The sequence below is a fragment of the Flavobacterium arabinosi genome, assembly GCF_048158725.1.
Taxonomy (GTDB): Bacteria; Bacteroidota; Bacteroidia; order Flavobacteriales; family Flavobacteriaceae; genus Flavobacterium; species Flavobacterium arabinosi.
The window spans coordinates 57,672-115,342 of the sequence record NZ_JBLNKX010000008.1; the positions used below are offsets into that span (position 1 = coordinate 57,672).

At 37.2% G+C, this 57,671-nt stretch carries 41 protein-coding genes (2 of these 41 cut by a window edge); 11 read left to right on the forward strand and 30 right to left on the reverse strand.

Annotated features, from left to right (window positions below):
• From ACM55K_RS15215 to ACM55K_RS15280, 14 genes are all read right to left on the reverse strand, one after another.
• Positions 1-824, reverse strand: the 5' portion of a protein-coding gene (locus tag ACM55K_RS15215; protein ID WP_416851121.1) for a UxaA family hydrolase. The gene continues 793 nt to the left of window position 1, outside the view; 824 of the gene's 1,617 nt are visible here — the first part of the coding sequence; it begins with the start codon at positions 822-824; the stop codon falls past the left edge of the window.
• Between the two features lie 8 nt (positions 825-832).
• Positions 833-2,296 carry a tagaturonate reductase gene (locus tag ACM55K_RS15220; protein WP_416851122.1) on the reverse strand — a complete coding sequence of 488 codons (1,464 nt, stop codon included), beginning with the start codon at positions 2,294-2,296 and terminating at the stop codon, positions 833-835.
• Between the two features lie 64 nt (positions 2,297-2,360).
• Complete coding sequence (locus ACM55K_RS15225) at positions 2,361-3,032, reverse strand: bifunctional 4-hydroxy-2-oxoglutarate aldolase/2-dehydro-3-deoxy-phosphogluconate aldolase (protein ID WP_416851123.1); 672 nt, start codon at positions 3,030-3,032, stop codon at positions 2,361-2,363.
• A 10-nt stretch (positions 3,033-3,042) separates the two neighbouring features.
• The gene (locus tag ACM55K_RS15230; RefSeq protein ID WP_416851124.1) at positions 3,043-4,065 is read right to left on the reverse strand and encodes a PfkB family carbohydrate kinase; all 1,023 of its coding nucleotides are present in this window, start codon (positions 4,063-4,065) and stop codon (positions 3,043-3,045) included.
• Positions 4,066-4,088: 23 nt separating this feature from the next.
• The gene (locus ACM55K_RS15235; RefSeq protein WP_416851125.1) at positions 4,089-4,433 is read right to left on the reverse strand and encodes a cupin domain-containing protein; all 345 of its coding nucleotides are present in this window, start codon (positions 4,431-4,433) and stop codon (positions 4,089-4,091) included.
• 34 nt (positions 4,434-4,467) lie between these two features.
• The gene (gene uxaC / locus ACM55K_RS15240) at positions 4,468-5,868 is read right to left on the reverse strand and encodes a glucuronate isomerase (protein ID WP_416851126.1); all 1,401 of its coding nucleotides are present in this window, start codon (positions 5,866-5,868) and stop codon (positions 4,468-4,470) included.
• Between the two features lie 17 nt (positions 5,869-5,885).
• Positions 5,886-6,671 (reverse strand): gluconate 5-dehydrogenase, encoded by a 786-nt coding sequence (locus ACM55K_RS15245; RefSeq protein ID WP_416851127.1) that lies wholly within the window; start codon positions 6,669-6,671, stop codon positions 5,886-5,888.
• Between the two features lie 6 nt (positions 6,672-6,677).
• Positions 6,678-7,514, reverse strand: coding sequence for a 5-dehydro-4-deoxy-D-glucuronate isomerase (gene kduI, locus ACM55K_RS15250; RefSeq protein WP_416851128.1), 837 nt, complete (start codon positions 7,512-7,514; stop codon positions 6,678-6,680).
• Between the two features lie 180 nt (positions 7,515-7,694).
• Entirely contained in the window at positions 7,695-8,687 is a 993-nt protein-coding gene (locus ACM55K_RS15255; protein ID WP_416851129.1) for a Gfo/Idh/MocA family protein, read from the reverse strand.
• 123 nt (positions 8,688-8,810) lie between these two features.
• Positions 8,811-10,346, reverse strand: coding sequence for an aldehyde dehydrogenase (NADP(+)) (locus tag ACM55K_RS15260; protein ID WP_416851130.1), 1,536 nt, complete (start codon positions 10,344-10,346; stop codon positions 8,811-8,813).
• An 81-nt stretch (positions 10,347-10,427) separates the two neighbouring features.
• The gene (locus ACM55K_RS15265) at positions 10,428-11,351 is read right to left on the reverse strand and encodes a 5-dehydro-4-deoxyglucarate dehydratase (RefSeq protein WP_416851131.1); all 924 of its coding nucleotides are present in this window, start codon (positions 11,349-11,351) and stop codon (positions 10,428-10,430) included.
• Between the two features lie 33 nt (positions 11,352-11,384).
• Complete coding sequence (garD, locus tag ACM55K_RS15270; protein ID WP_416851132.1) at positions 11,385-12,926, reverse strand: galactarate dehydratase; 1,542 nt, start codon at positions 12,924-12,926, stop codon at positions 11,385-11,387.
• The gene (locus tag ACM55K_RS15275) at positions 12,927-14,360 is read right to left on the reverse strand and encodes a GntP family permease (RefSeq protein ID WP_416851133.1); all 1,434 of its coding nucleotides are present in this window, start codon (positions 14,358-14,360) and stop codon (positions 12,927-12,929) included.
• A gap of 240 nt (positions 14,361-14,600) precedes the next feature.
• A complete protein-coding gene (locus ACM55K_RS15280; protein WP_416851134.1) occupies positions 14,601-16,046 on the reverse strand; it encodes an MFS transporter in 1,446 nt (481 codons plus the stop codon).
• A 656-nt stretch (positions 16,047-16,702) separates the two neighbouring features.
• Here ACM55K_RS15280 and ACM55K_RS15285 point away from each other — a divergent pair.
• From ACM55K_RS15285 to ACM55K_RS15335, 11 genes are all read left to right on the forward strand, one after another.
• Entirely contained in the window at positions 16,703-17,851 is a 1,149-nt protein-coding gene (locus ACM55K_RS15285; protein WP_416851135.1) for an ABC transporter substrate-binding protein, read from the forward strand.
• Complete coding sequence (locus tag ACM55K_RS15290) at positions 17,848-18,993, forward strand: CaiB/BaiF CoA transferase family protein (protein WP_416851136.1); 1,146 nt, start codon at positions 17,848-17,850, stop codon at positions 18,991-18,993. The genes ACM55K_RS15285 and ACM55K_RS15290 overlap by 4 nt, the downstream gene beginning before the upstream one ends.
• Positions 18,994-20,133, forward strand: a complete 1,140-nt coding sequence (locus tag ACM55K_RS15295) for a CaiB/BaiF CoA transferase family protein (RefSeq protein ID WP_416851137.1) — start codon at positions 18,994-18,996, stop codon at positions 20,131-20,133.
• The gene (locus ACM55K_RS15300) at positions 20,133-21,356 is read left to right on the forward strand and encodes an extracellular solute-binding protein (RefSeq protein ID WP_416851138.1); all 1,224 of its coding nucleotides are present in this window, start codon (positions 20,133-20,135) and stop codon (positions 21,354-21,356) included. The genes ACM55K_RS15295 and ACM55K_RS15300 overlap by 1 nt, the downstream gene beginning before the upstream one ends.
• 6 nt (positions 21,357-21,362) lie before the next feature.
• On the forward strand, positions 21,363-22,436 hold the full coding sequence (locus tag ACM55K_RS15305; RefSeq protein WP_416851139.1) for a Gfo/Idh/MocA family protein: 1,074 nt from the start codon (positions 21,363-21,365) through the stop codon (positions 22,434-22,436).
• Positions 22,437-22,586: 150 nt separating this feature from the next.
• Positions 22,587-23,048, forward strand: a complete 462-nt coding sequence (locus ACM55K_RS15310) for a MaoC/PaaZ C-terminal domain-containing protein (RefSeq protein WP_416851140.1) — start codon at positions 22,587-22,589, stop codon at positions 23,046-23,048.
• Positions 23,049-23,050: 2 nt separating this feature from the next.
• The gene (fucP, locus tag ACM55K_RS15315; RefSeq protein WP_416851141.1) at positions 23,051-24,376 is read left to right on the forward strand and encodes an L-fucose:H+ symporter permease; all 1,326 of its coding nucleotides are present in this window, start codon (positions 23,051-23,053) and stop codon (positions 24,374-24,376) included.
• 80 nt (positions 24,377-24,456) lie between these two features.
• Positions 24,457-26,238, forward strand: coding sequence for an L-fucose isomerase (locus ACM55K_RS15320; protein WP_416851142.1), 1,782 nt, complete (start codon positions 24,457-24,459; stop codon positions 26,236-26,238).
• Between the two features lie 232 nt (positions 26,239-26,470).
• Positions 26,471-26,872: a hypothetical protein gene (locus tag ACM55K_RS15325; protein ID WP_416851143.1), complete on the forward strand. Its 402-nt coding sequence runs from the start codon at positions 26,471-26,473 to the stop codon at positions 26,870-26,872.
• A 77-nt stretch (positions 26,873-26,949) separates the two neighbouring features.
• On the forward strand, positions 26,950-27,666 hold the full coding sequence (locus ACM55K_RS15330; protein ID WP_416851144.1) for a DUF3826 domain-containing protein: 717 nt from the start codon (positions 26,950-26,952) through the stop codon (positions 27,664-27,666).
• Between the two features lie 164 nt (positions 27,667-27,830).
• Complete coding sequence (locus ACM55K_RS15335; RefSeq protein WP_416851145.1) at positions 27,831-29,099, forward strand: MFS transporter; 1,269 nt, start codon at positions 27,831-27,833, stop codon at positions 29,097-29,099.
• A gap of 118 nt (positions 29,100-29,217) precedes the next feature.
• Here ACM55K_RS15335 and ACM55K_RS15340 read toward each other — a convergent pair whose 3' ends face one another.
• The 16 genes from ACM55K_RS15340 to ACM55K_RS15415 form a co-directional block, all read right to left on the reverse strand.
• Complete coding sequence (locus ACM55K_RS15340) at positions 29,218-30,150, reverse strand: dihydrodipicolinate synthase family protein (protein ID WP_416851146.1); 933 nt, start codon at positions 30,148-30,150, stop codon at positions 29,218-29,220.
• 99 nt (positions 30,151-30,249) lie between these two features.
• Positions 30,250-31,548, reverse strand: coding sequence for a bile acid:sodium symporter family protein (locus ACM55K_RS15345; protein WP_416851147.1), 1,299 nt, complete (start codon positions 31,546-31,548; stop codon positions 30,250-30,252).
• A 191-nt stretch (positions 31,549-31,739) separates the two neighbouring features.
• Positions 31,740-32,402: an aspartate/glutamate racemase family protein gene (locus ACM55K_RS15350; protein ID WP_416851148.1), complete on the reverse strand. Its 663-nt coding sequence runs from the start codon at positions 32,400-32,402 to the stop codon at positions 31,740-31,742.
• Positions 32,399-33,781 (reverse strand): four-carbon acid sugar kinase family protein, encoded by a 1,383-nt coding sequence (locus tag ACM55K_RS15355; protein WP_416851149.1) that lies wholly within the window; start codon positions 33,779-33,781, stop codon positions 32,399-32,401. The genes ACM55K_RS15350 and ACM55K_RS15355 overlap by 4 nt, the downstream gene beginning before the upstream one ends.
• Positions 33,781-35,022, reverse strand: coding sequence for a ribulose-bisphosphate carboxylase large subunit family protein (locus tag ACM55K_RS15360; RefSeq protein ID WP_416851150.1), 1,242 nt, complete (start codon positions 35,020-35,022; stop codon positions 33,781-33,783). Before ACM55K_RS15360 ends, ACM55K_RS15355 begins: the two co-directional genes overlap by 1 nt.
• Before the next feature lie 31 nt (positions 35,023-35,053).
• Positions 35,054-37,489 (reverse strand): glycoside hydrolase family 2 TIM barrel-domain containing protein, encoded by a 2,436-nt coding sequence (locus ACM55K_RS15365; protein ID WP_416851151.1) that lies wholly within the window; start codon positions 37,487-37,489, stop codon positions 35,054-35,056.
• Positions 37,490-37,602: 113 nt separating this feature from the next.
• The gene (locus tag ACM55K_RS15370; protein ID WP_416851152.1) at positions 37,603-41,109 is read right to left on the reverse strand and encodes a malectin domain-containing carbohydrate-binding protein; all 3,507 of its coding nucleotides are present in this window, start codon (positions 41,107-41,109) and stop codon (positions 37,603-37,605) included.
• A gap of 68 nt (positions 41,110-41,177) precedes the next feature.
• A complete protein-coding gene (locus tag ACM55K_RS15375) occupies positions 41,178-43,904 on the reverse strand; it encodes an alpha-d-galacturonidase (RefSeq protein ID WP_416851153.1) in 2,727 nt (908 codons plus the stop codon).
• Positions 43,905-44,028: 124 nt separating this feature from the next.
• Positions 44,029-44,922, reverse strand: coding sequence for a sugar phosphate isomerase/epimerase family protein (locus tag ACM55K_RS15380; RefSeq protein ID WP_416851154.1), 894 nt, complete (start codon positions 44,920-44,922; stop codon positions 44,029-44,031).
• Positions 44,923-44,968: 46 nt separating this feature from the next.
• Positions 44,969-46,117, reverse strand: a complete 1,149-nt coding sequence (locus tag ACM55K_RS15385) for a sialidase family protein (protein WP_416851155.1) — start codon at positions 46,115-46,117, stop codon at positions 44,969-44,971.
• A 2-nt stretch (positions 46,118-46,119) separates the two neighbouring features.
• A complete protein-coding gene (locus tag ACM55K_RS15390; RefSeq protein ID WP_416851156.1) occupies positions 46,120-48,876 on the reverse strand; it encodes a glycoside hydrolase family 78 protein in 2,757 nt (918 codons plus the stop codon).
• Between the two features lie 65 nt (positions 48,877-48,941).
• Positions 48,942-50,510 (reverse strand): MGH1-like glycoside hydrolase domain-containing protein, encoded by a 1,569-nt coding sequence (locus ACM55K_RS15395; RefSeq protein WP_416851157.1) that lies wholly within the window; start codon positions 50,508-50,510, stop codon positions 48,942-48,944.
• Positions 50,511-50,668: 158 nt separating this feature from the next.
• Positions 50,669-53,146, reverse strand: coding sequence for a glycoside hydrolase family 95 protein (locus tag ACM55K_RS15400; RefSeq protein WP_416851158.1), 2,478 nt, complete (start codon positions 53,144-53,146; stop codon positions 50,669-50,671).
• Entirely contained in the window at positions 53,130-54,560 is a 1,431-nt protein-coding gene (locus ACM55K_RS15405; protein ID WP_416851159.1) for an alpha/beta hydrolase, read from the reverse strand. The genes ACM55K_RS15400 and ACM55K_RS15405 overlap by 17 nt, the downstream gene beginning before the upstream one ends.
• 13 nt (positions 54,561-54,573) lie before the next feature.
• Positions 54,574-57,369 carry a glycoside hydrolase family 78 protein gene (locus ACM55K_RS15410; RefSeq protein ID WP_416851160.1) on the reverse strand — a complete coding sequence of 932 codons (2,796 nt, stop codon included), beginning with the start codon at positions 57,367-57,369 and terminating at the stop codon, positions 54,574-54,576.
• Between the two features lie 79 nt (positions 57,370-57,448).
• Positions 57,449-57,671 carry the final stretch of a six-hairpin glycosidase gene (locus ACM55K_RS15415; RefSeq protein WP_416851161.1) on the reverse strand. The gene runs 1,640 nt beyond the window's last position, so the window shows 223 of its 1,863 coding nt (coding positions 1,641-1,863); its start codon lies beyond the right edge, outside the window; the stop codon is at positions 57,449-57,451.

A 57,671-nucleotide genomic window follows, 5' to 3' on the forward strand; every position in this document is an offset into this window, starting at 1 on the left:
ACAACCGTATTCAACATATCTTCAATAGTTCCAATCTGTTGTTGGTCGTAAATCAAAACCGGTTTATCACTGTTTGGATTAATGGCTTTCATCGCATCTTGGAAAATAGATATTTGCAAGTTTTGACACCCTAAACTCAAAACAGTAGCACCAGCCACGTTTGGATTGTTTACGTATCCAGCCAAAAGTTTTGCCAAAGAGTGTGAATCCTGACGAATTCCACCACAACCACCTTGATGTTGGATGAATTTTACTTCAATATTTTCAAACAAATCTACTTCGTTTGATTTTGTAACAACATCTTCAGCCCCTTTTTCAGTATTTACTAAAGAACGTAGCAACAATTGGTAATCGTTTTCTTTAGGTTTGGTTAGTTCTTTTTCGAAAATTCCTTTTAAGATTTCGATGTTTCTGTTTTCACAAAAAACCAATGGGAAGAATAACCAAACGTTCTCCGTTCCTACTTGTCCGTCTGTTCTTTGGTATCCTTGAAAAGTTCTGTCTTTCCATTTATCAACATTAGGAACAGTCCAACCGATAGTTTCCGTTTTAGCTGTTACTTTTGCGCTTTCATGTTTTACATTTGTAGTAGAAAGAAGCCCACCTTTTGCAATTGGTGCACTTGCTTTACCTACTAAAACACCATACATAATAATTTTTTCTCCTATTTCAAAAGGATACATTGCAATTTTATGCTTCATTTTCACATCGGTCTCGATAGTGATATCTTCTCCTTCAAAGTTGATAACTTCGCCAGCCACTAGATTTACTAATGCAACAGCAACATTATCTGAAGGGTTTACTTTAATTAATTTTTTTTGCATGATCATAATTATATACTAATTGACTTATTTTCATATTGTTTGTTAAAGTTAACAAACCCTTTTTCAACTCCATTTTCTTCAATTTCAGTCAAAGCTACTACTAAAGCTTCTGATAAACCTTTAATCTTTGTTAAATCTTCACCCCAGAATTCGGTATTAGCTAAAATTTTAGGTACAACCAAATCTAAAGTTCCTAATTGCCAAGCATTTTTAAATGCTTCAACTATCTCTGGAGAATCTTTTACAGGTAATACTTCGTTATTCCAAGTTCCTTTGTAGAATTGGATTAAACAAGCTAATGAAAAAGTTAAATTAGTAGGAAGTTTTTTATTCGCATTATAATGTTGCAATAAACTAGGTAAAACTCTTACTTTGAATTTTGAGATAGAATTTAAAGCAATATCAGCAAGTGCATGTTTGATAAATGGATTTTTAAATCGATCCATTACCTCTTCAGAATAGGCAAGGATTTCATTTTTGTCCATATCGAGGGTACCACTAATTTCACTAATAATGCTGTTTACGAATTTTCCAGTAAAATCTCCGTTAACTGTTTCCATTACTAATTTATTACCGTGCAAAAGTGAAACAGGAACCATTGCTGTATGCGCACCGTTTAAAATACGAACTTTTATCATTTTAAAAGGTCGTATATCGTCAACGATCTTCACATTCAAATTCGTTTTATGAAAAGGCAATTTTTGTTTTAAAGCATCTCCGCCTTCAATAGCCCAAAGGAAGAATGGTTCAGCAGCAACAATTAAATTGTCTTGATAATTTAATTTGCTATTGTATTCTTCAATTTCAGCTCTTGGATATCCAGGAACAATTCTGTCCACCAAAGTACTGTGGTAGGTACAAGCGTCTGAAGCCCAAGTTTTAAACGCATCTCCTAATTGCCATAAATCGCAATATTGCAAAATATACTTTTTTAAAGTCTCCGAGTTATAATCAATCAATTCACAAGGGATGATAGTCAATCCTTTAGAAGCATCTCCATTGAAATGTTTGAATCTTTCATATAATAAAACAGTCAACTTTGCAGGAAATGAAACCGGTGGTTGCATCTCTGGAGTGTCACTTTCGATAAATTCAATTCCAGCTTCAGTAGTATTTGAAACAATAAATTGAAGTTCCTCTTCTTTGGACAACGCCAGATAATCAGCAAAATCAGTATATGGATTTATAGCTTTTACAATATTGGTAATTAACTCAATATCCTGTATTTTCTCTCCTTTTTTGATTCCATTCATAAACAAAGTATAAAGACCATCTTGGTCATTAATCATGTTTATCATACCCTCTTTCAATGGCTGAACTATTGCAATTCCCGCATTGAAATCAACTTCTTTATTTAGTCTTTGAAAAGCGTAATCAACGAAAGCTCTTAAGAAATTACCTTCCCCAAATTGTACTACCTTTATTGGCAACTTCGTTTCTAATCCTAAATTTTTTCTATTTAATTTTTCCATTTTATATTTAAATAATTCGGTTTATATTTATGTTTTCGAACAAGCTTTAAAGCGAATTGTTCTTTTATTTTTTTCTAACTTTATCAATTATAGCTAAGGTTTCTTGTACTTTCAGCTTCAATCCATCATAATCTTTATTAGCCAAGATTTCATTAGAAATAAGTTGAGATCCAATCCCTACACATGTTACACCTGCGTCAAACCAACCTTTTAAGTTGTCTTCAGAGGTTGAAACACCACCAGTAGGCATGATGCTCGTCCATGGGCATGGTCCTTTTATTGCTTTTATAAAATTTGGCCCGTAGATATCTCCAGGAAATAATTTTACAATCTCACAACCCAATTCTTCTGCTCGTGCAATTTCAGTAAGAGTACCACAGCCCGGAGACCACAATACTTTTCGACGGTTACAAGCAATCGCAATATCTTCCCTTAAAACTGGAGTTACTATAAAATTAGCTCCTAATTGCATATAAAGTGAAGCTGCTGCGGCATCCGTTATAGAACCAACTCCCAAGATCATTCCCGGTAATTCAGCTAATGCATATTTATTAAGCGCTCCAAAAATTTCAAAAGCGAAATCACCTCTACTGGTAAATTCCATCAGACGTGCTCCACCATCATAACAGGCTTTTACAATTTTTTTTCCTAGTTCAACATCGGTATGAAAAAACAATGGAACCATCCCTGTTTTTGCCATTACACTTGCTACTTCTATTCTTGAATATTTTGCCATAATTTTTTATTTATCTTGAAACTAATCCGGCGGAATCACCATCTAGCATATTTTCAACTTCTTTTAAGGTAACTAAATTGTAATCTCCTGCTATTGTATGTTTTAAACAACAAGCTGCAACTGCAAAATCTAACGCTCTTTGATCGTTATTTGGATATTCCAACAAACCATAAATTAATCCACCCATAAAAGCATCACCACTACCTACGCGGTCTACCACGGGAGTCACTTCTTTTACGGCTGCATTATAAATGGTTTTACCGTCAAATAAAACACCTCCAATTCTTTGATGAGAAGCACTTACAGAATAACGCAATGTAGTTGCCACTGTTTTTAAGTTTGGACATAATTCAAACAACTTGGTATACAAAGCCGGAAGTGTTTTTTCATCTTGATAATTCGGATTCACTTTAGCTATTCCTAACATAAAATAAGCCGTATCAATATCTCCTAAAATCACATTACTGTATTTCAATAGTTCAGGCATCACCTCACTTGGGGTTTTACCATATTGCCATAATTTAGACCTGTAATTTAAATCACATGAAATAGGAATCCCTAATTTATGAGCTATTTTAACCGCTTCTAAACAGGCTTCAGCAGCGCTCTCAGATATGGCTGGCGTAATACCACTCCAATGAAACCAAGTAGCACCTTCTAATACTTTTTCCCAATCAATAGCACCTTTTTCAATGGTTGCCATAGAACTATGAGCACGGTCATAAACTACATTACTTCCTCTGGTCCCAGCACCTGTTTCAAGAAAATAGATTCCTAAACGTTCTCCTCCATAAATTACATTTTTGGATTCTACATTCATTTTTCGCATTTCTTTTAACGCGCAAGTTCCTATTTCATTATTGGGAAGCCTTGTTACAAACTCTGCATTTACACCATAATTAGCTAAAGAAACAGCCACATTAAATTCACCTCCACCATAGGAAGCTGTAAATGCTTTTGCTTGCTCAAAACGCAAATGCCTTTCTGTTGAAAGACGTAACATTATTTCGCCAAAAGAGACTACTTTATTCATTATATATAAAATTAAATGTTTGTCTATTTCATAAAATCTTCTCTTATAGGACTAAAAACGTCTATAAGCATCCCTTCTTCCAAGCAAACAACACCGTGTATTTTATCAGAAGGAATATAAAAGGAATCTCCTTTTTTTAATATTCTTGTTTCATCTTCAATAGTTACTTCAAATTTACCTTCGGCAATATGAGTAACTTGAGTGTGATGATGATTATGCAAAGGTCCTATTGCTCCTTTGTCAAATTTAACATTGACCATCATAACCCTATCATCAAATCCTACTATTTGACGTTGCACGCCTTCACCTACAACTTCCCATTGGGTTTCTTCTTCTTTAAAAAAAAGATTGCTTGCCAAATAGTTCATAATTAATATAAGATTATAGTTCTTCTCTTAAGTATTAAAATTTGAAATACTCTTTCGCATTATTATAACTAATATCTGAAACCATCTTACCAATCCACTCCATATCATTAGGAAGTTCGCCTCTTTTAATTTCATCTCCTAAAAGATTACAAAGAATACGTCTGAAATATTCATGTCTTGGAAAAGACAAGAAGCTTCTTGAATCCGTTAGCATTCCAATAAAACAACTAATCAATCCCATGTTAGAAAGTGCGTTCAATTGTTTAGTCATTCCGTCTTTTTGGTCTAAAAACCACCATCCGGAACCAAATTGTACTTTCCCTTTAACGCTTCCATCATTAAAGTTTCCAATCATGGTAGCCATAACTTCATTATCAGCAGGGTTCAGATTGTAAATAATTGTTTTTGTCAATTTATCTTTACTGTCTAAAGCATTTAAAAAACCGGATAATTTTTGAGCCTGTGGATAATCTCCAATAGAATCCCATCCGGTATCAGGACCTAAAATTCTATGCATACGTGCATTATTATTTCTTAACGCTCCTAAATGGAACTGCTGAACCCATCCATATTGATGGTACGTTTCACTTAAAAATAATAAAATAGCACTTTGGAACTTTAAAGCTTCCTCATTACTAATTGCTTGATTTTCTCTTTTCTTTTTGAATATTGAATTTACTTCACTTTCTGTAAAGTTTTCAAAATAGATTTGGTCTAAACCATGGTCACAAAGTTTGCATCCATTTTTATCAAAATATTCAATTCTGTTTATTAACGCCGTACACAAATCAGCATAAGAACTAATAGAAACGCCCGCTACTTCACCTAAAGTATCTAAGTAAGCATTATACCCGTCATTTGAAATTAAAATAGCTTTATCTGGTCTAAAAGCAGTACTAACTTTAGTTTCAAAAGAGCTTTTTGCTAATTGTTGGTGGTATTCTAAAGTATCAATTGGATCTTCAGTAGTACATACAAATTCTGCATTTACTTTTCGAAGCAAATTCTGAGTACTATATTCTGCCGAATTTATTTTGGCGGAAGCTTCAAGATATATTTTCTCTGCAGATTTTTCGTTTAATAAATCATAAATATCAAAATAACGTGCCAGTTCTAAATGCGTCCAATGGTATAATGGATTACGCATTGTGTATGGAACCGTTTTTGCCCAATTCATGAATTTATCTTTATCCGATCCGTTTCCTGTAATAAATTGTTCATTTATTCCAAGAGTACGCATAGCACGCCACTTGTAATGATCTCCATTTATCCACACATTTGTAATATTATCGAAAATAGTATCTTCGGCAATATGTTGTGGTGATAAGTGATTGTGATAATCAATAATAGGCTGATTTTTAGAATAATTATGATATAATTCTTCAGCGTATTTATTCTCTAATAAAAAATTATCGTTTATAAACTTTGTGCTCATTATAAATTTCTTAAATATTAATTTTCATTTGAAGGTTTTCCGATGGTAGCTAAAATCCCACCATCAACGTATACAATTTGCCCATTAACAAAATCACTCGCTTTTGATGCTAAAAAGACGGCTGTACCTGCTAAATCTTCAGGATTACCCCAACGCGCAGCTGGTGTTCTATTAATTATAAAATCATTAAACGGATGCCCATCAACTCGAATAGGTTCCGTTTGTGTTGTTGCAAAATAACCTGGTCCTATCCCATTTACTTGCACATTATATTTTGCCCATTCTGTGGCTAAATTTCGGGTAAGCATTTTTAAACCTCCTTTTGCCGCAGCATAAGCAGAAACACTATTTCGTCCCAATTCACTCATCATAGAGCAAATATTAATTATTTTACCTTCTTTTCGCTCAATCATTTGCTTAGCAACTAATTGTGACATAATAAAAGGCCCAACTAAATCTACATCTATCACTTTTCTAAAATCATTAACAGGCATTGTTATCGCCAATTCTCTCTTAATAATTCCAGCGTTATTGACCAGTATATGAATCTCTCCTAACTCTTTGGTAATTAATTCAATATTTTCTGCAGCCGCTTTTTCATCCGTCACATCAAATAAATATCCAGACACAGTGTATCCTTTGCTTTTATAATACTCCAGCGCTTCTTCCATTTTACTTGGAGTCGTCCCTGTAATTACAAGCTCTGCTCCAGCAATTGCCAATCCTTCAGCCATTGCCAAACCTAAACCATGAGTTCCTCCGGTTATGAGCGCTCTTTTCCCTTTTAAGTTAAATAAATTCATAGTCAATTATCTTAATTCATTAGGTGGACAAATATCCATATCACTATAATCTAAATTTTCTCCAGCCATTCCCCATATAAAAGAATAATTTGAAGTTCCCGCACCAGAATGGATGGACCACTCAGGAGACAAAACCGCTTGGTGGTTTTGCATGAAAATATGTCTTGTGTTTTGAGGCTCACCCATAAAATGGCAAATAGTCTGTGGCGCCTCTATGTCAAAATAGAAATAAGCTTCCATACGTCTGTTGTGAGTGTGAGCAGGCATTGTATTCCAAACATTACCCGGTAACAATTCCGTAATCCCCATTTGCAACTGACAGGTTTCAACTATACTATTTACTATTAGTTTGTTTAAAACTCTTCTATTGGCAGTTTTTTCTTCTCCCAATTGAATGATTTCAGCATCTTCTCTTCCAATTTTTTTATTTGGAAATTTTTTATGAGCCGGTGCCGAATTAATATAAAATAAAGGTTGCTCCCCATTTGCTCCAGAAAAAATAACTTCCTTACAACCTTGGCCTACATATAAAGCTTCTTTTTTTTGTAAATCATATTGCACACCGTCAACAGTCACCGTTCCGCTTCCTCCTACATTTATAATTCCCAATTCTCTTCGGTCTAAAAAGTTTTCAGATTTCAAATAAGGAATCGTTTCTAATTTTAAACTTCCACCAACGGGCATTATACCACCAACAATATACCTATCATACATAGAATAAGTCAGTTGTATTTCATTTTCAACGAATAGCTTTTCAATTAAAAATTGCTCTCTCAACTCGTTTGTTCCATATTTATTTACGTCATTAGGATTTGAGGCGTATCTAAAAGAAAAATTTGTCATAATAAATAGTTTATGTAATCGATTGCACAAATATACTTTTTAATTGTATTAATTTATATATTTTTTATAAAAAAAATTGTTACAACTGTAAAAAAAACAACATAATTAGTGTCATTTGATAAAATTTAAAGGAAATTATTTACAATTATGAGATAAAACCAGCTTAATAAACGAGTTAAATTAAATATTCCTAATAATCTTGTCCATGATCCAACTGGTATGTAATCCTGATTCTCCACTGGAGGGATGCACCATATTTCCAAGCAAATGTTCCCGCATATTTTCTACGTGATAAAGCTGAACATTCTCCGGATGTTTTATAACTAATTCCATTTGGCTTTGTTTAGTAGTCATTCGAATTGGGTTTTCATCAAATACAGAAAACTCGATCTTCCCTTTACTACCCATAATTTGAACATGATCTTCCCGTATTCCCGAACCAAAATTCCAACTACCTGTTCCCGTAATTCCAGATTCATGAACCCAACAAGCAGCTACAGCGTCATTTGCAGTATACAATCCCTGCTGATTAACAGCAAAGCCCGATACGGCTTTTACGGTACCCAATAAGTACACAAATAGGTCTAAACCATGACTGGCTAAATCATCAAAATAACCACTTTGTGCTACTTTAGAATCTGTCCTCCAATTGTAATTCCCTGATAAATCAACATCAGATGCCGGTGTGCTAAAATTCCAGCTAATGCATCTGACATCACCTATTTCATTAGCATCAAGCCACTTTTTTACTTGATTAAACCGTGGCAATGAACGTCTATAATAAGCCACAAATAAGGGAATATCCTTTTCCTTAAATGCGTTGTAAATTATCAGACTATCTTCATACGTTGGTGCCATTGGTTTTTCAATACAGCATAGTTTTCCGGCCTGAGCCACTTTAAGTCCATAAAATTTATGAGAATCAGGAGGAGTAGCGATATAAATTGCATCAATTTCAGGATCATTAATCAAATTATCCGCATCTGAATAGGATTTGTCAATCCCATGTCTTTTTGCATAATCCGCACTTTTAAGCGCATCCCGTCTCATTACAGCTGAAAGCTCAAACCCTTTAGTTTTTTGATATGCTGGCCCACTTTTTATTTCGGTTACATTACCGCAACCAATTATACCCCAACGAATTATTTTTGATTTCAGATCTATATTCTCCATTCCTTGTTTATTTAAAATTATCCTATTTTATAAAAAACAGGACCAACTAAGCATTTAAATTTTATTTCTCTTAAACACAAAAAAAAGGACAAAGCATTCGCTTTATCCTTTTTTTTAAAATTTTTATTTCTCTAAATTACCATTTACCAATCTCCAAATATTTAAGGGATTTCCATTTCTGAGTGCAATAGGCAATAACATATCCGGATAATCTTGATAACATATTGGTCTGGCAAAACGCTTAATAGCATTTGTACCTACTGATGTTGTTTGGGAAGCTGTAGTTGCAGGATATGGTCCTCCGTGCACCATGGAATGGCAAACCTCAACACCCGTTGGATAGCCATTAATTAAAATCCTACCTACTTTTAATTCCAAGATATCAAATAATTCTCTGAATTCAACAAAATCAGCATCAGTACCGTGGATTGTTGCTGTAAGATGTCCTTCAAGATTTCTGGCAGCATCAAGAATCTGTTCTTTTGTTTGCGCTTCTACAATTATGTTTGACGGACCAAAATTCTCTTCTGCTAATACCTGATTTTGAAAGAATGTTGCTATTGATGTTTTAAAAATCCTTGCTTCGGCACTATTTAGAGACTCCACTGATTTTCCAGTGGCAATTACTTCAATAGTATCAATTTCCAAAGTGCTTTTGATTTTTTTATCGTAGGCTGCATTAATTCCTGCCGTTAACATTGTTGAAGCAGGAACTTCATTTATTTTAGAAATTAAGTCCGCAACAAATTTATCGGCAGCATCAGATTGCTGAACAAATGTCAAGCCTGGATTAGTACAAAATTGTCCAACCCCTTGCGTTATTGATCCAGCCATTCCTGCTGCAATCGCTTCTGCTTTCTCTTCCAGAATACCCGGCAAAATAAAAACTGGATTTGTACTTCCCATTTCGGCAAAAACTGGGATAGGTTCTGATCTTGTGTTTGCAATATCAAATAATGCTTTTCCACCTTTAAATGAGCCTGTAAATCCAACTGCTTTTATTCCCTGGTGTTTCACTAAAGCTTCACCTACCGCATTGGTATTCCCTTGTATTAATGAGAAAACACCTTCAGGTATTCCGCAAGCGTTCATCGCTTTTTCTATAGCACCCGCAACCATTGCTGATGTTCCAGGATGTGCGGGATGCGCTTTTACAACAACAGGACAACCTGCTGCCAAAGCGGATACCGTATCTCCTCCTGCTACAGAAAATGCCAAGGGAAAATTACTCGCTCCAAATACTGCTACAGGACCCAAAGGCAGTAACATATGTCGGATATCTGATTTAGGTAACGGAGCTCTATCCGGAATAGCCGTATCAACACGAGCGTCTACCCAAGAACCTTCCCTTACAACGGAAGCAAATAAATTTAATTGACCAATAGTTCTTCCTCTTTCACCCTGTAACCTTGCCAATGGCAATGCAGTTTCCAAATGACATCTTTCTAGAAGAGCATCTCCAAGGTTTAAAATTTCTTCACCAATACGCTCTAAGAAATTAGCGATACTGTTTTTATCTTTCTTTCTGTAAACATCAAAAGCTTTAGTAGCTTTTTCTACTGCAGCATCAATCTGGCTTTCCGTTGAGTTTATAAACGCTCCGTCCAATAATTCATTGTTGGTAGGATTTACTGCGTAGAATTTTTCGAGATTACTCATTTGTATTTTTTTATAGGATTTATTAACTTCTGAAAATAGCAGCGGTTAAATAAAAATTAGCTTTTTGAGAGAGACATTATATTAATTCAGAAGTTCTTCTTCTTTATCAATAATTTTTTGAAGTTCCAATAACTCCTCCGCTGAAGGCATAATTAATGGCGCACGAACATCTCCCGCACTTTTGCCTATTAATTGACAACCCGCTTTAATCAAACTCACAGAATAGCCTTGGTTTTTACTTCTCAAGCGAATAAAAGGAACAAAAAATTCTTTTACTATACGGTTTACTTTTTCAGTATCCCCCGCTCTAAGGGACTTATAAAAATGATTTGCCAGTTTTGGAACAAAATTAAATACTGCTGAAGAATACGTATTTACCCCAATTGACAGATACGCTTCCGAAATAATTTCTGCGGTTGGTACGCCTCCAATATAAACTAAGCGACTTCCAATAGATTTAATTGTAACGTTTAATTCTTCTATGTTTCCGGTCCCGTCTTTCAAAGCGATAAAATTTGGACATAAATCTGCCAATTTTTTTATCTGTTCGCCTGACAATATCCCATTACCGCGGTTGTAATAAATCACCGGTAATTTTGTGTTTTGCATTATCGTTTTGGCGTACTCCACTATTCCGCTTTGAGGACATTCTGTTAAATAAGGCGGCATTAGAAGTAAAGCATCAATTCCGGCCTCTTCTGCTATTTTTGCAAATTCTATGGCTTCGGGAATACTTCTTCCAACACTTGAAACAGTTGGTACTCTTCCATTAATAATTTTAGAGGTTACCCCAACGATTTGTTTGTATTCTTCCTTTGACAAGGAAAAAAATTCACCTGTTCCCCCTGCTACAAAAACAGCCGAAACTTCGTGACTTACAAACCATTCCAATCTGTCGGCAAAAGTGACTGCGTTAAACTGACCATTTTCATTCATATCCGTTATTGGAAAAGATAACAATCCATCACGTAATGCATTTTCAATTCTTGTATAAGATAATTCCATTGTAAATAATGTTTAAAAATTTATATTCAATTTCTATGTCAGTGGTCCTGGATTAAACAAAACCAAATCATTGTGCAATCCTAATATATCGCAGGCAACTTTTTTCTTTCCGCTGGCTACATCCAGAATTAAGAAAAATAATTCCCAACCCATTTCCTCAATTGTTTTTTCACCTGATGCTATCTGTCCTGCATCCAAATCAATTAAATCAAACCATCTTTGACTTAATTTAGAATTTGATCCCACTTTAATAACGGGCACCATCGACAAACCATAAGGTGTTCCTCTGCCGGTCATAAATACATGCATATTCATACCTGATGCCAATTGCAGTGTACCACAAACAAAATCACTGGCGGGTGTTGCAGCAAAAGACAATCCTTTTTTACGAATTTTTTCACCAGGTCCAAGTACGTCTACTATTGGACTTTTCCCTGATTTTGCAATAGAACCCAACGCTTTTTCCACTATTGTACTTAAACCGCCTAATTTATTACCCGGTGTTGTATTAGCACTTCGATCCACCTGACCTTGCAAAAGGTAATCATCATACCATTTCATTTCATCCAAAAGCGCTCTTCCCACTGTAGGATTTATTGTTCTTGGGACTAATAAATGAATGGCATCCCTAACTTCGGTTACTTCGGAAAACATAACGCTTCCGCCCACCCGAACTATTAAATCTGTAGCAAAACCTGCAGCTGGATTAGCTGTCAAACCAGAAAAGGCATCACTTCCTCCACATTGCATTCCTACCACTAAATCTGAGGCAGGGCAAGTTTCTCTTTTACGTTTGTTTAAGCTTTTTAAATGGGTTTCGGCAGTTTTCATAAGTCCCTTCACCATATCATTAAATCCATGAAAGGATTCATCTTGCATATAAGTTATACTAGAAATTTCATCAGAATCGTCATTGTTTTCAGGCAAAAGACTTTCAGGCCTTAATTTTTCACATCCTAATCCTATAATCATTATTCCTCCTCCAAAATTTGGATTTGCTGCAATATTCTTAATGGTCCTAATTGGAACAATTGCTGCAGGAGCATTAATAGCAACACCACATCCATAAGAATGATTGAGTGCTACAACATCATCTACATTTGGATATAAGGGAAGTAATTCTTGTTTAATTTTCTTAACCAGATGTTCGGTTAAACCAGCCACACATTGAACACTGGTAGTGATACCTAAAACATTCTTGGTACCGACGCTGCCGTCTGAATTTCGAAACCCCTCGAAAGTATATCCTTCCAAAGGTTCTACAACAGGAATACTGTTCTCTGATAAGGAAATAAATTTCAAATCAGGTGGATTCGGCAAGTCCATTTTAGACTCCTCTATCCATTCTCCTTGCTTTATTAATTTATTTGCATATCCAATAGTTTGACCGTATCGGATAATTTCTCCTCCCTTATTTATATCGGATAATGCAACTTTATGTCCTGATGGAATATACTGCAACAGCTTTATTCCGTCTTGAATTAAAGTTCCTTCAGCTAAACCAAGAGTATTAGCCACAATGCCAACATTATCTAATGGAGTAGTTTTAATTACTATGTTATTTGTTGCTTGCATTTAAATAAAAGGTAAAAATTTTGAAAGAATCATAATTAGAATTAAACCCGAAAATCCCATAACCATTGACAGAAAAGAAAAATGACGAATCGTTTCCTTTTCTTCCATCGCACACATTTCGGTTACAATCCAGAAAGCGCTGTCATTCATCCAAGTGAATATTTTAGAACCACAACCTATAGCCAAGGCAACATAAACTGGATTAAATTCCAGACCTGCGCTACTAATACCACTCATAACTCCTGCAGCTGTTACCATCGCAACCATTGCTGAACCTTGTACCGTTCGAACTGCAGCCGTTATAAAAAATGCTAAAGGCAAAACAGCCATCTGATAACTTGCTGCCAAACCACTTAAACTAATTCCGATTCCTGTCTGTTCCAGCATCTTTCCAAATACACCTCCTGAAGTGGTTATAAGGATAATCACTCCCGCACTACTTATAGATTCGGTGATTACTTTTTGGAAACTCTTAGTATCCTTCAACCTTGACCATAATAAAAATACCGCTATTGCTGCAGAAATTGCTAATGCAATATTAGGATCCCCTAAAACAGCAAAAGCCGAATTCCAGTACTTTTCAAACGAACTCAAACTGGCCTGATCTACTTTGCTTGACATTTCAGAAAAAGTATTGACCGTAATTAAAACTAAGGGCAGTATGACTGGCATAACAGAAATCCATAAACCCGGTAATTCTGAATTGTCTTTTTCGGCTAAAGTTTTCAGATCTTCAATACTGATATCTGGAGTATCACGCATAGGTAAATTCCATTTTTTATTAGCCCAAAGTGCATAAACATACCCACACAAACTAGTGAATATCCCAACAATGAACCCTCCCATTATCATGGTTCCGGTATCAATACCTAAGGCTTGAGCAACAAACAATGGTCCTGCAGCTGGCGGCACTAAGGAATGAGCCATAACTCCGCCGGCAATAACCATCATTAAATAAAGACTGTATTTTTTAGGACTATGGATTCCTAAACTTTTTATCAAAGGCAGCATCAGATAAAAAACAGTTTGAAAGAATACTGGAATTGCCAATAAAAAACTACCACACATTAAAGCCAATGAAGCATTCTTCTTTCCAAACAATCCCAAGAAACTGCGCACAATGCGTTCAGCACCCCCACTTTTCATCAAACAAGCTCCAATAATAGAACCTAAAGCGATTAAAATTCCTATTTTTCCACTGGTATTCCCAAAAGCATCCGCTAATCGTTTTCCGATTCCCTCGTTTGACAACGACTGAGAATCTTGAATTGACATTCCTTTATGAATCGCATATTCATAAATAAGGTCTGAAGAAGTCAGCAAACCGGTAACTAAAGCTGCGAGTAACAAAGAAATAACAGCATGTAGTTTTAATACGATGATACAAAAAAGGACTACTAAAGTTCCTATTAAAATGATAAAAATTGGATCCATATAATAATTAATTACTTTATTTATCTAAATTTAATTTGTTTCTGTGAGATTCTATTTTACTGCAAATTTGATTTTATTGAAAATTATTGCGATTCAAATTTTTATTTCAATCCATTAAGTTGAATTGAAAACAAGCCTTTTTTCACTAAATATAAAGTATAGGTTTAAGCCTCAGAATAGTACCCAATAGGCATACTCTAAGTTTTCAATCAGTAAAAAGCGGCTTATAATGAACTAATATTACAAATCCGTAATTGGAGCATATTTAGGAACTAATGATTTCATTACAACCCAACCTGTTAAGTAACAAACCGCACAAATGGAGAAAATGATAAAATATCCAGCTTCAATCCCTTGAAAGCCCATAAAAGCCATATTAGTTTCTTTGGTATAATCAAATAATAATCCTGAACCTTTGTTGATCATAGTAGAACCAATACCACCAGCCAGACCACCAATACCAGTAATGGTAGCGATTGCTTTTTTAGGGAACATGTCTCCAACTGTTGTAAAGATATTAGCCGACCAAGATTGGTGAGCTGCACCTGAAATACCAATTATAATTACCGGCAACCAATAGCTAATATGTCCCAAAGGTTGTGCTATTAAGGCTAATAATGGGAAGAATGCAAAAATCAACATGGCTCTCATTCTACCTTCATATGGATTCATTCCTTTCTTTTCAACAAAATAAGTTGGCAACCAACCTCCGATGATAGAAAGCAAAGTAATCATGTACAGAACAAATAGTGGCAAAGCGGCTTCTGTAGAATCCATTCCGTAAACAGAACTTAAATATGCAGGCGTCCAGAATAAGAAAAACCACCACACACCATCTGTCATAAACTTACCAAAAGCGAAAGCCCAAGTTTGTTTATACTTAAAACAATCCATAAGAGATACTTTGGTAGCAGTTTCGGGCACGTATCCTTCTAGTTTACTATCAGCAATGTCATCTTGCTGGATATATTCTAATTCAGCAGCACTAACTTTTGTATGGTTTTCAGGTTTATCATACATAAAAACCCAAAATCCCATCCAAACAAAACCTAAGGCTCCTATAATAATAAACGCCATTTCCCAACCAAAAGATTTTGCAATAAATGGAATGGAAATTGGAGCAGCCAATGCCCCAACAGTAGCACCAGCATTAAAGATACTGGTAGAGAATGCTCTGTCTTTTTTAGGAAAATATTCAGCTGTAGTTTTAATAGCGGCAGGAAAATTCCCAGCCTCACCTACTGCCAAAACAAAACGAGCAAAAATAAATAAGGTAACACTCACGTTAATTACCATCCCAGTATCATTTACATTACGAATTACTTCTTTTGCTCCTTCAAAACCAAGAAACCATTCGCCTGTTATTATCCCTGCTGTTGCAATACCGCAAAATGCATGTAAACAAGCTCCTATAGACCATATTCCAATAGCCCAAAGAAATCCTTTTTTGGTATCTAACCAATCTACAAATCTTCCTGCAAATAATAAAGATACTGCATAAAATATTGAAAATAAGGCCGTAATATTTCCATAATCGTTATTGGTCCAGTGGAATTCAGGTGCAATAAAATCGCTCCATGTCAAAGAGAGCACTTGTCTGTCCAAGTAATTGATGGTAGTTGCAAAAAAGAGCAAACCACAAATTGACCAACGGTAATTACCAATACCTTTATTTGTTTCGTTCATAGTTTCAATTATTTATAGAAAATTAAATATTAAATTAGTTTTGATTACATCTTGATTCACTAAAAAAGTTGCAATAAATCCAACTTCATATTAAAAATAAATACTAGCCTTAAAATTAATCTATTAGACCGGTTTAGCAAGAAATCTAAATTGAATTAATAGGTAATGTAATCGATTGCACAAATATACTTTATAATATTTATATTCCAAACTTTTTAAATAATATTTTAAATATACAGCATAAATAAACATATAATATAAAAAAAACATTGTTAAATTAAACATTTTAGAAAATAAATGTTAAAGATAAAATTTACATAAAATTAGCTAATTTAAACAATTCGGACCGTAGTTGAAATTATATATTCCACAAAATCAGACCAGTAAAGCGCATTATTTTTACAATAAAAACAGGAATTTACTCTTTTAAGGAGAAAAAATCATTCATTTAACCTTTATGACTTTCTATCCTAAGGACAGTTTGGAGGCTTTGGAAGGGATCAAAACAAAACAAAACCATAAACTCCCGCACACTAAAGTGTCTTATTTACATTTGTAAGTGTTGCACAATCCAATCTTATTTTTACATTTGTAATTGTCATTTTGACTTTTTTACATCTAAAGTGACACTATAAATACTAATTACAAGAAATAAAATGAAGAGATTAAAAGGAATAACTTGGAATCACACCAGAGGCTTGTTACCAATGGTAGCAACAGCTCAGCGTTTTACCGAACTAAATCCAGGAATCGAGATTAGCTGGGAAAAAAGAAGTTTACAAGAATTTGCTGATGCTTCAATAGAAGATTTAGCCAAAAGATTCGACCTGCTGGTTATTGACCATCCATGGACGGGTTTTGGAGCACAAACAAATGCCATCCTCCCGCTATCGGATTACCTTTCTGCTGAATACATAAAAGATCAAGAAATAAATACCGTTGGCCGTTCTTATGGAAGCTATGTTTTTAGCGATAAACTATGGGCGTTACCAATTGATGCGGCAACTCCGGTAGCAGCGGCGCGATTGGATATTTTAGAGAAACAAGGATTAAAAGTTCCTCAAACTTATGCCGATTTATTGGCTTTAGCCAAAAAAGGATTGGTAGCTTTTGCCGGAATTCCAGTTGATGTCTTAATGAGTTTCTATATGTATTGCTGCAGTCTTGGCGAAGCTCCGTTTCAATCTGAAGAAAAAGTGATTTCTCCAGAAACAGGAAAAAAGGCATTACGAATGTTTAGAGAATTAGCACAATTAATTGATGTTGCTAATTTTAACAGGAATCCCATTCAGGTGTATGAAGCCATGGTAAACTCGGACGAAATAGCCTATTGCCCTTTTGCATATGGATATTCCAATTATTCCAGAATAGGATACAGTAGAAAACTGCTTCATTTTTATGATTTGGTAAGTCTAAACAACCAACCTATGATTAGCTCTTTGGGCGGCACAGGTTTAGCGGTTTCTTCATTTAGTGAACATATTCCCGAAGCAATTAAATATGCTGAATTCACAGCTTCATCGCAAGTGCAACAAAATATATTTGCTGACAATGGCGGACAACCAGGTCACCTACAAGCATGGAAAAGCGACAGAATCAATCAATTGACCCACGACTATTTTAAAAATACTTTGCCAGCCTTAGAAAGAGCTTTCTTGCGTCCAAGATATTCCGGACACATGTATTTTCAAGATCATGCCGGCGATGTTGTTCGTGATTACTTGATGAATGGCGGAAACGAAGACGTTGTTTTAGAAGAATTAAATGCGCTTTATGTGAAGTCTTTAAACTTACAAACTACATGAAACCATTAGAAGGATTAGTAGTATTAGAATTCTGCCAGTTTTTGGCAGGCCCGTCAGCGGGATTAAAATTAGCCGATTTAGGAGCAAGAGTAATAAAAATTGAACGCCCTATAAAAGGCGAAGCATGCAGACAACTCAGCATAAAAGATCTTTTTGTTGACGAAAGCAGTTTATTGTTTCACACCATCAATAGAAATAAGGAATCGTTTGCTGCCGATCTTAAGAATCCTGAAGATTTAGCTTTAGTGAAAAAACTCATCGCCAAGGCTGATATTATGACCCATAATTTCAGACCGGGCGTAATGGATAAAATAGGTTTAACCTTTGCGGATGCATTAGCTATTAATCCCAAAATAATCTATGGAACAATTACTGGTTACGGCGAGAAGGGTCCATGGGCTAAAAAACCGGGACAAGATTTACTGTTACAATCGCTATCGGGCCTAAGTTGGTTAAGCGGCAGGAAAAGTCAAGGACCAGTTCCTTTTGGTTTAGCTGTGGCCGATTTAATGTGTGGCAATCATTTTGTACAAGGAATTTTAACCGCATTACTCAAAAGAGCAAAAACAGGAAAAGGAGTTTTGGTAGAAGTGAGTTTACTTGAATCTGTTTTGGATATTCAGTTCGAATCGATTACCTCCTTTTTGAATGATGGCGGACAATTGCCTGAAAGAGGAGATGTTAAAGGAAGTGCGCATGCCTTTCTAAGCGCTCCTTATGGCGTTTACCAAACTCAAAATGGCTATATATCCCTAGCAATGGGCGACTTGCTTTGCATTGGAAATCTATTGGAAATTAATTTAGAAAAATACGCCGACAAGCACCAATGGTTTGCTTCGAGGAATGAAATAAGAGAATTGTTGAGCGCCAGACTAAGTACACAAACCTCCGAACATTGGCTGGATTTATTGCAAAGTAAAGGTGTTTGGTGCGGAAAAGTCTTAAATTATGATGACCTGGACAATCAGTCTTTTGTGAATGATTTGCAATTGAAACAAACGGTAAAAAATTCAGCGGGAGAAACATTGGTCACAACCAGAAGTCCTATTCAATTGGACGGTGAAATTTTAGTTAACACTAAAGCTGCCCCAAAAGTTGGAGAGGATAATTTAATAATACATGAACAATTTTTAAACGAGTAGATGAAACCATTAGAAGATTATTTAATAGTAGATTTTAGCCAGTTTCTTTCAGGCCCATCAGCCAGTTTGCGATTAGCTGACTTAGGAGCTCGTGTTATAAAAATTGAGAAACCCGGCACTGGAGACATCTGCCGAACCTTATATACTTCTGATTTGATAATGAATGGAGAATCTTCCGTATTTCATACCATCAACAGAAACAAAGAATCGTTTGCCATAGATTTTAAACAGCCCGCTGAACTCGAAAAATTAAAAAAACTGTTGGCCAAAGCAGATGTGGTGATGCATAATTTCAGACCTGGAGTGATGGAACGAGTGGGCTTAAGTTATGATGACGTAAAAGAAATTAATCCAAACGTAGTCTATGCAGAAATTTCTGGCTACGGTACAAAATCCGAATTAAAAGATTTACCTGGACAGGATTTATTATTACAATCTTTAACCGCCTTAACATGGTTAAGCGGAAATCAAGATGATGGACCGGTACCAATGGGTTTATCGATTGTAGATATGCTGGCTGGAGCCCATTTGGCACAAGGAATTTTAGCGGCATTGTATAGAAAAGCTGTTCATAATATTGGGGCAATGGTTCAGGTGAGTATGCTGGAATCTGCTTTTGATTTTCAGTTTGAAACCATTACTACCTATTTTAATGACGGTGGCCAATTACCCGTAAGAACAAAAAGCAACAATGCGCATGCGTATTTAGGAGCACCTTATGGAATCTACAAAACCAATAATGGCTATTTAGCTTTGGCAATGGGGTCTATTCCGGTTTTGGCTGCGCTTTTAAAATGCGAGGCACTTTTGCAATTTCCTGAGAATAAATTTGGTTTAAGAGACGAAATTAAGAATATTCTAGCCACTCACCTACTTACTCAGAATACTGAATTTTGGTTGGGTATTTTGGAACCTGCAGATATTTGGTGTGCGAGTGTATTAAACTACCAACAATTGTTTACAGAAGAAGGTTTTAAAGTTTTAGATTTCGTACAGGAAGTTCAAATGATAGATGGCTATTCGTATAAAACTACAAGATGCCCAATCAAAATAGATGGTGAATTTTTTACTTCAACCAAAGGTTCCCCAAAATTAGGACAGGATAATGAGAAGATTTTAAAAGAATTTATTAATTGCTAATGGAAAAAATAAGAATAGCAGTTAGAAAATTCGGACCTTTTGAAAGCACGTTACAAAAGCTATGGGATTTATTTTGCCAAGAAAATAACATACGTATTGAAGCTGAAATGATTCCTTTGGAATTGCATGACTTGTATGAAGAAACTATCACAAATAAAGGCTTAAAAAACGGAAACTGGGATATTGCACACATGAATACCGATTGGATATTTGAAGCTGTAAATGAAAAAGCAGTTCAAGATTTAACGCCATTCATTGCTCAAAATCCCCCTCAAAACTATCCTGACGGATGGCATCAATCTTTGCTGAATTTACAACAAATTAACAACGGAACATATGGATTACCTTTTCATGATGGACCGGAATGTTTGATTTTCAGAAAAGATTTATTTGAAAATACTGCTGAACAGCAAAATTTCAAAAAACGATTTGGCTATGAATTGCATCCTCCAAAAACATGGGCAGAATTTACCCAAATAGCGGAGTTTTTCAACAGGCCAGAAGAAAACCTTTATGGCTGCGTTTTTGCAAATTATTCTGACGGTCACAACATGGTTTTTGATTTTTGCTTGCAATTATGGACCAGAGGAGGATCATTATTAAATGCTCAAAATCAAATTGACATCAACCACTCCGCGGCAGTTGAAGCTTTAGATTATTACAGAAACATAGTCAATAATAAAAATGCTGTTCATCCCAAATCAAAAGATTTTGGTTCCGTAGAAGCGGGAATGGCTTTCGCCAAAGGAGAAGCTGCTTTGGCAATCAATTGGTTTGGTTTTGCATCGATGTGTGAAGTAATCGAGGAATCAAAAGTGAAAGGCAAAGTAGACATTACGGAACTTCCCCACGATAAAAACAACAAAACAGCTTCGCTGAATGTGTATTGGCTGTATACTATTGGCGCAGGAAGCAAGCATCAAAAGCTGGCATATGATTTTCTACGATTTGCCACCACACCTGAAGGTGATAAATTATTAACGGAAGAAGGAGGAATTGGCTGTCGCAAATCCACTTGGAATGATCCCGAAATTAATGAGACTATTCCTTTTTATCACAAATTAGGAATGCTTCATGAACACGCTTTAACGTTACCACAAACCCCCGTTTGGCCGAAAATTGCCGAATTGATAGACAAAATGGTACTTAAAGCATTAGAAAGCGATATTCCATCTGGAGAACTCTTGGAAGAAACGCAAAATACTATTCAAAAAATTATTTAAAAAAACATGAATATCCCTTATAAACCATTATTACCTAAAACGCAACAACCAATAATCATTATTGGAGCCAGTGGAATTGTGAAAGATGCCCATTTGCCTGCCTATGAAATGGCTGGGTTTAAAGTTTTTGGTATTACAAACAGAACACTTTCAAAAGCACATGATCTTGCCCAAAAATTCAAAATAGACCATGTTTTTGAAAACGTTGCCGATGCAGTAAAAAATGCACCCGAAAATGCTGTTTATGACATTACGGTTCTTCCCGATCAATACATAGAAATATTAGAACAATTGCCAGATGGTGCTGCAGTACTTATTCAAAAACCAATGGGTAATGATTTAGCACAGGCCCGTGAAATTGTAGCCGTTTGCGAAAGAAAAAAATTAGTGGCGGCGATAAATTTTCAATTGCGTTTTGCCTCTTTTGTCAGTGCAGCCAGACATATTATCAACCAAGGAATTATTGGAGAATTATACGACTTAGAATTCAAAGTTACCGTTAATACCCCATGGGAATTGTTCCCACTTATCAAGGAACATCCAAGATTGGAAATCCTTTTTCATAGTGTGCATTATATCGATTGTATTCGTTCGTTTTTAGGAAATCCTAAAAGCGTGATGGCAAAAACAGCCAAACATCCGTTAAAAAAATTATCTTCGAGTAGGTCTAGTATTATTTTGGATTATGGCGAAACTATGCATGTGGTAATTAATACCAATCACGATCATCATTTTGGCCCTAAACATGAAGAAAGTTATATTAAATGGGAAGGGACAAAAGGAGCAATAAAAGCTAAGATGGGCTTGTTGATGAATTATCCTGACGGATTGCAAGACTCATTTGAATATGCGCTACCCCTTGAAGGCAATGAGAAAGAATATGAATGGAAAAAAATCGAGCTCGAAGGTTCTTGGTTTCCGGAGGCTTTTATCGGCACCATGTCAAATTTGATGCGCTTTAAAGAAGGCTCTGATCAAATCTTACATACAAGTGTGCAAGACATTTTAGAAACCATGAAAGTGGTTGAGGCTTGTTACATCAGTAATAAAAATGGCGGCGTTTCCTTAGATGAATTATAAAAATACGATTCGCTTAAAATATTGTAAAAAACATAATAACACAATTTAAACTACATAAGGAATATAAAGTCGTATAAGCTGAAATATAACAGTAAAAAACTTAAATGACCATATATTCCTTATTTGGTTAACAAAACAACACTTAAAAATATGTATTTTAAATCCACATTTTTCGAAGAGTATCAAATCGACGATAAACGAGTAACATTAGGCAGAACCATTACCGAAACCGATTTTGTAGTTCATGCAGGCCACACGGGAGATTTTTTTCCGCATCATATGGACGAAGAATGGTGTAAGACACAACCTTTTGGTCAGCGTATTGCCCATGGAACCATGGTTTTCAGCATTGGTATTGGCTTGACCGCATCCGAAATTAATCCAGAAGCATTTTCCAAAGGATATGACAGAATGCGATTTGTGAAACCCGTACACATAGGCGACACCATCCATTCCGAAATCACCATTTCCGAAAAAGGAGAAGCAAAAAGACCCGAAATGGGCACCGTAACAGAACACGTTGAAATCATTAACCAAAGAGGCGAAGTGGTATTGGTGTGTGATCATCTGTTATTAGTAAAAAAGAAATTACCCTTAAACCAAAAAATATAATCATGCAAGTAACGAACCAAATGGGCGATCAACATGAAGTGCCAACAGAAAAAGGAGTAGGAGCTGGAAAAAAATACCTTTTGCCTTTTATTTTAATTACCAGCTTGTTTTTCCTTTGGGGAATGGCGCACGGTCTAGACGGTATTTTGATTCCACATTTAAAAAAAGCTTGCCAACTCAACAACAGACAATCTACATTGATAGATACGTCCATCTTTTTTGCCTATTTTATAATGGCTATTCCAGCTGGGCTTATTATCAAAAAAATAGGTTATAAAAACAGTATTATTACTGGTTTATTAGTTTTTGCCGCAGGAGCATTTCTTTTTGTGCCAGCTGCGAATAGCACAAACTTCGAACTTTTCTTATTTGCTTTATTTGTAATTGGTTGTGGATTGACAATTCTTGAAACCAGTGCCAATCCTTATGCAGCCATATTAGGCCCTCCAGAATCGTCTTCCAATAGATTGAATTTGGCCGCTTCGTTTAATGGTTTGGCCGTAACCATAGCTCCTTTTTTGGGAGGCATTTTTATACTCTCGGGAGTCAACTATTCGGCAGAACAAATGACAGCCATGCCAGAAGCAACAAAAGCTGCTTATTTTTTGGAAGAAGCTGCAGCCGTAAAATTGCCTTATATCATTTTGGGAAGTATTTTGGTTTTGGTGGCCATCTTGTTTTATTTCATGCATTTGCCTTCGATGAAACCACAACATACTGAGGTCGAAGTTAAACCTGGATTTTTCTCTGTATTAAAGTTTTCTCATTTAAGTTGGGCAGTTGTAGCACAGTTTTTTTATGTGGGAGCACAAGTTTGTGTAACCAGTTTTTTTGTTCGAATAGCTCAAAAAGAAGCCGGGTTAGATGAAAAAACAGCCGCTTATTACCTTGGTATTTATGGTTTCTTGTTTATGGCGGGTCGATTTAGCGGAACATTCTTTTTAAAATTCGTCAAAGATTATATATTGCTTTCCATCTATTGTGTAATAAGCGTTTTTCTTTGCTTGGTTGCTATTTACGGATCAGGAATTTATATAATTTATGCATTAGGCGGCATTGGATTTTTTATGTCAATCATGTTTCCAACGATTTTCTCTTTGGGTCTGGTAGGATTAAAATCCAATACCGAGACAGGTTCGTCATGGTTGGTAATGTCAATTGTAGGTGGTGCGATACTTCCTTACGGAATGGGAACTTTAATTGACATCAAACACGATGATATCCAAGCCGGATACATCATTCCTTTAGTTTGTTTTTTAATAATCCTTTATTTTGGAGTATTTGGACATAAAGTAAAACAACCTATTTCAAGTCAACTTCCCGAATAATAAACGACTATTTAATTGATAACTTATTTATCAAATATTTAAACCGAAAGAAAATAAACTAAAAATTAAAAAATAATATAATGAATTATAAAAATTTAATTGGACAGTTACCCAAAATAGGAATCAGACCCGTAATTGACGGAAGATTGGACGGCGTAAGAGAATCGCTTGAAGAATCCACCATGAATATGGCGAAAATCGCCGCCGATTTCCTCGAAAAAAATTTAAGACATGCCGATGGCAGTAAAGTGGAATGTGTTATTTCGGATTCCTGCATTGGAGGCGTTGCCGAAGCGGCCGCTTCCGCCGACAAGTTTTCGAGAGAAGGTGTTGGCTTGAGTTTAACCGTAACGCCTTGTTGGTGCTATGGCAGCGAAACCATCGATATGGATCCAATGATTCCAAAAGCAATTTGGGGTTTCAATGGAACCGAACGCCCGGGAGCTGTTTATTTGGCTGCAGCCTTGGCGGGTCACAATCAAAAAGGGATTCCCGCATTTGGTATTTATGGTCGAGATGTTCAAGACAGCGATGACACCAGTATTCCTGCCGATGTGCAAGAAAAATTATTGCTTTTTGGAAAAGCCGGTTTGGCAGTAGCCACGATGAAAGGAAAATCATATTTATCAATGGGAGCCGTTTCCATGGGAATAGCGGGTTCTATCATTGATCCTAATTTCTTTGAAAGCTACTTAGGAATGCGTTGTGAAAACATTGACATGACCGAATTCTCCCGAAGAATCGAACACGAAATCTACGACAAGGAAGAATATGAAAAAGCCTTTGCCTGGACAAAAGAAAAATGCAAAGAAGGAAAAGATTACAATCCTGAGAACAGACAAAAATCAAGAGCCGAATTAGACAAGGATTGGGAATTTGTAGTCAAAATGGCATTAATCGGTCGTGATTTGATGATTGGAAATCCTAAACTAAAAGCATTAGGATATGGCGAAGAAGCCTTGGGAAGAAATGCCATTTCAGGCGGTTTCCAAGGGCAAAGACAATGGACAGACCATTTGCCGAATGGCGATTTTATGGAAGCCATTTTGACCTCATCCTTTGACTGGAACGGCATCAGACAACCTTTTATGCTCGCTACAGAAAATGACAGTTTGAACGGAATTTCAATGTTGTTTGGTCATTTATTGACAGGTGCAGCCCAAATCTTTAGCGATGTGAGAACCTATTGGAGTCCTGAAGCCGTGAAAAGAGTTACCGGTCACGAACTTAAAGGAGACGCTGCCAACGGTTTTATACATCTTATTAATTCCGGTGCTTCTGCATTGGACGGAACAGGCGAACAAACCATAGACGGAAAACCAGCGATGAAACCTTGGTGGAATATCACCGAAAGTGAAGCGGATAAATGTTTAGAAAACACCACTTGGGGACCAGGAATGCTGGAATATTTTAGAGGCGGTGGCTATTCTTCCACTTTCAAAACTAAAGGAGAAATGCCGGTAACCATGTGCCGAATCAATATCGTGAAAGGCATCGGACCCGTATTGCAAATCGCTGAAGGAAAAACTATTGAACTTCCTGAAGATGTCCATAATACTATCAATGAAAGAACCAATCCAACTTGGCCAACAACTTGGTTTGTCCCTAACTTAACGGGTAAAGGCCCATTCAAAGATGTCTATAGCGTGATGTCCAATTGGGGAGCCAATCACGGCGCCTTTACTTACGGACATATTGGTGCTGATTTAATCACTTTGGCGGCCATGCTCCGAATCCCGGTAAACATGCACAATGTTCCCGAAGAAAAGATTTTCAGACCAAGTGCTTGGGCTTCTTTTGGTATGGATCCAGAATCTTCTGATTATAGAGCTTGCTCCACTTACAAGGCATTGTATGAATAAAAACTGATGATTATTGGGGCGTTCCCACAAGGGTCGGGCTGTACGCTATATCTTTTATTCCGCTATCGCTCCATAAAAGGATGCCGCTCCCATCCCTAACGCAAACCCCAGAAACATTCAACAATAAAAAACAAAAGGCTAGTTTGAAATACCGAACTAGCCTTTTAAGTTTTGTAAGAAAAAATGATTGTATTTAAGGGAAATGTAACCGAAGCAAGACAAAAATTAAATAATGGCAATAATTACAATTAAAAGACCACCTGGCGAAAATAGAACTAAGGATTATGAAATCTATATTGACAAACAAAAAGCGGGTATTATTTCTGATGGTGAAATTAAAGAAATCAGCATAACGAACGGACGACACTTAATCAACATAAAAATTGGTCAGTTTTATAGTCTAGAAATTACAATTGAAACAGCCGAAAATAAAAATACAACCTTAAAAGTTGTCGGATTTAAAAACATAAAATGGATATGGAGAATTACAATAGGAATTTTTGCACTTCATTTTATTTTGAAAATGACAATTAACTATAGATATTCAACATTTTTATTTCTTCCTGTATTTCTATTTTTTGTTTACTACAAAAGATTAGGATGGAAAAAATATTTGACCCTTGAAGAGATTTAATTTTGTAACACAAATGCAAATTTACAATCCCTACCCATCTTTACATTTATAAAAAACACTAAATTTTAATTAACCCCATGAAAAATAAAATCATCTTAACAGTAGCATTATTTGCATTATTCCTTTCGAATACTACTTCAGCACAGGAACAAACTGACTCTAAGCAAACCCAGAAAAAGGAATTGACCCAAGAAGAAAAACAAGCCAATTCTAATCAGGAGCAAGAAAAGAAAGCTGCCGAATGGGTTGCTTCCTTGAATTTGAACGATGCCGCAAAAGTACAGAGACTCCAGACAGTAATAATTACACATTTGAAAGCGGTTCGCGACTGGAACAACGAACATCTCGGCACTACCGTGCCTGCAGGAATTAATCCAACAACTGGACAACAACTCAGCGACCTGGACCGACAGATTATTGCTCAGTCATCCATGCCAAAAACAGTGCATGAAAATCTGATGACAGGACTCCGCAAAGAGCTGAAAGAAGAACAGGTGGAACTTATCTTGGATAAATATACTATTGGAAAGGTTCAATTTACTATGGCAGGTTACAAATCCATTGTTCCGGACATGACAACCTTGGAAGAGGAAACTATTCTCAAGTATATGAAACAAGCCCGCGAACAAGCTGTCGATTATAAGAGTATGAAACAAATATCTGCCATCTTCGAAATTTATAAAACTAAATCGGAGCAGTATCTAAACAACAATGGCCGCAACTGGAAGCAAATGTATAAAGCTTTCACTGATGCCATAAAAGCAAAAAAAGCTGCTGAAAAAACAAGTAAATAAATTTATAAATTAGGAATATAAACCCGCTCCACAAAAGCTTCAACTTTGAGAATGTGTAAATCAGTCTCTGACTGTTCTGCAAAAAGTGGGCGGCAAAACGACAGACAATATTGGATAAAGAATAAAATAATTAAATCTAAATTAATAATTATAGTAAAGATAGTATGATTGCAAAATTGAGTGAAAAGAAATCGTATCCTTGGATAGTTGTAGGGTTATTGTGGTTTGTGGCATTGTTAAATTATCTGGATCGCCAGATGCTTTCTACGATGAAACCGGCAATGATGCTTGATATTCCAGAGTTGGCCAAGGCCGAAAACTTTGGCCGCCTAATGGCTATTTTCCTTTGGATTTATGCCTTAATGAGCCCAATTTCCGGTATTATTGCAGACAGGATGAACCGAAAAAACATGATTGTTTGCAGTCTCTTTGTCTGGTCGGGTGTTACGATGGCCATGGGTTACGCCACTACTTTCAATCAAATATATGTATTACGTGCGGTTATGGGTGTCAGCGAGGCTTTCTATATTCCTGCCGCTTTATCATTGATAGCCGACTACCATCAAGGCAACACCCGTTCTTTTGCTATAGCCATTCATACTACTGGAATATACTTAGGGCAAGCGCTGGGTGGATTTGGCGCTACTGTTTCTGAACATTTTTCTTGGCATTTTACCTTTCATTCTGTCGGTCTGATTGGTGTTATTTACAGTATTGTGCTGATCTTTTTCATAAAAGAAAAGAAAGGGTATGTTCATGATCCCTCCCAAAAATTATCGATGGGAACAGAATTTAGGCAAATGTTCAAGGGACTGGGCATCTTGTTCGGGAATATATCTTTTTGGGTTTTACTATTTTATTTCTCGGCTCCGAGTCTGCCTGGATGGGCGGCCAAAAACTGGTTGCCAACATTGTTTTCAGAAACACTGCATCTCGATATGTCACTTGCAGGTCCTATGGCTACCGTTACCATCGCAATGTCATCTTTTGTGGGAGTTTTGATTGGTGGTTTCATTTCAGACAAATGGGTAATGAAGAACCTTAAAGGACGTATTTATACAAGCGTAATCGGTTTGACTCTTACGATTCCGGCACTCTTTTTATTGGGTAATGGAACCAGTCTTGAAGCCATTTTAACTGGAGGAATGCTATTTGGTCTTGGATTTGGTGTCTTTGACACCAACAATATGCCTATTCTTTGCCAGTTCGTATCACCCCGTTATCGTGCTACTGGATATGGTATCATGAACTTGGTCGGTATTTCTGCGGGAGCAGTTATTACTGAATTTTTAGGAAAAGCTGCTGACAGTGGAGGAATGGGCCATATATTTGTATTATTAACCATCGTGGTCGTTGTTGCCATTATTTTGCAGCTTGTTACCTTGCATCCAAAAACGGTAAACATGACAGAAAATAGTATTAAATCTGAATAAACATTTATAAATACCTAACTATTTAAACCATTTAAGGGATATAAGTTCATCTAAGCTAAAACTTAAATGACCTTATATCCCTTAAATGGTTAATTTTTATTTTTTTTAGTAATTCGAATTACAAAACTTTGGCAATCTCGGCTTCGATTTCCTTGATATTTGCAATTACCTTCGTCATTTCTTTTTCATCAAATGTGGTAAATGGCGGAGCTATATTTGCCTCAACAATTCCCAATGCCGACAAAGCGCCTTTCAATCCTTTCAGATAACTGGATCCATAAGATCCTACAGTGTAAATTTTAGTACTAATTTCCATTACCAGGTTTTGTAATTCGTCAATTCGAGCAAAATCTTTGGCTACTGCTGCATTGTATAATGCTACATATAACTTTGGAAAAAGATTGGCACCTCCGTTAACTCCTCCATTACCTCCCATCAACACAGTTTCTGCCGTGATTTCTTCTGGACCTACCAGAAGGCTAAAATTTGTTTTTAGTAAATAACAAAGCGATTGAAAATAAACCGCATTGGCCGAACTGTCTTTTAAACCAATGATATTCGGATGTTCAGACAAACGAACCACTGTTTTTACATCGATATTTATTTTGGTATGCGAAGGCATATTATATAAGAAAAGCGGCAAGGTAAGTTGGTCCGCAAGACTCCAATAATACTTGTATAACTCTTCCTGTCCTAATCCATAATAATAAGGCGGTGCAGCAACGACAGCCGCAGCTCCAGCTCTTTCTGCTATTAAAGCCAAATGGATGCTTTCCTCAATTGAAGTATCTGTAATACCCACAAATACCGGAACTCTTCCATTTACAGCTTTACAGCTTTCAATAATGAGTTGTTCTCTTGTTTTATAACTTAAACTCGTTGATTCACCAGTTGTCCCCAGAATAAATATTCCATGAACACCTCCCGAAACCAAATGTTCTACAAGATGCTGAACCCCTTTGACATCCAATGTAAGATTATCTGATAATAAAGGAGTTACCATTGGTGGAATAATTCCACTAAAAGCCTGTTTATTTGTTTGTGCTGCCATTATATTAAAATTTATTTATAATTATTTTTTAATTTACTTTAACTTTCTAAAGTTTTTATTTTGCTTGAAGAGTTGTGACAAATGAAAGAATCTGAATTTCTAATTTGCTTCAGACCTTTTAAACTGAACGGAAACAGCTTCCTCCTTATCCCCTTTTTTACGCCAATAATTTGCCAATAAAGAACCGGAAACATTCATCCACGGGCTAAATACCGCAGAAGCCAATCCTAGCGTAGCCAATTTCCCCATTGATCCAGCCAGTCCCGATGCCATTCCTCCGTTTTGCAAGCCTACTTCAAAAGCAATCGTTTGACAGCTTTTTTTGTCCAAACCACTGACTCTACTCAACCAATAGCCGAAAAAGTAGCCCGCTCCATTGTGTAAGACAGAAGCCAGAAAAAGTAAGAATCCAATCTGGATTAAATTATCTCTTCCTGCAGCAGTGGTCACCAATGTAAAATAGATAATACCAAACATCGAAAAATAAGGCATAATCGCATCTATTTTAGGGTACACTTTATACAGCAAATGGTACAATGAACCTACAATGAAAGCTCCGCACAAGAAGTTAACGATTTCTAATATATGTGCAGCTGTACTGTCGTCTGCAAGTCCGAAAGAATCTCCAACGAGAAAAACAATACCAAGCCAAAGCGTTGACAGGATAGTCAAAATAATTATCCTTTTTTGTGCTACAATACCGTAGGTTTTTAAAACATCATGCACCATTGCTGCTGCTAAAGGCACAAGGACAATTTTAATAATTTCCATCATCATATTAAAAAAATGAACCTCTACCAGAGTACCCGCAAATATTTTCATTAAAAACGGAGTCATAATGGGCGCTGCCAAAGTGGACATTGCCGTTACGGTAACTGATAAAACTAAATTTCCTTTGGCAATATAGGTCATCACATTTGAAGCCAAGCCGCTACTACAAGATCCAATTAAAATAATCCCTGCCGCTATTTCGGGTTCAAAACCAAAAGTCTTGGCAATCAAAAAACCCATAAGAGGCATAATGGTAAAATGACCCAGCAAACCAATAAGCACCCCTTTTCCCGATTTTCGGATTCCCGTAAAATCCTCAATACTCATTTGAGTTCCCATTCCGAACATCACCATTTGAATAATGATTAGGATGAGCCACTTGTTGCGCATATCGAAACTGCCAACGTGCAAGAATACATCTGGATAAATTAACCCCGCACACACTGCGGTAATAATCCAAAAAGTATATTGATAACCGCTTAATGCTTTCAGATGTCCAACCCCAATGGCAATACTTGAAAAACCAAAAATCAATCCCAGTTTCCATATGACATCCATTTGCTGCAACCAGCCCAAACCAGCAACAATGAAAAATATTGGGGCAGCCCAAAGAAAATATTTACGCATACAATTTGTATTTAAATGTGTTATGTATTTTTTAGATGATGGCTATAAAACCAAATCCTAACTCCTAGCCCCGATTGCAGTGAAAATCCTTTTGTGCCGGTGTTCGGCACAAAAGATTGTAACGGAAAGCGGGACGATATTGCCAAAAATGCCAAATCTTTCTGCTCCAAAATCACTAATTGAACTTTATTTTAAAAATAAAGCTCCGCCAATTTTTTCATAGCAATGGCCGGACTTGCCAAAATCGGCACTAATTTTTCTTCCGCACTTAGACTATCTACAACGCGAGCCATAGAAGCTTGAGCCAAAACAATTACATCCACTTCTTTCATTAATTCTTTTAAAGCTTCGGCTACCATTTCATCATGCTTTGCGGCTTCTCCACTCATTAAAGCTTCAAAAGCGCCTTCGCATAATTTTGCAGTAATCGTTACATTTTTGCCTGCCAATTCCGCTCTTCTTCTAACCAAATCGCTGGTTGGTTCCAATGTTGTAGGCAAAGTGGCAATCACCCCAATTTTATTGCTGATTTGCACGGCTTCATCAGCCATAGCTTGATCCACTCGAATTACAGGAACACCACTTAATGTAGCTGCTGTTTCAATGGCAACGCCAATAGAAGAACAGGTTACCAATATTACATCGGCTCCAGCAGCTTCTGCAGCCTGAACATGACTAACCACTCTAGCGGCCGTATTGGGCATTAATTTTCCTTTTTTGATAACGTCTTTTATCAAGCTGTCATCCACAATATTAAAAGTTTCTACACCTTTTAAAAACTCGCTGCTTAATTGTTGGAACAACGGAACCAATGTTGCCGATGTATGTACAAAACCTAATGTTTTTGCTTTCATAATTTTTCTCCTTTTAAAACTTTTATAAAATAATCGGCGGTACCAACCTGGCCACCCTTAAAATTCATTTCTATTCCATTTACCCATTCATTGTCCGAAACAGCCTTACAAAGCGGCGCTCCGGGAGCTAATGGAGCAATCATTTCCAGTGCCAAAATATCCAATTCGGATGCGGCATAACTGGAAGTGTCGCCACCGGCAAAAAGGATTCTTTTTATTTTGACGATCTTTAGTACTTCTTTGGTTATTTGCCCAAGAATACTTCCGTAAATTGTACTGCATTGTTTTTGAATGTCATTTGCTTCCACTCCTTTTGCTGCTAAATACAATTCAGTTTCTGCAATACGCGGGTCGTTTGGTCCTGTACTTGTATGCAGTATTGTGCTTTTACCATTATTGAAATTGGCTACAATTTGAGAAACTATACTTTTAATAACTGCTGCCTGATTTTGAATGTCGATAGCATTGCTCTCTAATGCAATTTCCAGAAATCCATTTCCTAAAGCATATTCAATTTGTTTTGAAGTAACCGGGGAACAACTTCCCGATAAAACGAGTAAAGGTGAAACTTCTCCCTGTGATTCAAATTCTATTTTGTTTCCTATGATTTTTTTATCTTTCCAATCCAATCCCAAAGCCATTTCAATTCCGGATGAACCAACAGAGAACAATGTTTTTTCTGTTGCCAATTGGTTAAAAACACTTCCAATAGTTTTCAAATGTTCCAAATTAAAACCATCAAAAAACAGAACATCCGCTTTGTTGTTTGCAACTGCTTCGAGAACTTCTGGCACACCCTTTTCGATTGTCGTCAGGTTAACAAGACTTATGGATTTGACTGTTTGCTTTGCCAAATGTAGTGTCAAGTCGGCTTCGTGAGCGGGTGTAACGGGATGTTTACTCATCGAAGGATGTCGGTCGATGCGGTAAATTTCACCGTTTCCTATAGTTCCCATACGGGCAAATAGATTTCCGAAAACACAAAATCTTCCCAAATGTGGCGCTGATGGCGAAACCAATACCGTTTTTTGATCAAAGACTTTACTTCCAATTTCAATCGCTTTACCAATATTACCAACGTGTGGCGCGGAATCGAAAGTAGAACAAACTTTATAATGAAAATGTGCCGGCTCAAAACTTTTCAGGTTTTCGAAAGCGGGAAAAAGTTCCGCTTCCATTTCTGAAGGCGATAACGACCTGCTTTTTCCGGCCAAACCTATAGCCTGAATTCCTTGAAACCGGTCTAAATCCTTTTGTTCTGGTTTTCGAAGAAAGAGAACTGTTTTCACTCCGGCCAATGTCAGGAATTCAAGGGCATCCGTAGACCCTGTGAAATCATCGCCATAATAGGCCAATAGTAATTTATCTTTCTGTTTCATTATTTAGAAAATTTCTTAACCGATGCTGCAAATTCTGGATATTGTTGTGCAATTTCTTCAACAGACAAACCTTCAACAGCTCCAGTCCAAGCTTGCTGAAGCGCATTTACTCCGGCTTTTGGTCCCATTGGATGTGCCAAAATTCCGCCACCTGCCATATACAATAAATCGGTGGTTTGTGTTCTTCTATAGGTTTCAACCGCTTGTCCACCCCATTGTCCAGAGGACACTACGGGTAAAACTTCATATCCACCCAAAAATGGTTTTAAACAAGATTGAATAGAAGTGACCACAGAATCATCAGACTCCCAAAATTTATTCTGAATTCCGTTTACGTGCAGTTGATCTACGCCTGCCAAACGCTGAATTTTTTGATAAGCAGGAAATTCTATTCCCAACAAAGGATGTCTGTTCAACATTCCCCAGCCGTTTCTATGACCGTGAATTACGAGGTCGCCTTGGTCACAAATTTTCTTTGTACCGCTTAAACCTACACTGTTGACACTAATCATAGCGCAACTTCCTTCTTCCTTTTTAATCAAGTCGTATTTTCGTTGCATCTCATCAATTTCATCGCTGATATTGAAGGCATACATTACTTTTTTTCCTGTTTTTTGTTCGTTGTCACGGATGACTTTCATAATCGCTTTTACTCTGTCATCGAAAAGAGAATTGGCGGCAGATCCCATCAACTCATCATCTTTTATAAAATCAATTCCGGCATCAATCAATGATTTTACCAAAGTGGCGGTTTCATCAATACTCATTCCTATACTTGGTTTTATAATCGTCCCAATCATTGGTCTATCAACAACATCACAGGATAATTTTGAACCTTGAATCCCAAATTTCGGCCCTTTAAAATGATTTTTAAAAGAATCAGGAAGTTCAAAATCCATCAGTTTCAAACCGGTAAACTGGGTTATCTCGTATAAATTCCCCTGCAAAGTACTAATCAAAACAGGTAAATTGTAACCAAAATTTTCAATCGACCAGCTTACTTTTACTCTTGCTTTCTGGTATTTTTTCCCTGGAATACTTCCTCCTGGAATAGAAGGCGTGTCTGATAAATCCAATAATTGAATGTCTTCCACTCTTGCTGCAAAACGTTTTTTCAATTCTTCGGTTTCACCCGGAACAGATACAAAAGTTCCTGATGATTGTTCACCAGCCAAAACTGCCGCAGCTTGTTCTACATTATAAGGGGTTTCGATAAGATATTCTGCAAAAACTCTTTCCATTATTCTGATTTAAAATATTATTTATCTGTTCTTATTCTACTTTTATGTCAATCGTTGCCGCTGAAATACTATTGGTTGACGAAGCTTTTAACTGAATGTTTTCCTTCTTGCCATTTGACTGAATGATGGCGATACATTTGCCATTATAGACTTTGCAGGAATTGGCTTTGAACGAATCTAAACCTGCCTGATAGCCATTGTCAACTCCAACTAATTTTCCTCCGCCGGTTACTTCAAAATTGATTAAATCATTGGCGTTTGGTGCTAAATTCCCATCGGCATCGGTAATGGAAACGGTTACGTAAACCAAATCGTAGCTATCGTTTTTTAGGGTTTGTTTGTCGCCAACTAAAGCTATTTTAGCTGCTGCTCCAGCGGTATGAATTTCCTTTTCCAAGACTACTACGCCGTTCTTTCTAGAAATAGCTTTTATCGTTCCGGGTTCGAATTTTACTCTCCAAGAAATATGCAAATCATCATTTTGCTTGGCTTTTTTGCCTAATGAATTTCCGTTTAGGAATAGCTCTACTTCATCGGCATTGTTGTAGTACGCCCAAACATCGACTTCCTGCCCTGCGGTCCAGTTCCAGTGTGGAAAAATATGCAAAACGGGTTTGGTCGTCCATTCGCTTTGGTACATATAATAGACGTCCTTTGGAAAACCTGCCAAATCTATAATTCCGAAATAAGAACTTCTTGCGGGATACGGATAAGGATCGGGTTCGCCCAGATAATCGAAGCCTGTCCAAATAAAAGTCCCCGCCATAAAATCCTGTTTCTTGATAGTTTTCCAATTATCCTCGTGCGTTGCTCCCCAATAGGATTTTACCTGATCGTAAGCCGAAACGGTGAAATCTTTATTCCCGTCAAACGAAGCATTGTGTTTTGGTGGCCAGATTTTCATCACGTCCGAAGGGAAATCGTAATGTCCGCGGGTTTCAAGCGCCGAAACACTTTCGGAGGCGATTATTTTTTGTCCTTTGAAACGAGTCGGGAAATCTTTGTAATCTTCGTGTTTGTAATTGAATCCCAACAAATCCAAAGCACCCGATTGATAAATGAAGTTTTTCTCTATAATATTCTCTGTCAAAGCGCTCGTAACGGGACGAGTGGTGTCCAGCGATTTTACGATTTGAACCAGTTCTCTAGTAATCGCAATTCCGGTGCTGTCAAATTGTTCCCTGATTTCGTTCCCAATACTCCACATCATCACTGATGGATGATTACGGTCTCTTTTGATAAAATCTTCCAAATCTTTTTTGTGCCACGCATCCCAATCTTTATGATAATCATTGGTTACTTTTTTCTTTTTCCAAACATCAAAAGCTTCATCCTGAACGATAAAACCCATTTCGTCACACAATTGCATCATTTCTAACGAATGCGGATTGTGCGCCATTCGGATGGCATTGGTTCCCATTTCTTTCAGAATTTTCAGTTTTCTTTTGACTGCGTGAATGTTTTCTACAGCACCCAAAGCGCCGTTGTCGTGATGCAGGCAAACACCTAATATTTTGGTCGGAACACCATTTAATGAAAATCCTTTTTCTGCATCAAAACTGAAAAAACGGAACCCTAAAGGCGTTTCGTAATTATCGACTGCTTTTGAATTTTCATAAATCGTAGTGACAATTTTGTATAGATTCGGATTTTCAGTATCCCACAATTTTGGCTGATTCACGTTTAGATTGTGAATCTTTTTTGCATTGGTGTTGGCACCGATTTTTTCTGTTGTAGTGGCATTTGCTACTTCTTTGTTATTCGCATCCAAAATAGAAGTTACCAATTGGAATTCTTTTTCAGCATTTGTTTTATTTTCGATAGTTACCTCCAAATGAACCGAAGCTTTTTCTGCCGAAACTTCCGGCGTTGTCACATAAGTTCCCCATTGTGCAACGTGCAGTTTTTCGCTGGCAACCAATCGTACATTTCTGTAAATTCCAGAACCGGTGTACCATCTGGAATTGGGTTGCGCATCATTATCGACTTTTACGGCAATGACGTTTTCCTGCGTTCCAAAATGCAGGTATTGTGACAATTCGTAACTAAATGAAATGTATCCGTTCGGGCGAATTCCTAACGAATGTCCGTTTATGAAGACTTCGCTGTTTTTGAAAACGCCGTCAAATTCTATCAAAACGGTTTTGTTCTTCCAATTCTCAGGAAGCGTAAATGTTTTACGATACCAACCCATTCCTGCAGGCAAAAATGCTTGTGCTTGTTTGGTTGGATTGTCTTTATTAAACGCTCCTTCAATGCTCCAGTCGTGTGGCAATTGCAAATTTCTCCAATCGGCAGTTTTGAAATTGGCATTGATAGCTTGAGGATAATCTCCTAATTTGAAATTCCAGTTTTTATTAAAATCTTCAACAATTCGGGCTTGTTTTTTTGTGGATGCACAGGCGACAAGAAGCAACAATACGATTGCTGTTCCGACTTTTTGTAAAACGTTTTTATGCTTATTCATAAACTTATTTTTTTTATACTATTCTAATTTTCAGACTGCTTTGTCATTTCGACGAAGGAGAAATCACATTTGTTGCTCTCGTTATGTGATTGCTTCGTTCCTCGCAATGACGATTATTGAAACTCAAAAGAATCCAAAAGCAAACCTTTCATATCCTCAGATTCTATCGTGATTTTATAAATTCCTGCGTTGATATAACCTCCTGAAGTGGTATTCAATATTTTCCATTTTTCTGTGGAAGGAAAAAACTCAATGGTGTCATTTCGCATCAGAATTCCGTAGGCATCTTCCATTTTGAATTTGACTTTTAACGGCGTATCGTTTCTGTTCATAAAACGGAAACGCATCAGATAAATTCCCGCTACTCCCGGTTTTACTTCAAATTGAATACTGTTTTTCGATTTTTGTGTAAATTCGATGTAATCCGCTTTTTTGAAGTTTCCTTTTTCGATTCCTGTTCCAGTGGTTTTGGCAGTTTCCGCTTCCAAAAGCACAACTGGGCGTGAATCGTCTTTTTCGCCCATATCATAGGTTGGAATAACAGCAATAGTACTTTGATTTTCTGAATTTTTAAAAAGCACTTTTTCTCCTTTTTTGACTTTTTTATGAAAAACAGAAAATTCTACTCTATCTGAATTTTTAGCCGTTTCAGGCATTTTTTTGTAACCTGAAATAGAATCTTTTGATTTACTAAATAGATACACTTCAGAATCTTCTTTGATTACATATGAACCTGAAGCTTTCGAATTTGCTGAAAACTGCAAATAATCTGCTCCAAAAACTTCTGCAGGTAATTGCGTAAAAATAACTTCAGAATCTGAATATTGTTTGGAATTTAGATCCAGCCAAGAACCGATTTTAGTCTCTGAATTACTCGTAACATTCTGAATATTTCTTGGCGAAGTTGAAGCTCCTTTTATCGTTTTATCTTTGGTTGCAATCGCAATTGCCGCAATTATCGCCTGACCTGCTTTTACATTTGGGAAAGAGATAACGATTTTTCCGTTTTTGCTTTTCACTACAAATGTTTTCTTAAGTGCAGCATCGTGTCCGACTTCGCTCCAAATATCAAAATCTTTCAAAACCACATTGTCATTGATAGCTACGTCAAACAAACGCCAGCCTTTGCAATCCAGTCCGCCACCGGTTCCGTACCACGGTTCCGTAAAATACAATTCCACCAAATATTCTCCGTCTGGTGCTGGGAATTCGTAACGCAATTTGTCGATTCCATATCTGAAACTCTGAAATAATTTCCAATCTTTGGTTCCCGAAATTGGGTCGAAAGTACTTCTTTGACTCGCATAAAAATCAGGTAATTGCTTGAAATTATCCGTCCACGACAAAGAACCCCAGGTATTTTCTCCGCTTTTATGAACATCGGCCTGCCAAGTATTCCTAAAAAAATCCTTGATTTCGCTACCGCCACTATTCAATCTGTAAATATAATTGTAGTTTTTTTGAGGTTTTAAAATTGTTTCTTTTTTGGTTTCTAATGCGTTGAAATTTGGCGCTTTTGGCAAACTGTTCAAAATGATATAATCTTTGGCAACTGCTTTTCCGTTTACGTAACCTACGGCGTACAAAACATTGTATTGAATATTGACATTATTCCATTGGAAATGCTGACCCAATCCCGGATTTTTTAATTTTCCGAGTGATGATTTATTGACATCATTGAATAGTTCAACCTCATCGCAATTGGAATACACATCGATACCATTTTTGATTCCCGGAGCATCCCAACGATTCGGCCAGGTGTGCGAAACGATATACACCATTGGATTGGTTTTGTTCGAAACATAATTGGCGCGGTACATATAATAAGCGTCTAGAGGTTCTCCCCATATACTGAAGAGCCCTTTGTAATTGACTGGCCCAACCTTGTCAATATCCCTAAAACCTTCGCCATTTTGTACTCGTCCCGGATTTTCGTGCGAGGCAAAAAGCCAGTTGAATTGTCCCGCGATTTTATCTTTTACCGATTCGGCTTCACGGACTTTTATTTCCATTAATTGGGAGAAACGATTTTCGCTCAAAGTTCCTTTTTGGTCAAATTCGCCTTCGGTGTGCAGATCGTGTGAACGCCAGGCGCCATATTCTCCGTTTAATAATTGCTTGCTTATTTCAACGTTGTAGTTGAATGGATCGCCACCATAGGTTCCCGACCAGTTTTGCACAACATTCCAATCGGTTCCTTCACCTCCGTTACAGGTGGTTACAATGCGTTGCGAAGCCGACATTGGATCCATTTCGCGGATGATTTTGGTGCATTCTTCTGCAAATTCTTTTGGGATGGTGCTTTCGTTTTGCAATCCCCACATTACGACTGACGCATTATTTCGGCGTTCTTTAATCCATTCTCGCAATAAGGTTTTGAAATTCTCTTTGAATTCGGGTGTGTCGTACCAAATATGTGCTGAAAACTGACTCCAAAACAGGATCCCATTTTCGTCTAGTTCTTCCTGATATTTTAAATTGTGAGGCTGATGCGCTTCTCGAAAAGCATTAAATCCTCCCGCTTTTATTTGTTCGATTCTCGAATGAATTTGCTCGTCTGAAAACGAATGACTGTTTCCTATTAAATGTTCGTATTCGCAGGTTCCGTTGATGAACAAAGGTTCGTCGTTGATATAAAAACGATTGTCTTTTCCGTCTCTGCTCACCGGCCAGGAAACCCAACGGATTCCATAAGGTGTCTTTAATTCGTCGATTTTCTTTCCATTTTCAGAAATCGTGGTGACCAATTGATACAAATACGGATTGGCTGGCGACCATAATTTTGGGTTTGAAATTTCGGGAAGTGTTTGTGCTATTTCTTTTGTTTCGCCAACAAGGCTGTTGGTTTCGCTTTGAAAGGATGCTACTTTTTTCCCTTCTTTATCGAAAAGTGTATTGGTAATGGTTAGTTTTCGGTTGGAATTTCCGTAGTTTTTGAGTTCGGTGGTAACATTCAGAATGGCTTTTTCTTTGGAAACTGTTTTATCATTCCAAATATGTACTCCAAAAGGTTCTATGCGAACTTCATCCGTAACAACTAAAGTTACGGGTCTGAAAATACCCATTGGTTGTGAGCCTTCAGAGAATCCCCATTCGCCGGAACAGCCGCCACAAACCCAAGGCAAATCGGCAATAAAGGATGGATGGGATGCTTTGACTATTATATCATTTACTTTTTCGAAAGAAACGGCTTTTGTAATATCGACTGTAAACGTGGTTCTTCCGCCTTTGTGCGTGCCTACTTTTTTACCGTTTACCCAAACGGTTGCATACGAACTTACGCCTTCAAAATAAAGGAAAAGTCTTTTTGATATATCTTGTTTATCTAATTGTAACGTTTTGTGGTACCAGGCGGTGCCGTGTAAATTGCCGTGTTTTGTTCTTCGAAATCCATAATATTGATCCCAATTGTGTGGCACGTTTACTTTTTGCCATTGTTCATCAACCTTTGGATTGTTCACAAAGGATTCTTCCTGCTCTTGCAGCTTGTCCAAAACAATAGTTTCCCAAGAAGAGTTCAGCGAAACTTCTTTACGGAATTTCGCTGTCTTGTCATTGCTTTGCGACCAAGCAAAGCAACCAATAAATAAAAAATATACTATGTAATTTAATTTCTTCATTTGCTATGTTCAATTTTAACCCTATCAGGGTTTTGAACCCTGATAGGGTTGAAAGCGGAATCGTCATCTTAATAGAAAAGCCAATCAATCGCTGCTTTTTCTCCTTCGTCGATAAAACCAACATCACGGGTTGTAATGTTTTGATTCGCATCGATGAAACCTAAAATCAAGACTTTTCCTTTGCCTAAATCCAGTTTGTTTTCGCCCGGTTGAAACGTATAGGTGTGAATATTTATTCGTGGCAATTCCTTCAAATTCATCGCACTTGCCAGGATAACTTCGGCCTGACCGTGAGCATTTCCGGCAGCATCCGTTTCTAAACTTGGCGGAAATAAAAATCTTTTTTGGTCTGAATTGAAATAACCGACAACCAATTTTACGGCTTTAGTATTTTTGAATTTCAGGTGCGTTCCGTTCTCATTTTGTGCCGTTTCATCGAAAGTAATTCCTTTTAGATTTTGCAATTCAGGGGCTACTTTTATAAGTTCCGAAATGGGAGTTCCGTATACTTTTGTTCCTTTTTTAACTGGATAAGTTGCTTTGTTTTCGCTCAACAAAGTGACTTCGGCTGTTTGCCACAGTTTGCTTGCTGCCTTTTCGATCTTTCCACCTTTTGACGATTTCAAAAGGGCAAGATTTCGTTTGAAATTGGCTAACTCGCGTTCGTAATGCGGCAATAATTCTGCCCAGGTTTTGTTATTTCCGTCGTCTCCGCCAATTGGAATTCGGCGTTGCGCGGTTTGCATACTATTGGCGTACAAATAATGGTCTTTTGTCAAATTGACCAAAGTTTCATAATGTACTATGCTTTTTTCCAAATGCGGAAGGGCTTTATCCAAGTCGGAAATTTCGTTGGAATAGCTGTAACGCAAGACCAAAATAGCGGCTTTTACTTTCTCCGAAAAGAAATCGGCAAAGGCTTTGTAAGCGTGCATATCGTTTTTAAGACGCAGGAATTCTTCCTTGTCTTTGGTTACTTTTGCTTCTGCTTTATCGATAGCTTCAACGGCTAATTTTCCGTGTTGCGTGATTTCGGCAATGATTTGCGTTGGCAATTCCCCAACGTGTGGTTCTTTATTCCATTCTTTTTTGGCGTACTCCAAAAGCAATTCGCCAACTGGTCCGCAAGATTCGTGGAATCCTGGGTAAACGCGCCATTTTGCTGGATTAACCAACTGACTTTCGAACATTCCCAACAATAAGGTTTGACGATTTCCTTCGGTAATTCCGAAACGTCTTAATGTTTTGGGGGCAATTTCTCCGGCTTCTTCATAGGCTTTCAAAATATTATTTCCGGCTTCGGTATCGGTTCCGAATTTATCCGCCAATTGCTTGTCCCAATACTGAATTTCCTCATTTCTGTCTCTTTTACTTTCCCAGGCATATCTTGCCCAAGCCTTGTACCAAATCCAGTCACGATCCATTTCCAATAATCTCTTGTCGGTTTTGTCAGCCGTGTAAGGCCAGTCCCAATAGGATGATTGCGGATACAAATGCAGCGCATTGGCACCGTGAATATTATGCATTGCCTTAACCGTTTTTTGGATAAAATCCGGTGATCCGTAACGGAAAGGTTCCAGATTCGCCAAAATATGAACGTTGGAAATATGAACAGAATTCAAAGAACTTAACTTTTTGTGAATTTCTCCCCACGGACCACCCGGTGTATAAGTCGTCAACGACTCCCCATTGTACTTGTGCATTGTGTATAAATTTTTATACAACGGAAGCGATTTTTCCATTACCAAAGGCGCATCAGTATCGTGCGCACGAAGAATAATTGGCGGCTCGTCTGTTCTTCCCAAGGTTTTCATACCATCCTGAACGCCCGGAATGATGGTTTTTGTAAACCATTCCACATCATCTTCAACCGTATTTATGGCTTCTCCCAAACACACCAACAATCCAACATTAGGATATTTTTCTATGAAAGCTGCGATTGATTTTCGGGTATAATCGGCAATTTCTGGAGTAATCGGACGTGAACGATCTTGGGTTTTGATATTATAATGCTCCGCAAAAGGTTTGGAAACAATGATATTATAGAACATTTGAATAACCCAGATTCCTCTTTTGTTGGCTTCAACGGTAAGGTATTTATAGATTTCCTCGTTTTTTTTGAAATCCTCTTCGCTCACTTCAAGCGCAAACGGATAGTCTTTTAGTTTCACCAAAGAGGCAAAAGGATGACCGTTCCACAAATACAAGGAATTTAGTCGGTTATCGACCATCATATCAAGATACTTCGTCCACAGTTGTTTATCGTAAAACCAAGGAAAAGTTTCGGGTGTATACGGATATTCATAAACGTCTCTTCCCGGAAGATAGGTCGTTTTTTGCACTCCGATACAAGAACCTCTCAAGACCATTTCTGGGCTATCTTCGATATTAATCTCCGACGGAATTTCGCCTGAACTCTTGATACGATCTACCAATTCCATAGCTCCATACAAAGTTCCGGTGGCGTCTGTTCCTTCAATATAGATTGTGTTTTTTTGTGTACGGATTTGAAAACCTTCCTTTTTGGTTAGTTTGCTGTCGTCTATTTTAGCATTTTTAGAGTTTTGTTTCCAGAAATCAGTTCCTTTTTCGCCAATCACGATAACTTTGTCTTTTGATTTTTTTGGAGCTTTATCTGCAAAAACTACTTTCAATCCTTTGGAGGTTGCTATTTCCGATAGTTTTTCCGAACCAAAGTGAGCTCTAGGCGCTTTCGAATCACGAACGATGGTAATGTTTTGCGCTGATGCAAAAGTGATACATAATCCTAAAAAAAGTAAGCTTAAATATTTCATTTGTATTGTGATTTTTGTTTTGCCACAAAGACGCAAAGACGCAAAGTTTTAAAAGTCAATAATTTATTAAAACCGTTGAACATAAATTTTCTTTGTATCGTTGTGCCTTCGTGGCATTTAATTTTTAATTCTGAAAAATACGTTTTAGATAAGCGACATTTGCGCCATAATTTGCTTTTACGTTATGAACCTGAGTTACGTCTCTGGAACGTTCTACGATTAGCCAACCTTTCCAGTTCATATCGTCCAGCGTTTTCTTGATTTTTGGCATATCTACCGCTTTATCATTTTCCAACCAAACTTTATCAGTAGTTGAAGCGTGAATTTGTGCCAAATGTTTTTTGCCTAAAATTTTTAATTCGGTTGCAATATCTCTTCCATTATCTACCGCATTGGCAAAATTGAAGGAACTTTTGATGTATTTACAGCCGATTTCTTCCAATAGTTTTTTCTCTTCAGTGGCACTCAATGAAGTTTCAATGGCAATGACACCGCCTATTTTACCCACTTGTTTACCAGCCCATTTCAATCTTTCGATCACTATCGGACGTAATTCTGGATTTTTGACCAAATCACTTTCTGTACCCAAAGGCAAATAAGCCACTTTCACATTCATATTTTTCATTGCTTTAACGCAATCTTCAATCATCAGTGTTATCGATTCTCGTTTGGCAAAAGATTGAGCATAAAAACCAGACATCGCAATAGAACTGATTCCGACATTTAATTCTTTGGACTTATCCATAAATTTTTGTCTTTCGATTGGGTCGCCTAGTTTGCTGTCAAAAGTGGGTCTGTTTCCCAACCCTCCCATATCTAGTTCGATTCCGTCAGCTTTTATCTCGGCAGCTAAAGCGAAGGAACCCAATTTTTGTCTTTTTAGAATCATCCAATCGCAAACTGCCACTTTGTAGCGTTGCTTTTTCGATGACTGGGCCGAAACGGTACTACTAAATGTTCCTGCAAAAATGAATGTCAGAACTAAAGCAGTAGTTTTGATAAAATTATTATTTTTCATATTGTTTTTTTTACCCCAAATTCGCACAAATTTTGATTTGTAAATATTACTCTTCTTCCGCTTTAACGGCTTTTACCACTTTATTTTCATCTCCAGGCCAGATTCCGTTTTTGATTGGAAGTGCCACTAATTTGCTAGGGTCGATTTTTACGTATTTCAATTTTTCTCTTCTCCAAGTGTAAACGATATGCACCATTCCGTCTGAACTCTGAATCATCGATGGATACGAGTACTGGCTGATTTTGGAATCTTCTAAAACCAAAGCTGCATTCCAATGAATTCCATCATCAGAAATAGAAACATTCAACGGCGTTCTTGGACCTTTTGCCAAATCACCAGGAGGCAAAACGTGATTGTAAACCAACAGATGTTTTCCGTTTTTAAGCGTTACCGCATCGGTTCCAGAGTTATTGTTTGGCAAACCAATTAACTCTATATCCGACCAGGTTTTTCCGTTATCTTTAGAAAATGTACTAAAAATGGCTCTGTTTCTAGTTCTTCCAATGGCCTGAATACTTCCGTCTTTATGGAACAAAATACTTGGCTGAATGGCATTGATTTTTTGTTTTCCTCTAGATAAAGTGTCTCCCATAACCCATGTTTTACCAAAATCCGGAGTTGATTCCATACGCAAACGCCATCCATCACCTTCGATACTTGAAGGAAGCAATAGTGTTCCATTGCTTAACAATACTGGTTTATTTTTGATAGGTCCTAAAAACCCTTCAGGCATTTTTTCAGCTTCCGACCAAGTTTTTCCGCCATCAGAAGATCTTCTTAACATTCCCCACCATTCAGATGGTTTTGGTCCAATTTTGTAAAATAACATTAAATCACCACCTGGAATTTGGTACAAAACAGGATTCCAAGTTGGTAATCTTGGTCCTTCTTTCATTACACCATCGGCAACTTGAATACCTTCAGTCCATTTATCACTTCCTTTCAGTTTTCTACTTACATAAATACATACATCAGGATTTCTTTCGGCAGTTCCTCCAAACCAAGACGACACTAAATCTCCGTTGGTTGCTTCCACAATCGTCACGGCGTGACAAGAAGGGTAAGGTGCTTTTTCGTATATAAATTCATCTACTAAAATTCCTTCTTTCCAGGTTTTTTTCTCCAAAGCCGATTTACAGCTTCCCAAAAGTAATACGGTTAAAAGTAGAAGGAATGTTGTCTTTAAGGTTTTCATTATTATTGTTTTATATTATTTACATTTATCTCATAAGTTCCAGAAGGCAATTCAAGAACCAATTTATTGTTTTCTGTTTTATAGTTTTTTGATACTTTTTCCTTATTCACTTTTACATCCGAAGCATTCGCTGTTGGCAAATAAACGAGTGCCGATGAATTGGCCGGAATGGTAATTTTCCAAACTAAATTAGTTTTATTTTTATTCCAATCGCTTTTAATCAGACCGTAAATCGATTCATAAGATGCATTTACAAAAGTCAATCCGGCATTGAAATCAGGTTTCATAATGATTTGCTTGAAACCAGGCGTTTCAGGTTTGCTCTTGATTCCCGCAATATTTTCGTAGTACCAAATCAACAAATCGCCCAAAAGCATCACGTGATTTTGAGAATTCATTGTGGGGTCTGCAGTGTTTCCATTCCATAATTCCCAAATAGTGGTGGCTCCGTTTTCAACCATATAACCCCAACTTGGATAAGTTTTATTGGAAGCCAGTTTGAAAGCCAAATCCCCTCTTCCAAAGTTCGTCAGTGTTCGCATCAAAAATTGTGTTCCGATTACGCCTGTGCTGATATGACCTTTTTTAGTCACCTCTACTTCGTGAACCATATTTTGGAACACTTTCTCTTTTAAGTTTTCAGGAACCATGCCGAAAGCCAAAGGCAACACATTTGCTGTCACAGTATTATTAGCATAGCTATTCGTTGCGGTATTCAAATATTTGGCATTAAATGCTTTTTTGATTCTTGTTGACAAATCATCATAATGCAAAATATCGGTTTCAGCATTCGCGATTTTGGAAAACTTTTTCATTATGCCCAACAACTGATAATAAAACGCACTCGATAACAATTGACCATCGGTTAAACGGGCAGGATCTTTGGAACGAATCAATTCTAATGATTCCGGTGGAACGCACCAATCGCCATATTTATCCTTGTCCATTAAATCGTTTACCAAATAATTTTCTTCCATATACACCATCCATTTTCTCATAGATGGATATTGTTTTTTAATCACTTCCTTATCTGCAAATTGCTGGTACAACATATCAGCAACCGTGATGTACGTTCCCGGCCAGGTCACATTATCGCCATAATAACGCCAAAACGCCGGCGCTACATCGGGCAATCCTCCATCTTGGGTTTGGGAATATTTAATATCGTCCAGCCATTTGGCATACAAAGTCTGGTTATTGAATAAAAAACTTTCGCCATAAGCACCTGTGGTTCGGTCTCCCAACCAAGGCTGACGCTCGTTACGTTGTGGACAGTCGATTGGCATTCCTTTGTAATTCCCCCTGATTCCCCAATAAGCATTTTTGAAAATCTGGTTCATCGTGGCATCCGAAGATTCAAAAGTTCCGGTCGTTTTGATATCGTCATAAACCACTTTTCCGATGAAATTATCCAAAGTGGGTTTGGTCGTATAACCCGAAATTTCTACAAATCTAAATCCGTGAAATATAAAACGAGGTTCCCAAATTTCTTCGCCTTCGCCTTTTAAAGTATATACATCGGTTGTTTTGGCATCACGTAAATTTGCAATATACAGCGAACCATCAGCCTGTAAAGACTCGGCAAATTTCATCGTGATTTGGTCTCCACTTTTTCCTTTTACTTTCAGTTGCAACCAGCCTACCATATTTTGACCCATATCCAAAATATAGGTTCCCTTCGGAGTCGCTTTTATGGAGATTGGTTTTACCTCGCCCATTATTTTCATATTAGGCGTCATTTGCGCTTCATAAAAACCTCCTGGTTCTTGTACGTATCTAGCATTAACCCACGTCTTATCGTCGAAATTGGTTTTGTTCCAATCTTTCATTTCTTTACGGGCATCGTATTCTTCGCCGTCATATTCGTTGTTGGACAAAATAGGCCCGTCGGTAGTTAGCTTCCAGGTGTCGTCTGTTCGGATTATTTCGTTGGTTCCATCGGCATATTCAACAAATAATTGCAACGCCAGTTTCGGAAAACCAAATGATTTTATTTTATACGGTTTGTAATCCTGACGCATCGCAAAAAAACGTCCGTTTCCTAAAATCGTTCCCAACATATTTTTGCCTTCTTTCAATTGTGAAGACACATCAAAAACATTGTATTTTACGTTTTTGGTGTAATCTGTTGGAACGGGTGCCAATACTTGGTCGCCAATTTTATTTCCGTTGATGTATAATTCATACAAGCCCATCCCCATAATATAAACCTTGGCATTTTTAACTTGCTTTTTTAGATCGATTTCTTTTCGCAAATAGCGAGCCGATAATCTGGAATACTGGGAAACGCTATCTTCCTTCGACAATTTTTCATATCCAATCCAACGAGTCGATTTCCAATCAGAATAAGTTGAAATTCCTAGACTGAAATGTGCAGTTGTAGCCGATTTTATTTCTCCTTTATTGGTAAAAACGGTTACTTTCCAAAACGCATTTTGTCGGTCTCCCAACCTTTTTCCGTTGTAAATAATATTGACAGATTCGTTACTTACTACTTTTCCACTATCCCACAAATCGGCTTTGTTCGCATTCAGATTTTCTAATGTCGAAGCAACCATAATTTGATAGGCCGTTTGTTTTACATCATTCACATCAGACTTTATTTGCCAGCTCAAACGCGGTTGCACCACATCAATTCCTTCCGGATTGTTGAGCATTTCGCATTGCAGATTTGTAGCGCTGATTTTATTTTGGGCTTTTGCCAAAGAAAAACAGAGCGATACAATTAAGATAAATGTATATAGAAATGTTTTTTTCATAAGTTTTATTTTAAGCGGTTTAGACCTGACAGGTTTTAAAAACCTGTCAGGTCTAATACTAAATATTATTCCGATACTAATTTCTCCAATTTTTCTGAAACAGCAATTTCTTTTCCGTTTTTAAAAATTCTGAAACCTTTTCCTTTCTTATATTTCTCCCCTGTTTTATCCCAAAGAATCGTGATGATATTCCCGTGATACAACACATTATCCAAACAAAACCAATCCCATTTTTCCTGTGGAATCAACGGATTCACTTCAATTTTTTCATCAGCTCTTGGTCGTAAACCTACCAATCCCGTAATCATTAAATCATTAAAAGTTGAATGATTGTAATAACGGCTGCGCTCTCTGTCACCCATCAACCAATAACCAGTGGTTTCGTCTAAATATTCTCCCAAATACGGTTTCCCTCGATAGTATTGTGATTGTACATACAAATCCATTTGCTTAAAATAATCCGTTTTACCAACGCTATTTTGATTATAATTATTCAAAACATTGGCCAAAGCCGTCAAGGTTTGCGAACTGGCAAAAGGCCAAATTGCGCCGTCCCATTCGCAAGTTCCGGTTCCGTGCGTTCTAAAACGAGGGCTTCTGCGCTCAGCAGTTGTCAATCCAAAAGGGGCCGAAAACCCTTTCTCATCTTTTATTTGTTCCCAAGCTTTTTCAAAACCTTTATCCTTCTGCGGTAAATTGAAATACCAAGGAATAAACCCAATGGCTTCCCTTACTTGTGCCAACGTATCTTTTTCTGTAAAAGTCTCAAAAAATTCACTTTTAGGATTCCATAATTTCGTTTCCACCAACTGCTGAAGCGTATCAGCTTTCGCAGTAAAATAACTTTCTTGCTTGGCATCACCTTTTAGCTTTGCCATTTTTGCCAAAGCTTTTGCATTTCCGTACATATAACTGTTAATCGTGGGACGCGCATTTCTGAATTTTCTTGCCCCGCTCAACGATTCTTCCATTCCGTCTTTTACGTCAAACTGCCAGAACAATCCATCCTTGCGTTTTCTGTCACCTTCCCAAGCAGCGTATTCGGCAACCAAATCAGGATACATATCCAGTAAAAACTTGTCGTCTTTATTCACCAAATAACGGTTGTACAAGGCATCGGCTGTCCAACTGCTAAAGGTTCTCAGCTTTTTCATCGGCTTGCCATCATTTCCCCGAAACCACAAACGAACGTCCTGCTCCAAATACTGCGGATCGTGAACCCATCGAAACTCATTGATGTGATGACCCAGCGCACAACTGATCATATTGTATTTATCGGCATACGAACGATCCACCAAAAACTCCGTAATCGCAAATCCCTGCGGTGTTTTTTTGATGTGTTTTCGAGCGCTCCACCAACGGAAATAATAAATCTCCTCAAAATTTTGTTGTGGGCATTCAAACAAAGGAATATTGGATTTCATCCAAACCCACGCACTGTCATTCGGAATTGCAAATTTCAAATTCTCGTCTTCCATCGTGTTGAAATAATCAACATAATGCTTAAAATTATCAGCTTTCAAAATAACAGCCGTTTCCTTTTTTGAATGCCCCGTACCCGATTTACAACCGCTATTCACAGCAGCAATCAAGATTACGAAAGCAATTATTTTGTATTTAAAATGGTGTAACATATTCTATTTATTTTAATTTTTTGGGCGTGTCCCTCCGTAAAAACTCCGGGTCGTGCTGTACGTTCCCGCTTTTTTTTGATCGACTGAAAAAGCCAGTCAAAAAAAGAGCTCCACTACCATCACTTACGCGGACACAATATTCGTTTTTAAGACCTAATCTAATTTGCAGAGAAACTATACGTCTGTCCCGCTTTCATCTCCACATCATATTCGTTGTATTTTGGCAATTTCACTGTTTTAATAACTGCCTTTTCTGAAATGATTGGTTTCTTGACATTCACATCCAAAAACAATGGATTTGGATTTTTTCCTTTTGCTTTTTTAAGTTGGATTCCTTTGCCCGCTGTTAAGGTGTTTTCTAATCGCAGCCTACAATTTCCGCCTATTTTGGCATAAATCTTTACAGTCGAAACTTTATTATTTTTCCAAGTCATATCGATTACAAAACCACCTCGGGTCACCAAACCTTTTATGCTTCCATCTTTCCAAACACTTGGCAAAGCTGGTAATAACTGGATTGCTCCTTCCTGACTTTGCATCAACATTTCGGCAATTCCTGCAGTGCAACCAAAGTTACCGTCAATCTGAAACGGTTGGTGCGCATCGAGCATATTAGGATACGTTCCTCCGCCCTTACGTTGCTCGGGTGTAACTAAATGCAGCTGATCTTGCAACAATTTATAAGCGTGATTGCCATCTAATAATCTTGCCCAATAATTTACTTTCCAACCCATAGACCATCCGGTAGATTCATCTCCTCTTTGCTTTAAAGTGGTTTTGGCGGCTTCTATCAGTTCTGGAGTTTTGAAAGGGGAAATTTGATTGCTAGGAAACAAACCGTATAAATGAGAAATATGTCTATGCTTATCTTCTGGGTTATCCCAATCTTCCATCCATTCTTGTAATTGTCCATGTTGACCTATTCGCATTGGTCCCATTTTAGCTAATGCTTGGCTCAATTTTTGAGCAAATGAATCGTCTTCCGAAACTATTTTCGTCGCCGCAATCACATTGGTAAACAAATCAAAAATCAGCTGATTGTCCATCGTGGTTCCTGCTGCAAGAGTAGCTTTTCCTGAACCACCAGCATGTTCGTGTTCTGGAGAATTGGATGGCACCACTACCAGAAAGCCTGTTTTGGGATCAGCAACCATAAAATCAAGAAAGAAAGTAGCAGCACCTTTCATGATGGGATAAATTTCCTTGAGGTAATTTTTATCTCCTGTGTACAAATATCTTTCCCACAAATCTTGGCAAACCCAAGCACCACCTGTAGGCCACATTCCCGAAGTTGCAAAATCTACTGGACCTGTAATGCGCCAAATATCCGTATTGTGATGCAATACCCAACCATTTGCCCCATACATCATCTTGGCGGTTTCTTGTCCGGTGACACTTAATTCTTTTGCCATCTTGATAAAAGGCTCATGCATTTCAGAAAGATTGGTTACTTCCGCCGGCCAATAATTCATCTCGGCATTGATGTTCATTGTGTATTTACTTTCCCAAGGAGGAGAAAGCATATCATTCCAAATCCCTTGTAAATTGGCAGGTTGTCCCCCCGGTTGTGAACTCGAAATTAAAAGATAACGTCCAAATTGAAAATACAAGGTAGCCAATTGCGGATCGAATTGTTTGGAGAAATTTCGTATCCTTTCGTCTGTCGTTTGCTTAGCGATTTCATTTGTTCCTAAATCTAAAGAAACTCTATTGAAGAACTTTTGATAAAAAGCTACGTGCGCTTTTTTTATAGTACCGAAATCTTTGGTAATGGCTTGCGCCAAATAGGCTTTATTTTTAGCTACTTCATCTTCGGTAATGTCCTGATAATTTTTGAAATTAGTGGCAATTGAAATATATAGTGTCACTTCATCGGCTTTGTTGATACTAATGATTCCGTTGCTTGCAGAAACTTCACCGCCTTTGTTTTTGGCTTGAACTCTTCCTTGAAACTTCACTTTCCCTTTTTGTCCTTCAAAGGTACCTGAAACTCCGGACAATGCGATTTGATCGCCCTCAGTTGAAGGAACAGTTTTATCAAACGGACTGTTCATAAACACATTACAGGTAATATTCCCCGGCTGACTTGCCGACAATTTCACCACAATAACCTGATCTGAAAACGATGAAAGAATCTCCCTAGTAAATTCTACCCCATTTACAGTGTACTTCACTTTTGCAGTAGCATTATCAATATTTAAATCTCGGTAATAATCGGTATATTTTTGATGTCCCGGAAACGAAATATAGACACTGCCAAAAGTTTGATATGGCATTCCGTTATTGGATTTCGACATCATTTCTTTGTCAGTCAAAGCTTGTGCTTCATCGTATTTTCCATCAAAAATTAACTGCCTAACTACAGGCAAAGATTTCAATCCATTGGGATGCGCATTGCTGTTTGGCGAACCTCCCCAAATGGTTTCTTCGTTTAATTGCAAACGTTCTACCGACGGATCTCCGAAAACCATTGCACCCAAACGACCATTGCCCAAAGGCAAAGCTTCGTTCCAAATAGTAGCCGGTTTATCGTACCAAAGTTTTAGTTCCCCTGTGGTTTGTGCAGTTATATTCTGGAATCCAACAAGAAACAGTATCCCGAAAAAAACACTGGCAATTTTATTTTTTAATTTCATATACTTTATGATTTTTTTCTCCAAACATTTCATATAATTTGTTGATATCCTTTAAGGCATTGGCTGGTAATTTTTCACCTTTGTCGCCAAAAACGAATAGCTTTTCTTTGGGTTCCATCACACAAGTGGACTCGTCTATTTCGCCTTTGGCATTCTTCACTTTGTTTAAATCCAAACCTAAATATTTGGCCATAAACGGATACAAAACCATCCGTTTTGAAACCCCAAAATCATGTCCTTCATTGGGAAAATGCGCATTTTCTACTAAGTCTTTTTTACCATAAAAACCATAAGTCCGTTGGATAAAAGGAAATTCCAATTCCGGAACAGCGAGTGTCCAATCTTTTCCATCCGAAACAATCAATTGTGGTTTTGGAGCCATCATTGCTGAAATTTCAGCATTATTGGTTCCGTTACCACACAAATGAATGCCACGACCGCTTTCGCAAGGACATCCTCCCGAAAAATGAGACGAAACCATCACAACGGGAGCAGAAACCGTAATCCTGTCATCCAAAGCTGCCAAAAACATCGTGTGTGAACCACCTCCAGAACCTCCGGTAACGCCAACGCGAGAAACATCAGCTTTTTTAATCGTTGCCAAATAATCCAACAATCGTATTCCGCTTAGCACTTGCACTGTTGATGCAATACTATTTCGGTGTGTTTCTTCCGGAAATTGGAGCAAGGATTCACCCCAGGCAAACAAATCGTAACTCACTACTATTGCGCCCATTTTGGCCATTATAGCGCAACGGTATTGCTCATCATTTCTGTATCTTCCGTCTCCAAAATGTCCATCAGGCGTTAAAATAATAGCCGCTTTTTTGTTTAAAGGATAGGGTTTGTATATCGAACCCGTTACGTAAACACCAGGAAGAATTTCCAACCCAATGTTTTCAACGCTATAATCTTTGTAAATTCTTTTTGGAGTTAAAATTGGCTTTGATTTTGGCATTGGCGGTGCTTTGTCCAAACCAAATGAAGTGCGCATACAGGCTTTTAATTCTTTTTTTCGCGCTTCCCAATCGGATAATTTTGGATATAAATTCGTCAAAAAATCCAGACGTTCTTTTCCTTTATCAATAGAAACTTTATGACTTTCATATTTTCGAACCAGATAACTTCCATCGGGTTGCTTAAAATAAGTCAACTCAAAAGGAACTAAAACATTGGCCAAAGAAACTTCTAAATTGCCTTGTTCAATTCTCCAATCGGCATAGTCCAGTTCTTTTCCTTTCAATAAACCTCTATCATCCATAATGGTGATATGAAAAATAGTTTCAATCTTTTTGATGGTTTCCGTAACTGGTTTTCTGAAATTTTCATCAGAAGTTTTTGTCTGCGCATTTGCAAGTGTCAATGCAAAAATTGAAACTAGTAACGCACGCTTTATGTTTTTAATGGTAATCATATTTCTAAATTCTTTATAATTTGCACTCTATCGTATAAATTCCTGACCCTAATTTCAAAGTAGGTTTCTTTTGATTGGCATCAAAACCCAAATCCAATTTCAATTTTTCCAGAGATTTTCCATTTACTTTTATTTTCGTATTTCTCTCAACCGGTAATTTTACTGTCGCCGTTGTATTGGCTGGAACTTCAATTTTCAAAAATAATTTACCGTCTTTTTTCTCCCAAGCCGAAGCAATATTTCCGTAAATCGATTTATAAGTTGCTTTTACAAAAGTCATATCACCCACCATTTCAGGTTGAATAAAGAAATGTTTGAAACCCGGATTTTCGTCATCCGAAACAATTCCGGCTAGACTTTGGTAAAACCATTCTTCAATTTGTCCCATCATAAAATGATTCCAGGAATTTCCTTTGCGAGGATCCCATTGCTCCGTTAAAGTGGTCAATCCAAATTTTATCTGGAAACCATAACCCGGTGCATCATAGTGATTGTTCATTTTGTACATCATTTCGTTTTCGCCATTTCGAGCCAAAGCTTGAAATAAATAACGATTCCCAACATCTCCAGTTGTCAATCGGTCGCCTTTGGCTTTGATGTCTTTTAATAAATTATCCATCACCGCTTGTTTGTATTGCGGTTCCACGATATCCATAAAAACAGGAACAGCGTTGCTAAACTGGCTACTCGTCCCGTATTGTTTGGTTTCCTTGTTGAAAAATTCGGTATTGAAAGCCTTTTTTATATCAGAAGTTAATGTTTCATATTTCGCAATATCACCTCCTTTGTTCAATAATTTTGCTGCTTTTGCCAACAAATGTGCGCCATAATAATAATGAGAAGTTGCCGAAAGTGCAATCGGACTATTTTTTGAATAACCCGCTGCATGAGTTCCATAATCGTACCAATCTCCCAATCCGTACGAAACAATATGGTTTGTCGATTTCGTCCCTAAATATTCAACATACTTTTTCATTACAGGATAATATTTTTCCAATAAAGAAGCGTCGCCATACTGTTCATAATACATCCAAGGCAAAATCACGCCGGTTACGCCCCATTCCGGTGAATCGGTGAAATCACCTCCAAAAACAACATACTCGGGAGCGATAGTCGGAATCAAACCGTTTTCTCTTTGAGCATCGGCAATGTTTTGCATCGAACTGGGAATATAACTTTCTAAATTATAATTGAACATTAAACCTGGTCCGTTTAAATGAATTTCCTCTAACCAACCCAATTTTTCACGTTGCGGACAATCAGTAAACACACTCTGAAAATTACTTTTTATGGCATTGTTAATCAGTTCGTGCGTTTTGTTGAAAATGTCATTGGAACATTCAAAAGTTCCTGCTTCACCCGCAGAATTGTATATAAAATTAGATTTTAATTCTACAAGTGTCGGGAGATTTTCATTCTTGACCTCTTTATAATTGATGTTCTCCATCTGAACATATTGAAAACCATAATAACTGAATTTTGGTTGCCATTCTTCTACCCCATCACCTTTTAATTTGTAATCATAATAATATGGCTTACCTGTTTTTCCTTGTCCGACCGTTCCGTCTTCATTCAAGCTTTCTCCTACCCAAACCCGAACCGTTTGTCCTTTTTTCCCTTTTACTTTGATGGTTGTAAATCCGGAAAGATTCTGCCCCATATTGAAAACATAAAAGTTAGGTTTAAGTTCTTTAACTTCCTTGACATCATACTTTTTTTGTATGGTAATTGGCGGTGCTGTTTGCGCGCTCAAAATCCCTTTTGGAGCTTCCTGAACGACTACTTTTTTCCAATTCGAATCATTAAATCCTTTATTATTCCAACCTTTTTGTTCCAAGTTGGCATTGTAATCTTCTCCCCCAAAAATACTGTTGAAAGTAATCGGGCCTTTGCTGTATTTCCAGCTTTCATCAGACTTTATAATTGCTGTAGAACCGTCTTTATAAATCACTTTCATTTTGAAAAACAAAGTCGGCGGTCCAAAACTCACAAAAAACTTGGCATACCTTTCCGCAACCATATTGTACATTCCGTTTCCTAACAGCACTCCGATTACATTTTCTCCTTTTTGCAAGGCATCAGCTGCTAATTCATAGGTATTGTAATTGACTGTTTTGTCGTAATCTGTCCATAACGGCGCAAACTCGCTATTGCCTATTTTTTTGCCATTTATAGTCAATTCATAATGTCCCAATCCCGAAATATAAACTACGGCTTCCTTGATTTCTTTAGCAACAGCAAATGGTTTGCGAAGCATAATACTTCTGCGTGCCAAAGAATCCGAAGCATTGATTATCGCTTCTTTTTTTTCTTTTTTGAAAGTCGCCGTGTGGTAATTTCTGCCTTCCGGCAAATGACTATTGGCTTTTGTAATGGCGCCAATCCAAGTTGGATTCAAATCTGATTCAGAAGGCGCAATTCTGAAAGAAGCTGTTTTGCTCCAATTAGAAGACTTGTCGTTTTGATTCCAAACTTTAACTTTCCAGAAGTATTTGGTTTCGCTTTTTAAAAAATTCCCTTTGAAACTTATATAAAGATTTTTATTTGAAATCACTTTTCCGCTATCCCAAACATTGGCTTCATTATTCTGTAATTTTTTTTCGGAAGAAGCAACTAATACTTGATACGCCATTTGCGATACATTCGATCCTGTAGAAACCAACTGCCAACTTAATCTCGGTTGATTTTGAATGACAGCCAATGGATTTTCTGCCATTTCGCATTTTAAATGGTCAGCTGAAATTTGTCCATTAGAACTGAAAGTTGCTAAAAGACAAAGGAGGAATAGTATGGATTTAAAAGTATTCACTTTATATTTTTTAAGTTCGTTTTAGAGACCTAACAGGTTTTTAAAACCTGTTAGGTCTGAACACAGATTCTTTATTTCTTTATAACTTTTTTGTAACCAATGATTGAATATTAAAAACAGCTTCCGGAATTAATTTTCCTGCATCTGGCAAATCAACAAAATCTGGCGTATCGGGAGCCGTATCGGCATTTGGCGTATAACGCTGATCTCCGGTTCGGAACATAATGCGTGAAATACCATCTACCGGAGCATAGAATATCTTAAAAGTCTCTTTGCTATTATTTACTTTCACAGTGTAGGAA

What these genes read in the sequence shown, in the direction of transcription:
- ACM55K_RS15220 (WP_416851122.1), bottom strand. Translation starts at nt 2,296, where the DNA reads ATGGAAAAATTAAATAGAAAAAATTTAGGATTAGAAACGAAGTTGCCA.
- ACM55K_RS15225 (WP_416851123.1), bottom strand. Translation starts at nt 3,032, where the DNA reads ATGGCAAAATATTCAAGAATAGAAGTAGCAAGTGTAATGGCAAAAACA.
- ACM55K_RS15230 (WP_416851124.1), bottom strand. Translation starts at nt 4,065, where the DNA reads ATGAATAAAGTAGTCTCTTTTGGCGAAATAATGTTACGTCTTTCAACA.
- ACM55K_RS15235 (WP_416851125.1), bottom strand. Translation starts at nt 4,433, where the DNA reads ATGAACTATTTGGCAAGCAATCTTTTTTTTAAAGAAGAAGAAACCCAA.
- uxaC (WP_416851126.1), bottom strand. Translation starts at nt 5,868, where the DNA reads ATGAGCACAAAGTTTATAAACGATAATTTTTTATTAGAGAATAAATAC.
- ACM55K_RS15245 (WP_416851127.1), bottom strand. Translation starts at nt 6,671, where the DNA reads ATGAATTTATTTAACTTAAAAGGGAAAAGAGCGCTCATAACCGGAGGA.
- kduI (WP_416851128.1), bottom strand. Translation starts at nt 7,514, where the DNA reads ATGACAAATTTTTCTTTTAGATACGCCTCAAATCCTAATGACGTAAAT.
- ACM55K_RS15255 (WP_416851129.1), bottom strand. Translation starts at nt 8,687, where the DNA reads ATGGAGAATATAGATCTGAAATCAAAAATAATTCGTTGGGGTATAATT.
- ACM55K_RS15260 (WP_416851130.1), bottom strand. Translation starts at nt 10,346, where the DNA reads ATGAGTAATCTCGAAAAATTCTACGCAGTAAATCCTACCAACAATGAA.
- ACM55K_RS15265 (WP_416851131.1), bottom strand. Translation starts at nt 11,351, where the DNA reads ATGGAATTATCTTATACAAGAATTGAAAATGCATTACGTGATGGATTG.
- garD (WP_416851132.1), bottom strand. Translation starts at nt 12,926, where the DNA reads ATGCAAGCAACAAATAACATAGTAATTAAAACTACTCCATTAGATAAT.
- ACM55K_RS15275 (WP_416851133.1), bottom strand. Translation starts at nt 14,360, where the DNA reads ATGGATCCAATTTTTATCATTTTAATAGGAACTTTAGTAGTCCTTTTT.
- ACM55K_RS15280 (WP_416851134.1), bottom strand. Translation starts at nt 16,046, where the DNA reads ATGAACGAAACAAATAAAGGTATTGGTAATTACCGTTGGTCAATTTGT.
- ACM55K_RS15285 (WP_416851135.1), top strand. Translation starts at nt 16,703, where the DNA reads ATGAAGAGATTAAAAGGAATAACTTGGAATCACACCAGAGGCTTGTTA.
- ACM55K_RS15290 (WP_416851136.1), top strand. Translation starts at nt 17,848, where the DNA reads ATGAAACCATTAGAAGGATTAGTAGTATTAGAATTCTGCCAGTTTTTG.
- ACM55K_RS15295 (WP_416851137.1), top strand. Translation starts at nt 18,994, where the DNA reads ATGAAACCATTAGAAGATTATTTAATAGTAGATTTTAGCCAGTTTCTT.
- ACM55K_RS15300 (WP_416851138.1), top strand. Translation starts at nt 20,133, where the DNA reads ATGGAAAAAATAAGAATAGCAGTTAGAAAATTCGGACCTTTTGAAAGC.
- ACM55K_RS15305 (WP_416851139.1), top strand. Translation starts at nt 21,363, where the DNA reads ATGAATATCCCTTATAAACCATTATTACCTAAAACGCAACAACCAATA.
- ACM55K_RS15310 (WP_416851140.1), top strand. Translation starts at nt 22,587, where the DNA reads ATGTATTTTAAATCCACATTTTTCGAAGAGTATCAAATCGACGATAAA.
- fucP (WP_416851141.1), top strand. Translation starts at nt 23,051, where the DNA reads ATGCAAGTAACGAACCAAATGGGCGATCAACATGAAGTGCCAACAGAA.
- ACM55K_RS15320 (WP_416851142.1), top strand. Translation starts at nt 24,457, where the DNA reads ATGAATTATAAAAATTTAATTGGACAGTTACCCAAAATAGGAATCAGA.
- ACM55K_RS15325 (WP_416851143.1), top strand. Translation starts at nt 26,471, where the DNA reads ATGGCAATAATTACAATTAAAAGACCACCTGGCGAAAATAGAACTAAG.
- ACM55K_RS15330 (WP_416851144.1), top strand. Translation starts at nt 26,950, where the DNA reads ATGAAAAATAAAATCATCTTAACAGTAGCATTATTTGCATTATTCCTT.
- ACM55K_RS15335 (WP_416851145.1), top strand. Translation starts at nt 27,831, where the DNA reads ATGATTGCAAAATTGAGTGAAAAGAAATCGTATCCTTGGATAGTTGTA.
- ACM55K_RS15340 (WP_416851146.1), bottom strand. Translation starts at nt 30,150, where the DNA reads ATGGCAGCACAAACAAATAAACAGGCTTTTAGTGGAATTATTCCACCA.
- ACM55K_RS15345 (WP_416851147.1), bottom strand. Translation starts at nt 31,548, where the DNA reads ATGCGTAAATATTTTCTTTGGGCTGCCCCAATATTTTTCATTGTTGCT.
- ACM55K_RS15350 (WP_416851148.1), bottom strand. Translation starts at nt 32,402, where the DNA reads ATGAAAGCAAAAACATTAGGTTTTGTACATACATCGGCAACATTGGTT.
- ACM55K_RS15355 (WP_416851149.1), bottom strand. Translation starts at nt 33,781, where the DNA reads ATGAAACAGAAAGATAAATTACTATTGGCCTATTATGGCGATGATTTC.
- ACM55K_RS15360 (WP_416851150.1), bottom strand. Translation starts at nt 35,022, where the DNA reads ATGGAAAGAGTTTTTGCAGAATATCTTATCGAAACCCCTTATAATGTA.
- ACM55K_RS15365 (WP_416851151.1), bottom strand. Translation starts at nt 37,489, where the DNA reads ATGAATAAGCATAAAAACGTTTTACAAAAAGTCGGAACAGCAATCGTA.
- ACM55K_RS15370 (WP_416851152.1), bottom strand. Translation starts at nt 41,109, where the DNA reads ATGAAGAAATTAAATTACATAGTATATTTTTTATTTATTGGTTGCTTT.
- ACM55K_RS15375 (WP_416851153.1), bottom strand. Translation starts at nt 43,904, where the DNA reads ATGAAATATTTAAGCTTACTTTTTTTAGGATTATGTATCACTTTTGCA.
- ACM55K_RS15380 (WP_416851154.1), bottom strand. Translation starts at nt 44,922, where the DNA reads ATGAAAAATAATAATTTTATCAAAACTACTGCTTTAGTTCTGACATTC.
- ACM55K_RS15385 (WP_416851155.1), bottom strand. Translation starts at nt 46,117, where the DNA reads ATGAAAACCTTAAAGACAACATTCCTTCTACTTTTAACCGTATTACTT.
- ACM55K_RS15390 (WP_416851156.1), bottom strand. Translation starts at nt 48,876, where the DNA reads ATGAAAAAAACATTTCTATATACATTTATCTTAATTGTATCGCTCTGT.
- ACM55K_RS15395 (WP_416851157.1), bottom strand. Translation starts at nt 50,510, where the DNA reads ATGTTACACCATTTTAAATACAAAATAATTGCTTTCGTAATCTTGATT.
- ACM55K_RS15400 (WP_416851158.1), bottom strand. Translation starts at nt 53,146, where the DNA reads ATGAAATTAAAAAATAAAATTGCCAGTGTTTTTTTCGGGATACTGTTT.
- ACM55K_RS15405 (WP_416851159.1), bottom strand. Translation starts at nt 54,560, where the DNA reads ATGATTACCATTAAAAACATAAAGCGTGCGTTACTAGTTTCAATTTTT.